Source organism: Flavobacterium sp. 40-81 (assembly GCF_001898245.1).
GTDB lineage: Bacteria > Bacteroidota > Bacteroidia > Flavobacteriales > Flavobacteriaceae > Flavobacterium > Flavobacterium inviolabile.
In genome coordinates, this window is the sequence record NZ_MKTM01000017.1 from 57,672 (window position 1) to 115,342 (window position 57,671).

Below are 57,671 nucleotides of genomic sequence, written 5' to 3' on the forward strand. Positions count from 1 at the left end.
AAAAGGTACTATTCACTGGGTGTCCGTTTCACATGCTATTCCGGCAGAAATAAGAATCTATGACCGTTTGTTTTCACATGAAAACCCGGATGGAAACAAAGAGATTGATTTTAAAGAATTTTTAAACCCTAATTCATTAGAGGTGATTACCGGATATTTGGAACCAAGCCTGAAAACAGCTGTTGACGGGGACCGTTTCCAATTCCAACGCTTAGGATATTTCTGTGTCGATAAAGAAAGTACTGCTGAAAAGTTAGTATTTAACAAAACCGTAGGCCTGCGGGATACATGGGCAAAATTAGAAAGTAAAGAATAAAATCATGTTGGATCAGTTTTTAGGTGAACAAGGTGTTGCTAACGTTTATTTGTACTCAGCACCTTTACACATTATTATCATATTGTTTGAAATGTTTTATAGTCGTTCTCACAAAAAGAAATTCTATGAAACAAAAGATACCTTAACGAATATTTACATGGCTTGTTTGAACTACGGTTTGGACATTATCATGAAAGCCTTTGCGATAGGGGTGATGTTTTTTTTCTATCAGCACCGCATTTTTGATTTGGAATTTAACAGTATCTGGTACTGGATTGGCGTATTCCTGCTGCAGGACTTTGCCTATTATGTACACCATTACGTAGACCACCATTCAAGAATGTTCTGGGCTGTTCACGTAACACACCACAATTCAGGGTATTTTAACATTACAACAGGATTCCGATCCCCGGTTTTACAGCCGTTATACCGTTATTTATTCTTTTCACCCATAGCCTTTTTAGGTTTTGATCCGTGGCACATTATGGCCGCTTATGCAATTATCCAGATCTATGGAACCTGGGTGCATACGAAAACCGTGAAAAGCATGGGAATATTGGAATGGATATTGGTAACACCTTCTCATCACCGTGTACACCATGCTTCCAATGCAAGATACCTGGACAGAAATATGGGAATGGGCTTAATTATCTGGGACAGGATTTTCGGAACATTTGAAAAAGAAGATCCCAACTATGAAGAAGTTCGTTTTGGTTTAACTTCCGAAATAAAAGACAAAGGTCCGTTGAATATTGTTTTCCACGAATGGAAAGATATCTGGAAAGATGCTTCCCAACCGGGAATCAAATTTACCGACCGCTTAAAATATATTTTTTATCCACCGGGTTGGTCCCATACCGGAGATTTTAAAACTTCTGCAAAATTAAGAGCCGAAGAAAAGGCAAATAGAAAATAACTATGAAAGACTCCGAAAATGGAGTCTTTTTTTATTATATAAATTATCTATTATTAATATAAATTTAATATTTAAAAACTATTAAAACTAACTTTAAATAAAAGCTTAAAATCAATTATTATTTTTCCTTAATATATTTTCTTATCTTTAAAAATATGATTCAAAATAAAGCCTCTAATTGAATTTTTGAAATAAACAAGAATTTATTAACGCCTTTTTAACGTATTAGCCGTTTTTATTTTCGTAAGTTTATAATTATTAATTTTTAAAAAGTGAGATTATGTCAAACAACGCAGGAAACACATTATTGGCACTTTTGGCTGGAGCAGCTATCGGTGCTGGAGCAGGAATACTATTCGCCCCGGATAAAGGTTCTAAAACAAGAAGAAAAATTAAAGATGGTTTCGACAGAGAAACAGATCATCTGAAAGACAAATTTAATGAAGCTACCCATAACCTTAAAAATAAATTCTCGAAAGCTAAATTTGATTTAGAATCTGAATTTGATCATTTAGTAGCCAATGTGGATAATAAAACAGAAGATGTAATTGCCACACTGGAAAGAAAACTGGAAGATTTAAAAAAACAGCACGCTAAAGCAACAAAATAGTAGGCTATGGCTTTCGAAAAATTAAAAGAAAATACCGAGCAGATTCAGGATAATGCCAAAGCATTATTGGAAAGCAACGTGGCTTACTATAAACTATGGTTTTTTAAAGTAGCCATGAAATCAACAACAATGATACTTAAAATATTCCTTTTGAGTATATTTTTGATGTTGATGGTACTTTTCTTGTCCATTGCCGGAGCTTTTGCTTTAGGAAACCTGTTGGGCAGTTATGCCCTTGGTTTTTTAATCGTTGGAATTTTATATTTAATCTTATGTATCGTTGTATATTATATCAAAGATAAAATTGTGGAAGGCCCGATTCTTGAAAAATTCTCTGAATTCTTTTTCAATGACTAATTATGGAAAAAAAGAAATATTCATCATACGATGAAATCAATCGTGAACTGGAAATATTAAAAATCCAAAAAGAGTTGGACTATCAACGGCTGGTATATGCTGTTGAAAAAACCAGGGACAATCTTACTCCCAGAATTCTTACATCCGGATTTATGGGTTCTGTAGGTTCTTTTTTTACCAGGTCGGGAACGATACAAAATCTTATTCTTAGCTTTATATTCAACAGGTTATTCAAATAAAAAAGAGGCTTTACAGCCTCTTTTCTTTTGATAATTTTTATTCTTCTTCCTGAATCGGAGTATCGTGATTTGGCCTTGCGCCGTCATCCTTTTTCTTTTTCTGAACATTTTTCATAGCTTCACCAACCTGGTTTGAAGCTGTAAATGAAGCTACCATGTTGTTAAGCATGTCACTACCGGCCTGAGGCGAATTCGGTAATAAAATCAGGTTCGAATTGGTATCGGAACCAATTGCCTGCAACGTATCATAATGCTGTGTTACCACAATTAAGGCAGAGGCTTCCTGTGAATTAATACCTACTTTATTCAACACATCCACACTTTCTACTAATCCGCGTGCAATTTCTCTACGCTGATCGGCAATACCCTGACCTTGTAAACGCTTGCTTTCCGCTTCTGCTTTGGCTTTGGCTACAATACGGATACGGCTTGCTTCCGCTTCATATTCGGCAGCAGTTTTTTCACGATCGGCAGCATTAATCCTGTTCATCGCATTTTTAACCTGAATATCCGGATCAATATCCGTGATTAGTGTATTGATAATATCATAACCGTAAGTAGTCATCGCTTCATTTAATTCGCGTTTTACAGCTACAGCAATATCATCTTTTCTTTCAAAAACATCATCTAATTTTAATTTAGGAACTTCGGCACGAACCACGTCAAATACATAAGAAGTGATCTGATCATGCGGATATTCTAATTTATAGAAAGCATCATACACTTTTTCCTGAATTACTTTAAACTGAACGGAAACTTTCATTTTAACGAACACGTTATCTTTTGTTTTCGTTTCAATAATGACATCCAATTGCTGGATTCTTAAATTCACTTTTCCTGCAATCCTGTCAATAACCGGAATTTTTAATTGTAATCCGGAATGGCGAATACTATTGAATTTCCCGAAACGCTCCACAATTGCAGACGATTGTTGCTTAACCGTAAAGAAGGAGGCTAAAAAAAGAAATACAACTATAATAATAATGGCATAACTAAACATAAGAATGTAGTTTAAAAGGTTAATTCGGTTAAGATACAAAATAATAGAAAAAAACCTCCAATAAATTGGAGGTTTCATCATATTTATAACGTACTTATTGCTTTTTGTATTCGCTGTACGGTTTCTTCTTTACCTATCATTTCCACGATATCAAACAAGTGTGGTCCTTTTAAAGCCCCTACAAGGCTCAAACGGAACGGTTGCATCACTTTGCCCATTCCTATCTCGTTTTTCGTCATCCAGTCCTTTACAATCGTTTCTATAGTAACGGAAGTAAAATCACCAATGTTTTCAATAACAGAGATTAATTCCTGCATAATAGCTCCAGTATCTTCTTTCCAGTTTTTAGCTGCTTTTTCATCATAAGCGGTTGGTGCTGCAAAAAAGAAATCGGACAAATCATATAAGTCGGTTACAAACGTAGCGCGTTCTTTTACCAAAGCCACTGCTTTTTCAACATACGCTTTTTCAACAGTAATGCCTTTTTCTTTTAAAATCACATCAAACTTTTCTGCCAGTGATGCATTGTTTTCTTTTACCAGATAATGATGGTTGAACCATTTATTCTTTTCCGGATCAAATTTTGCACCGGCTTTATGAACACGGTTCAAATCGAATTTCGCTATCAGTTCCTCTAAAGAAAATAACTCCTGATCGGTTCCGTCATTCCAGCCCAATAAAGCTAAAAAGTTAATAACCGCTCCCGGGAAAAAACCTTTTTCTCGGTAACCGGACGATTTCTCTCCCGAAACAGGATCTGTCCAATCCAACGGAAATACAGGGAATCCTAACTTATCACCATCACGTTTGGAAAGCTTACCATTACCAACCGGTTTTAATATCAGCGGTAAATGTGCAAACTTAGGTGCTTCCCAGCCAAAAGCTTTGTATAACAATTCATGCAGTGGAAGAGAAGGCAGCCATTCTTCACCACGAATCACATGTGAAGTTTCCATCAAATGGTCATCTACTATATTCGCTAAATGGTACGTTGGCATACCATCACTTTTAAACAATACTTTATCGTCTAATAAATTCGTTTCAAACTTAATGTCACCACGAATGATATCATTCAAATGCAAGGTTTCATCAACAGGTGTTTTAAAACGAATCACATATTCTTCACCGTTAGCAATACGCTCAGCAACTTTTTCTGCAGCATTGGTAAGCGAATTATCCAATTGCTCCCGAACAGTATGATTGTATATAAATGTTTTACCGGTTTCTTCTGCGGTCTTTCTCAAATGATCCAGGCTTTCGGCTGTATCAAAAGCATAATATGCCCATCCGGAATTTAATAACTGATCTGCATATTCCTTATATAAGGCCTTACGTTCGCTTTGACGATAAGGTCCGAACTTTTCATTTTTACCGATAGTTTCATCCGGAGCAATACCCAACCATTCCAGTGCTTCCATAATATAAGCTTCCGCTCCCGGAACAAAACGATTCTGATCGGTATCCTCTATTCTTAAGTAAAAGGTACCGCCATGTTTTTTAGCAAATAAATAATTAAATAACGCGGTTCTTACACCACCTATATGTAAAGGTCCCGTAGGACTGGGTGCAAATCGCACACGAACTGGCTTTGACATTTTTTAAAAATTTTACGCAAAGATACAATTATGCCAATTTGAATACCCAACTATTTAAAAAATTGAACAATTAATAATGTTTATAGTATCGTTCATTTTCTGTTCATCCTATTTTAAAAGTATTTTCCGCAGACATTCCCATTAAAAATACCTTTGTATTACAATATTGCTAACAAGTAGATAATCCTGTTGAATTAAGTGTAGTATTCTAAAAGCAGAAATTGAATTATTACAAGCATAATATGCTGAAAACCAGTTAAGTTTTAATCATTTTAACATTAAAATTGAACAATGTTAATACAACTTTACATTGTATTGATTTTCAGTTAATTATAAGTTAACATATATTGTTTATAACTTTAGATAGAAAATTATAAAAGATTTTTGGTTGTATCGAAAAAAAGACTAATCCAAAACCCGGATGAAACTACCAAATCTATTTTTAAAAATTTGCTTTGGAGTTATTAAAAGTTAGTGAGTAGTTATTAACAGAAATTAACAAGTAAACTTATTAATAATTTTAAAGTAAACTGGTTTTTCAACGATTGTTAATAACGTTTTAAAAACACTTCATTTTAAAAGAATTAACCTCAAATAACATTGTTGATAAAGCGGTATAAAATTGTATAACTCCAAAATCATCCTAAAAAAAATAAAGTTATTGCCACAATTAACAAGCTATAATAACAACAATAATTTTTTAAAATTTTAAATTTCTTTTTTTTATTATTTTAATGTTTGTTGAAAACTATCCTTTGATAATCTCTTCCAAGAATTTGAAAAAGGAACAATTGTACTGTTGTTTGATGCAATGAAATAGTTCCTTTTCGTTTCAATTAAAATTGTAATTTTATCGGTTATAAACAATTTACGGAATTTGGAAACGAAAAATTTGATATTTCAAAAGCTTGAAGACTTTATTAAAAAGTTTTATACGAATGAGTTACTGAAAGGAATTATTCTTTTCATTGGTTTAGGACTGCTTTACTTTTTGTTCACGTTGCTCGTGGAACATTTTTTATGGCTTTCCCCAGTGGGAAGAACAATATTGTTCTGGCTGTTCATTACTGTTGAAATCTTCTTTTTACTGCGTTTCATTTTGTTTCCGTTGTTTAAACTTTTCAAACTGCAAAAAGGAATTGACTATTCCCAGGCTTCTGCCATTATTGGAAATCATTTTACGGAAGTAAACGATAAGCTTACTAATTTCCTGCAGCTGTCCGGTCAATCGGAACAATCGGAATTATTGGCTGCATCCATTGAGCAAAAAGCAAATACCCTGCAGCCCATTCCGTTTAGCAATGCCATTAATTTTAAAAAGAATATCAAATACCTGCCGTATGCAATAGTCCCGTTATTGTTTTTACTTTTCTTTCTGGTTTCCGGAAATACAAAACTGATCACCGAAAGTCTGGACAGGGTAGTGCACTACAAAAAAGAATACCTGCCACCGGCTCCTTTTGAATTTCAGATTGTAAACAATTCGCTGACATCAGAGCAGGGACAGGATTTTATCTTACAGGTAAAAACTGTTGGTACTAAAATTCCGGAGAATGCCATGATTGCCCTTGGTAATGAAAGCTATTATCTGGAAAGTGTTAAACCCGGAGTTTTTCAATACCGTTTTGAGAAAACCAATAAGAATATAGACTTCCGGCTGATAGCCAATGAAGTAACTTCAAAAACCTATGAATTAAATGTAGTTGCTGTTCCGACCATTGCTAATTTTGAAATGATCCTTACTTTTCCTGCCTACCTTGGCAAAAAAGCCGAAAAAGTACAGGGTACCGGTAATGCAGTGGTACCGGAAGGAACAACGGTTACCTGGAAAGTTAATGCACTGGCTACAAATTTGGTAGCCTGGAAAAGTGCAAACGAAGCAAATGAATTCAATGTTACAGACAATACCTTTAGTTTATCGAAAAGAATTAATCAAAATACAGAATACCAGATACTTACTTCAAACAAAAAGGTGAAAAACCATGAAAAGTTGCAATACCAGATTACAACTATCAAAGATCAGTTTCCTACTATATCCGTACAATCGGCACCGGATACCTTAAAACTGAAAAAGAATGTTGTTTTAGGTCAGGTATCAGATGATTACGGATTAACGAAGCTGCTTGTTGTGTATTACCCTAAAAATAATCCGGCTCAGGTTTATCGTGGAACAATCCCGGTTAAAAAAGAAACGTTCGATCAGTTTGTTTATACCTTTCCGAACGGATTGAATATTCAGCCTGGTGTTGACTATGATTATTACTTTGAAATTTTTGATAACGATGCGCTGCACAATTTCAAAAGCTCAAAATCTTCGGTTTTTTCCCATAGAGAATTAACGGCTGATGAAAAAGAAGATAAGATTTTGCAGGAACAAAACAGCAATATTAACAGCCTTGAAAAATCCATTAAAAATCAGGATAAACAATTATCGGAGTTAGACAAGCTGCAAAAATTAGGAAAGGAAAAAACAAATCTTGATTTTAAAGACCAGAAAAAAGTACAGGATTTTATTAACCGTCAGAAACAGCAGGATGAAATGATGAAAGAATTTTCTAAGAAATTGGAAGATAACCTGCAGCAATTTAATCCGGAGAAAAAAGATGAATTTAAGGACGAGCTTATGAAACGTCTGGAGAAAAATGAAAAAGAGCTCGAAAAAAATGAAAAACTTTTAAAAGAATTAGAAGACTTAACAAACAAATTAAAAGAAGAAGAACTGTTTGAAAAAATAGATAAGTTCAAGCAGAACTCTAAAAATCAATCTAAAAATCTGGAACAGCTGGTTGAGCTGACCAAAAGATTTTATGTAGAAAAGAAAGCCGAACAGCTGGCCGGTAAACTGGATAAACTCAGTGAGGAACAAAACAAACTATCCGATAGTAAAGACAACAACCAGAAAGATCAGAATAAGATCAATTCTGAGTTTGATAAATTACAGGAAGAATTAAGAGAACTGGAAAAACAAAATGAAGATTTAAAAGCTCCGATGGATATTCCTTCCGACAAGCAGGAAGAGAAGGACATAAAAGAAGATATGAAAAATGCTTCAGATGAATTGCAAAAGCAAAACCAGTCCAAGGCAAAACCGAAACAAAAATCAGCTGCACAGAAAATGCAGAAGATGGCGCAGAAAATGCAGTCTTCTATGGAATCCGGAGAAATGGAACAAATGGAAGAAGATGCTAAAATGCTGCGACAAATTTTAGATAACCTTCTGGCATTTTCTTTTTCTCAGGAAGATCTGATGAAGAATTTCAAATCATCCGGCGACAGAAGTTTAGGCTTTAATAAGCTGTTAAAAAAACAGCAGGATTTAAAATTACAGTTCAAACATGTTGATGACAGTTTGTTTGCATTGTCATTACGGAACCCGAAGATCACCGATCTTATCACGAATGAAGTGGGTAACGTACATTACAATGTTGACAAATCCCTCACAAGCTTTACCGATAACAACATTGGAAAAGGAGTGTCGCATCAGCAATACACGATCACAGCTTCTAATAAACTGGCCGATTTTTTAAGTGACATCATGAACCAGATGCAGATGGAAATGCAAATGCAGATGTCTGGCGGTGGTAAAGGAAAACCAAAACCAGGAAAAGGAGAAGGAATGCAGTTACCGGACATTATTAAAAAACAGGAAGGCTTAAGCGAAAAAATGAAAGAGGGGATGAAGAAAGGTGAAAAGCCTGGTGACGGTAAACCGGATAAAAGCGGTAAAGATGGTAAAAGTGGCAAAGACGGACAAAAAGGAAATGATGGAGAAAACGGACAGGATGGAGAAGGAGATGCCGGTCAGGTTTTAGAAATTTATAAAGAGCAGCAGCGTTTGCGGGAAGCTTTACAAAAAGCATTGGAGAAAGAAGGAATGGGTGGCAACGGTCAGAATGCCTTGCGGCAAATGAAAGACATTGAAAAGCAATTGCTGAACAAAGGCTTTAAAAATGAAACCTTACAAAAGATGCTGAATTTAAAACATGAGCTTTTAAAATTAGACAATGCGATACAGCAGCAGGGAGAAGAAAACAAAAGACAGTCGCAAACCAATAAAAAGGAATTCAACAGTACTAATAACCAATTACCTGCGGCACTGAAAGAATATTTGAATAGTGTAGAGATTTTAAATAGACAAAGCTTACCTTTGCGCCCAAATTTTAATCAAAAGGTGCAAACCTATTTTAGAAAAGATGATTAGTTTTAATTACGAAACCGACTTTGAATTAGAAAACGAATCCCAATATGAAAATTGGATTTCTAATGTCATTGCATCCGAAGGAAAACATGAAGGAGAGATCAATTATATCTTTTGCGACGATGATTACCTGCATAAAATCAATGTAGAATACCTGGATCATGATACCCTTACGGACATCATTAGCTTTGATTATAGTGTAGGAAACGAATTACACGGTGATATATTCGTTTCTATTGAAAGAGTTAAGGACAATGCCCTAGATTTCAACGTTTCTTTTGAAGAAGAAATCAAAAGAGTAATCATTCATGGTATACTTCACTACTGCGGTTATAAAGATAAGTCTGAAAAAGACGAGCTTTTAATGCGTGCAAAAGAAGATGAGAAAGTTGCAATGTTCCACGTGGAACGTTAAACATCTTAATTCTTTGATAAAATATAAAAGAGATTTTATCCTTCTGCGTAATTTTGCATTCGGAATATATAGAAAATTTAAAAGAAACAGTAAAGTGTTTCACGTGGAACAATGAGTTTATTTCAAGATACATATGATGTCATTGTAGTAGGTGCCGGCCATGCCGGCTCTGAAGCTGCTGCTGCTGCTGCCAACATGGGTTCCAAAACCCTGCTGGTTACAATGAGTTTGCAAAACATTGCACAAATGTCCTGCAATCCTGCCATGGGTGGAATTGCAAAAGGACAGATCGTTCGTGAGATCGATGCATTGGGTGGTTATTCGGGAATTGTTTCCGATAAAACAGCCATCCAGTTCAAGATGCTGAACAAATCAAAAGGACCGGCAATGTGGTCGCCAAGAGTACAGTCAGACCGTATGCGTTTTGCTGAGGAATGGCGCCTGATGCTGGAACAAACCCCAAACCTTGATTTTTACCAGGAAATGATTTCCGGTTTGATCGTTGAAAATGATAAGATAGTAGGTGTGCGCACTTCGTTGGGAATCGAAATCAAATCGAAAACGGTTGTGCTTACGAATGGAACATTTCTAAATGGATTGATCCACATCGGGGAAAAACAGTTTGGTGGTGGTAGAGCAGGCGAGAGTGCTGCCTACGGTATCACGGAAGATCTGGTTAAAATGGGATTCACTTCCGGGAGAATGAAAACTGGAACACCACCACGCGTTGACGGACGTTCGCTGGATTACTCCATAATGGAAATACAACCCGGTGATGAAAATCCTTCCAAGTTTTCCTATCTGGATATAACCAAACCATTGACACACCAAAGAGCGTGTCATATGACGTATACTTCAGAACTGGTTCACGATTTATTGCGTGAAGGTTTTGACCGTTCGCCGATGTTTAACGGTAGAATTAAAAGTTTAGGACCGCGTTATTGCCCGTCCATTGAAGATAAAATTAACCGTTTTGCCGACAAAGAGCGCCACCAGTTATTCGTAGAGCCGGAAGGCTGGAATACGGTAGAAGTTTATGTGAATGGCTTTTCAACTTCCCTTCCGGAAGATGTTCAGTTTAAAGCCTTGCGTTCTGTAGCCGGATTTGAAAATGTAAAATTCTTCCGCCCGGGTTATGCGATCGAATACGATTATTTCCCGCCGACACAGTTAAAGCACACTTTGGAAACAAAATTGGTGGAAGGTTTATATTTTGCAGGACAGATCAACGGAACCACAGGATATGAAGAAGCAGCATCACAAGGTTTGATCGCCGGAATGAATGCACACTTAAAAGCACACGATCAGGATCCGTTTGTTTTAAAACGTAACGAAGCTTATATCGGAGTGTTGATTGATGACCTGATTACAAAAGGAACGGAAGAACCATACCGTATGTTTACTTCCCGTGCAGAATACAGAACGTTATTACGCCAGGATAATGCCGATTTCCGTTTGACGCCAATGTCACACGCTGTTGGTCTGGCTTCCGACAAACGTTTGCAACGTATGGAGCAAAAAAGAAACAATTCGGAAGCGTTTGTCAATTTCTTTAAAGAAACCAGTGTAAAAGTTGCCGAGGCAAATCCTATTTTGGAAGCCAAAGGTTCTGCACCGATTTCGCAGCCAGATAAAATGTTTAAAGTATTTTCCAGACCACAATTGGATTTGGAAGATATTTTGAAGTTTGAAAAGGTTAAAGAATACGTTGAAGAAAATAATCTGGATCTGGAAGTAATCGAACAGGCGGAGATCCAGGTAAAATATTCCGGTTATATCGAAAAAGAAAAAAATAATGCCGACAAACTAAACCGATTGGAAGATGTTCGTATTCCTGAAAATTTCGATTACGATAAAATAAAATCCCTTTCGTTTGAAGCAAGAGAAAAATTAAAGAAAATAAAACCGGCCTCTGTTTCACAGGCATCCCGAATCAGCGGTGTATCACCAAGTGATGTTTCCGTGTTATTGGTTCACATGGGAAGATAAAATAGAAGCAGTATAAAGATTGAAAAGTAACGGAAGTATAAAGTACTCAGGTTATTTTTCAATCTTTGCTTTTTATGTTCCACGTGAAACTAACTTTGCGAAGGCTTGTAAACAAAGAGATTTAGCTCCAAAAACAAAATTTTTAAATTCGTTTAGCATCCATGAATTTTTCAGACAACACCATTTATATAAAAGTAAAAGACCATTCCGTTTCCAAAGAAAATTTTGAATTACTGTTGGACGAAGAGCTACAGCTTTTAAAAACCAGTCCGCAGCCCTCTTTAGAAAAATTACCGTCTTATTATGAAAGCGACGATTATATTTCGCACACAGATGGAAAACGTTCTTTGTTTGAAAAAATATACCACTTCATTAAAAGAAAAGCCATTCGCGATAAAGTGCGCTTAATAACAAGCCTGCAAAATCAAAAAGGTTCTTTATTGGATATTGGTGCCGGAACCGGCGATTTTTTATTGGAAGCAAAAAAACAGCATTGGAATACTATCGGAATTGAACCCAGCGAAAAAGCAAAAGGAATTGCAATTCAGAAAGGAATTGCATTTGCAGAAAATTTAGCCTCACTTCCGGATCATTCTTTTGATGTCATTACAATGTGGCATGTATTAGAACACGTTCCGGATTTAGAAAATCAGATCGCTGTTTTAAAAAGATTATTGAAACCAAACGGAACAATAATTATTGCTGTGCCAAATTTTAAATCTTACGATGCCAAATATTACGGAGCATACTGGGCAGCTTATGATGTGCCGCGACACCTTTGGCATTTTTCAAAAACTGCTATTGAAAAATTATTCCGGAAGCAAAATATAAAACTGGTAAAAGTTTTGCCAATGGTATTTGACAGTTTTTATGTTTCACTTTTATCCGAAAAATATAAAAACGGGAAAATGAATTTTATTAACGGTTTTTGGATAGGCTTACAGTCAAATTTAAAAGCAAAACGAAATTCGGAGTATTCTTCACACATTTATATCCTGAAAAACGAGTAAAAATTAAAATAAAAGGAAATAATAAACGTTTAGAAGCTGAAATATCCGATTTATCGGGGAAATTTAGAAAGTGGCTTAAATCGCTTTATTTTAATCCAATTTTTATAGCTATTTATTATTGATTATAAATTCAGCATAAAGAAATCCTATTCCTTTAAAAAAACAATAAAATGAACGGAATTTGAACTTTCCGGTGTACAACTTTGGAACTTTGATTCGAATTCTTATTTTTACAGAAAATTATAAATCATAATTCATAAAATGAAAAAATCCTTATTAATAATCGGACTTGCATTTGCAATGTTTTCTTGTAACAATGCTACACAATCATCTTCTGAACACAAAACGGCTTATGTGGATACAGCCAAATTATTAGAAGAAAACGATGAAGCAAAAGACATCGAATCGAAATACAAAACCAAATCGCAGGAAATGGGAAGAGAGTTAGAAGGAGAAGCAAAACAATTCCAAAGCGATGCGGCAACTTTTCAAAGAGATGCACAGGTAAAAGGAATGGCATGGGCGCAACAAAAAAGTGCTGAATTGCAAAAAAGAGAGCAGCAACTGGGAATGAAACAACAGGCAATGTTGCAAACATTACAACAGGAAAGTGGTAAAGAAATGGATTCTTTAGTAAAAAGAATTAAAGAATATATCAAAGATTACGGTAAGAAAAACAGCTACGAATATATTTACGGAACGGGTGATGCAGCTTCCATATTGTATGCTAAAGAAGGATATGATATCACAGAAAAAGTAAGCAAAGAATTAAACGAGAAATATAAAGCCGGCGGTAAAAAAGAAGAGCCAAAAGCTGAAGAGAAAAAATAATCAAAAGCCTTCCTTGTGAAGGCTTTTTTATTGTAAATCAAATACTTATTTATAGTATCTTAGAATATTATTATAATTCTACGCCAAATGGAAAAAATTTCAAACGCCGCAGCTTATGTTTTGCGCTTTATTAACCAAACCCAGAAGTCCGTATTTTTAACGGGCAAAGCGGGTACGGGCAAAACAACCTTGCTACGCGAAATCATCAATACAACTCATAAGAACACCGTTGTAGTGGCTCCCACAGGGATTGCCGCATTAAATGCCGGTGGTGTCACGATACATTCCCTGTTTCAGCTGCCTTTTGCGGCCTTCCTTCCGGATGCGACAATCGATCCGCAGGTTTCCGAAACCACACGCTTTGAAAACCAGGTAACCCTGCGCCGCCATTTCCTGATGAGCAATGCCAAACGTGCCGTTATTCAAAACATGGAACTGCTGGTCATTGATGAAGTGAGTATGCTGCGGGCAGATGTTCTGGATGCGATGGATTTTATGCTTCGGAAAGTAAGACGCAACGAGCAGGCTTTTGGCGGAGTACAAGTTTTATTTATAGGAGATTTACTACAATTACCACCAGTTGTAAAAAATGAAGAATGGTCGGTGTTGCAGCGTTATTACCGTGGGAAATTCTTTTTTCATTCGCATGTGATCCAGCTGAACCCGCCGTTATACATTGAACTGGACAAAATTTTCCGGCAAACCGATTCGGATTTTATTGCCGTTTTAAACAATCTCCGCAATAACAAAGTCACGAGTGAGGATCTGGCGATACTGAATCAGTTTGTAAAACCCGATTTTGATTTTAAAAAACACAAAGGTTATATTACCCTTACCACACACAATGTGAGGGCAGATACCATAAATACCGAAGCCTTAAAGGATCTGGAAGGAAAAGAATATACGTTCCATCCGGAAATCGTTGGGGAATTTCCGGAAAAGATCTACCCGGTGGACCAGCTTTTAAACCTGAAAGTAGGGGCGCAGATTATGTTTGTTAAAAACGACCTTTCTTTTGAAAAGCTCTTTTTCAATGGAAAAATGGGAATAATCAAATCGCTTTCGGCTAACGAAATCTTTGTCCATTTTCCGGAAGAGAACAAAACAATAGAAGTGGAGCGCTACGAATGGAAGAACATCCGCTACTATGTGGATGAGATGACCAAGGAAATCAATGAAGAAATTCTGGGAACGTTCACCCATTATCCGATTAAGCTGGCGTGGGCCATAACGGTACACAAAAGCCAGGGATTAACCTTCGACAAAGCTGCGCTCGATGTATCGCGCGTTTTTCTGCCCGGACAAGCCTATGTTGCTCTTTCGCGTTTGCGTTCGTTAAAAGGGCTTATTTTGCTTTCTCCGATACATATGAACGGTATTTCGAACGATGCCGATGTGATGGACTATGCACAAAACAAAGCCACGGAAGAAAAACTGGAAGATTCGCTGGAAGCCGAAACCCGCTATTTTATTCATAACTACCTGAAAAACAGTTTCGATTGGAGCGACTTGGCGGCACAATGGAGCAAACACCAGCAAACCTACCTTTCCGAAACCGAAAAATCGACCAAATCGAAATCCAGAACCTGGGCGCAGCAGCAATCAAAAGCGGTGCATGATTTACTGGAGCCGTCCCGGAAATTTATTGCACAGCTCAACAAACTGTTTTATGAGGAACCCATTAATCTTGAATTCATTGACGAAAGAATAAACAAAGCCTTTGACTACTTTTTTCCGAAAATGGATGCTTTGGCGTTTGATATTTTCTGGAAAATAGAAGAAATAAAACGCCAGAAAAAAGCCAAAACATTTTATGAGGAACTATCGGAGCTGGAAGAACTCCAAACCAATGCTGTCCTGCGATTGCTAAAGACAAGGCTGCTGATGAAAGCCATACTGGACAAGGAAGAAATTTCAAAAGAAAAACTGACCTCACCGTTATTACAGCGTTACAAACAGGATAAAATTGAAGTAATCAAAGAAGCCCTTCGTAAAAACCCGGTAACACTGATAGAAGACGAGGAAGATGTGCAACGGTATACTTCCAGAAAGAAAAAAGCAAAAGAACCCAAAAAATCGACCATCGAAGAAACGCTGGAACTCTGGACGCAAAACCTTTCGATACCGGAAATTGCCGGTATCCGGAAGCTTACAGTGGCAACCATTTATACCCATTTTTCAAAGCTGATCCAAATGGAAGCATTGTCCCTTTCCGACCTGCTTCCGGAAGAAAAAATCAAACAGCTGAAAAAAGCGTTCAAAGGATATAAAGGCGAAAGTCTGAACGAAATAAAAGAAAAATACGGCGATGAATTCTCCTGGGATGAACTGCGGTTGTATAAATCCAGCCTATAAAAAAAGAGCCGCTGACATTTATCTGCGGCTCTTTTTTTATTAGGAGTATATTTTTATAGCCAGTAAACCGCTAAAATAGCCGGAATAAAATAAATTACAATGGTACGGGCTCCGTCATAATCCTTGGCAATTCGCTGACCGAAAAGCAAAAACAATAACGTCACACAGGAAAAAGTAGCGCCATAATGACCAAAAGTAGTGCTGCCGTTCATCACCAGCTGTGCAATTCCGATCACACACAAAGCGCCGGCGATAACTTCTAAAACTAAAATCAGCAATAGCGATTGCGGTACCTGATTTTTGATAAAGGTTTTCGAAAAATGCCCTTTCAGCCATTCTACATTTCCTTTCCAGTCCATGATTTTATCATATCCGGATTGTAAAAAAGTAATAGCCAGAAAAGCTAAAATTAAGATTCCAAAGATTTCGGTATTTGTCATGTTGTTTATTTTTTATGTATTAAACGGGTTAGTTTTATAGAAAGGTCGGTAAGGATAATCTTGGCATTTCCGTTGCGCTCAATGTGGTAAATAGCATCCGAAAGTTCCTTGAAAATATCGTGGATGTTATTGCCGTTAACAAAAGGGGCAAAATTTTCCAGTTTGAACTTCTCAACGGTCGGTTCAATATACACCAGTTTTGGAGACTGATAGTTCAGCAATAAAGCCTGGCGGAACATTTCGATACAAAAATGCAGGAACTGTTTTTGTGCCTCACGGCCAATACCGGCAATTTCCTCACTCCAGGAAATCAAATCCTGAATGGCTGCAGCATTTCCCTTGGCACGAAAAGCCGCACGAACCCATTGTACAAACCAGACTTCAAAAGGAAAATCATCTTCATTTTTGTGCAATAGCTGTAAGGCCTTGTTGTAATTACCCTGTGCCTGATGCGCCAGTTTGAAAGCCGATTTTTCTTCGATTTTTTCACGTGAAACAAGGGTTTCCGCAATAACACTTTCCGGTAAACCGCTAAAATGCAATACCTGGCAACGGGATAAAATGGTTTGAAGAATATCGTCTTCATTTTCTGTGATTAGCAGGAAAACCGTTTTTTGCGGCGGTTCTTCCAGCAGTTTCAGCAATTTATTTGAAGTGGCGATATTCATTTTATCGGCCATCCAGATAATCATCACTTTATAACCACCTTCGTAAGATTTTAATGACAAAGACTTTACGATTTCCTGTGCTTCGTCAACACCAATCTGTCCCTGCTTGTTTTGAATGCCAATGGATTTATACCAGTCAAACAAACCGCCGTAAGGAGTGGTGGTCACAAATTCGCGCCAGTGCTTCATAAAATTGGCACTCACTGGGTGGCTTTTCACTTCATCATTTGATGAAACCGGAAAAACAAAATGCAGATCCGGATGTGAAAAATGAGCAAACTTTAAATTGCATGCCTCATTTCCCGAATGGTTTTCACCGTCAACATTGGAACACAGTATATATTGCGCATAGGCAATTGCCATGGGTAAAGTACCTGAACCTTCGGGTCCTACAAAAAGCTGCGCATGCGGAATCCTGCCCGAATCGGCACTTTTTGTCAAATGGCTTTTAATATGAACTTGTCCTAATATTTCTGAAAATAACATAGAGCAAATATAGAATAAAACCCCAACAGTAAAAACAGGGAAAGCAATCACCGCAAAAAAACAATATTTTACCGCAATAATTTTACAGGCTAAACCAATAAGCTTATTTTTGATAGGAAACTTTTAAAAAATGAAAAGAAAGATCTCATTTTATGGTTATCATCTCTGCATCTGCATTTCATTTTTAGTGCTGCCCTATCTTTTTTCATCCCAAAACAGCATCATTAAAATACCGGATATTTTTAATAACGGACATGACAGAACCTATTTTGTGATCTATCTCGGTTTGCTGATTTTCTTTTATGTAAACTATTATTTTTTTATCCCGAAACTGTATTTTGCCGATAAGAAAACGCTGTACTTCACGCTTCTTTTTTTCTTCCTGATTGTATTGCTGCTGCTGTCGCATTTTTTTGACAAACCGGAAATGGATATTTTCAATCTGGAAAGAATGCCCAAGCCGGAGCCGCCATTCAAAGGAGGACCGGGACCGGAATTTCATCCGATGCACAAGGATAAACCAAATCAGAATTTTAATACAATTTTGGTATATCTGACCGGAACCTTAATGAGCCTTTTTCTGGCAATCAACAGACGGCTTCAAACGGTTGAACGGGATAAAATGAAAGCCGAAATTTCCTTATTGAAAGCACAGATAAACCCGCATTTTCTTTTCAATACGCTAAACAGTATTTATGCACTGGCAATTCGTAAAGATGACCGCACGGCAGATTCAATTGTCCAGCTTTCGGAATTAATGCGCTACATTATCCGGGATGCGCATGACGATAAAATTGCCTTGGAAAAAGAGGTCAACTATATCAACAATTATATTTTATTGCAGCGTTCCCGTTTGGGAAACACGGTAACTATTGAATATGAATTAAACGGCAGCACGGCAGCGAAGCAGATAGCACCACTGATCTTGATTTCATTTATTGAAAATGCCTTTAAACATGGCGTGAATCCGGATCAGCCATCGGAAATAAAAATAAATATTTCAATTACCGATGAAAACATTATGCTGCTCGTCAGCAATAAAAAAGTTGATTCTGTCCAAAGCGAAAAAGGGATGGGATTACAGAATACGACAGAACGGCTGGAATTGCATTATGCCGGAAAATACAATCTGGAGCTAACGGATACAGCAGCTAATTATACCATTGCACTAAATCTTGAACTATGATCAGAGCCATTGCCCTTGATGATGAACCGCCAGCCTTGGAAATTTTGCAAAGTTTCTGTAGTCAGACAAACGATATTGATTTACAGAAAACATTTACAAAATCGGAGGAAGCATTAAAACATCTTAAAAAATATCCCACGGATTTATTATTCCTGGATATCAACATGCCGTCTATTTCAGGAATTGATTTCTTTAAAAAAATACCCCATAAAATAATGGTTGTTTTTACAACCGCATATTCCGAATTTGCCGTTGAAGGATTTACCCTCAATGCCACCGATTATCTTTTAAAACCATTTTCGTTTTCCAGATTTCAACAGGCTGTGGAAAAAGCAAAAAATCAATTTGCTTCCGAAAATAAAAGTCAAAATACAGAACAGCAGTTTTTGTTTATAAGAGCCGATTACAGCCTGATAAAAATTCCCGTTTCGGATATTTTATTTATTGAAGGATTAGACGATTACCTGAAAATCTATATCCGGAACCAGAAAACAGTTGTGGCGCGGATGACGATGAAAAGCATATTGGAAAAATTATCTCCTGATGAATTTTTCAGAGTACATCGGTCGTATATCGTTCCGATAGGCAAGATTGATAAAGTGAAAGGTAAAATCATCCATATCGGCAATGAAGAAATACCTGTTAGTGCAACGTATGAAACTATTTTTTTTCAGGCATTAGAACCTAAATCATGAGCAAGTTTTTACAGCAGCCTTCGCAAATTTACAAAGCGCCTTTTCGTGGGCATATCGAAAATAATATTCATCGCTGTCTGGCGACATTTAACTATCTTGAATATCAGGAAGACAGCCGCAAACCGTATAGAAATATTCAGCTGATTAACGATGAAACACTTGCGGCTCAGCAAAAGGTAGTGTATACCGCTCAGCAAAACCAGGATGTCCTGATTATCCCGCTGGTGGGTGCGCTCGATTGTAAAACAACAGCGGAACCGGTATTGGTAAATACCGAACAATGCTTTTTGTTTTCAGCAAATGCCGGGATGCCGTTTGAAATACAGAACCCATACGAAAAGGAGCTGATTAATTTTATTCAGATCCGGTTTGACAATACCGGACTATATCGGGAGCCGTTATTGAAAACATTTGATTTTACGGTAAAGAACCACTTATTTCCATTGGCAGTCACGGATAATTATGCTGTTTTTACCGGAATATTCGCGGGCAGGGAAGAAGGGACCTATACCCCAAAGAATACCCAAAACGGAATATTTGCCTATGTTATTCACGGCGCTTTCGAATTTCAGAACCGGCTGATAGAAAGCAGGGATGGATTAGCGATTAGTGAAGCCGAAACCATTGAATTTGAAGCACTATCTGAAAATGCGATTTTATTGCTTTTTGAAACGAAATAAAAACGGCTTAAAAATCAATATTCTATAGTTTACCTCAAAATAAAAAGCGTTTACCTCATTTTTTTGGCAATAAAAGTTAGCAAATCTAAATTTGAGTAACTAAATAGCTAAAAAAGGATGGAAAGAAAAGTATTTTTAAAAAACAGCCTGGGTTTTCTCGGAATGGTTGTGGCAGCTCCTTCACTTTTACGGGCAGCAGGATCCTGTCAGAGCGATATGGAAATTGAAAACACCGCCGCCTGTAGTGTTACAAATAGTGAAACAGCAGGACCTTTTCCTACTATTTCCCCGGCTTCATGGGTAAGAACCAATATTGTGGGCGACAGAACCGGAATCCCGTTTACGATCAATATTACCATTAAAAACACCAATGGCAATTGTAATGCACTCACCGGAGCAATTGTAGATATCTGGCATTGTGATAAAGATGGTAATTATTCTGAATACGGCGGAACCGGAATGCAGCCTGCCAATTATACCAGCAACCATTTTTTAAGAGGAAGACAAACTACGGATACCAATGGATTAGTCAGTTTTACCTCCATTTTCCCGGGTTGGTATACCGGAAGGGCAACGCATGTTCACGTACATGTCTATAACGCTTCGGGAACCTCATTGTTAATTACTCAAATTGCATTTCCGGAAGGTACAAACAGTGCTGTTGTTCAGGTTAATGCTGCGACCAGCTACGGATATACAAAAGGAATGACCGGTTATACTTACAATGCCGGCGACAATGTTTTTTCGGATGGTGTGAGTAATGAAATGTCGGTGATTACCGGAAGCATTGCAGAAGGCTTTGTACAGACACATACCATTTTTGTTGCCGGTCCAACCTTAGGCGTTGCGGATGCTGCTCAGAAAGAATTCCAATTGCAGCAAAACTTCCCGAACCCTTTTCAGACCACAACCAAGATACCATTGCTTTTAAATTCGTATTCTACCGTTAAAGTGGATATCATAGATTTAAGCGGCAGGCATATAGGAACCCCGATTAACGGAGAGTTTCCGGCAGGAACAAATTACCTGGAACTGAACAGGAATAATTTAAGCAGCGGATATTATATTTTTAGAGTTATTGTTGAAAATGATAATGGTGTATTCAGCGAAAGTAAAAAAATGCTGGTACATTAAACTACGTCTGTTTAAGCTGAAGAAGATACTTTTTGTATCTTCTTCTTTATTTTCAGGATATTAAAACAAATTCGGGATGAAATTTTCAAAAATAAGATTAGCCTATCGTATGGTTATTGACAATACATCCGGTATTGTCTGGCAGCAATATGTTTTTGAGGATACCTTTAGAGAATATTTGATGCAGCAGCAGGCATACAATTCCAAAGAAAATCCACAGTTTACCTTCAGGAATTTACTGTATCATAACGATAAGGCTGAAAAGCTGCATTTTTTAACCGGAATAGCAGCAGAACCCTATATCAGCCAGTTAAAAGGAAATATTTATAATGTTCCGGATGCCTTGGGCAACAACTATTTGCCATTTATCAATTACAAACTGGATATTATCAATACCGATATCCGGGATAGTACAAAACACAAAATCGGGATTACGTTCTATTCTCCGGTTGTAAGACTGATTGATCTGATCGACAGGCATTATCTGGTTTCGGTCAATACAGAAACTGTTTCAGCATGGGAAACCCTCTCTTTTCCGTTTCAGGAAAATCTGGCTATTTGTTACTTCGAGAAAGCAGATTACTAAGAAATACAAGGTTTGCAGCATGTTTCAGCCATATCAAAACCATCCTTTTTTTACCGTATCAAAAATCATTTTAGTAGTAAAAACGGCTTTTCTACCGATAGAAATAAATAATACGCAGTTTTGACCGGTTTATTTTTCATTAAAATTCAAAAAAGCACATAAAAAATAAAAATATTATATTTGTAGATTATAAATAAAACAATCAACAAAAAAATATCAAATGAAAACCCTGAACGACTTTAATTTTAAAGATAAAAAAGCTATTATACGTGTCGATTTTAATGTACCGCTTAATGAAAATTTTGAAGTAACCGATGCTACCCGTATTGAAGCGGCAAAACCAACTATCGATAAAATTTTAAGTGAGGGTGGAAGTGTTATTTTAATGTCCCATTTAGGACGTCCGAAAGGCGTTGAAGAGAAATATTCCCTGAAACATATCGTATCGAAAACAGCAGAAATTCTGGGAGTTCCGGTAACATTCGCCTCCGATTGTATTGGAGCAGTTGCTGAAAATGCGTCCCAAAATTTAAAACCGGGTGAAGTTTTACTTTTAGAAAACCTTCGTTTTTATGCTGAAGAAGAAAAAGGCGATATTGATTTTGCAGAAAAATTAGCTGCATTAGGGGATATCTATATAAATGATGCTTTTGGAACGGCACACAGAGCACATGCTTCCACAACCATTATTGCCCGTTTTTTCCCGGAAAACAAATGTTTCGGACTATTACTGGCAAAAGAAATTGAAAGCTTAAACAAAGTTTTAAATAATTCGGAAAAACCGGTAACCGCCGTTTTAGGAGGTTCTAAAGTTTCTTCGAAAATCACCGTTATTGAAAACATCCTTGACAAAATCGACCACATGATCATTGGCGGCGGAATGACTTTTACCTTTATCAAAGCCCTGGGCGGAAATATTGGAAATTCCATTTGTGAAGACGATAAAATGGCATTGGCATTGGAAATATTGGAAAAAGCCAAAGCAAAAAATGTTCAGATTCATTTACCGGTTGATGTTGTGGCTGCCGATGCTTTTTCGAACGAGGCAAACACTCAGATTGTTCCGGTAAACGAAATTCCGGACGGATGGCAGGGATTGGACGTAGGTCCGAAATCGCTGGAAGCGTTAAAAGATATTATTAAAAATTCGAAAACCATTTTATGGAATGGTCCTTTGGGCGTGTTTGAGCTGGAAAAATTTGCAGAAGGAACCATCACTTTAGGGAATTTTATTGCAGAAGCAACTAAAAACGGTGCTTTTTCCCTTGTTGGAGGCGGTGATTCTGTTGCAGCGGTAAAACAGTTCGGATTAGAACCAAAAATGAGTTATGTTTCCACTGGTGGCGGGGCAATGCTGGAAATGTTAGAAGGAAAAACACTACCCGGAATTGCAGCTATTTTAGATTAATTTTCTTTTTTTAACAATATTTATAGAAAATATAAGTTATTAGCTATTATGTTTGCAATGCCTACATAAAGAATTGAGTTGTAATATGTTATAAGATAGAATGTATGAATAATAAAAAAATGTTATCTTTATTTCTCGGTCTTTTCAGCCTGGCTGCCTTAGCTCAGGAAACTGCCGAAAATGAAGTCCAAATCAAACCCGAGATTAAACTATCCTATCTGGATTCACTGAAATCTACTTTCATCAAATATGAAACCAGTGCCTGCATTGATGAAATGTGGATGAAAGAATTAAGCAATCAGGAACTGTTTACCGATATGGAATCGGACATTGCTAAAGTGAATATTGATCAGGAAGTTTCTTATGATTTACCAACAGACCTACTGAAAGAACGATTGAAAAAACTGGATGAAAAATCCCCGTTTAATATCGAATACAATCCGGCTCTGGAAAATGTAATCAAATCATTCTTAAAGAACAGACCGAAAGCTTTCGAACGAATGATGGCTATTTCGGAGTATTACTTCCCGATGTTTGAAGAGCATCTGGCAAAATACAATATTCCGCTGGAAGTGAAATATCTGGCTATAGTGGAATCGGCTCTGAATCCAAAAGCAAAATCTAAAGTGGGCGCAACAGGATTATGGCAATTCATGTATGCTACCGGAAAACAATACAACCTTGAAGTGAATTCGTATGTGGATGAACGCAGCGATCCTTTGAAAGCTACCGAAGCGGCATGCCAGTACTTCTCAGCGATGTACGGTATTTTTGGTGACTGGGATCTGGTTTTAGCATCCTACAATACCGGACCGGGGAATGTTTCCAAAGCAATCCGCCGTTCGGGAGGATTAACAAACTACTGGAACATCCGTAAATACATGCATAAGGAAACACAGGGATATTTGCCGGCTTTCCTGGCAACCATGTATATTTATGAATATAAAAAAGAACATGGAATTGTGCCTAAAAAAGCACCATTGACCTATTTTGAAACCGATACGTTAATGGTTAAACAAAAAATGTCATTCAAACAGCTTTCCGACTTACTGGATATTCCGGTGGAGCAATTGCGTTTGCTAAACCCGATCTACAAACTGGATGTGGTTCCTTATTTTTCAGATAAACCGCATTATATCCGTTTGCCAAAACAAAAAGCAGGAATGTTTGCTTCCAATGAAGATAAGATTTATGCCTATTTGAAATTTGAAGAGGACAAACGCGAAAAACCATTTACTACAATTCGCAAAGAGGCACTTGCACAGCGAACAGCAAATGGAACAGGCAGGGATTCTGTAGCGATAGCCGATGTGGAAGATTTTCCGATGAAATCCGTTAAAAAAACGAAAACAAAATTCCATACCGTTAAGCGTGGCGACAATCTATCTGAAATATCGTCTAAATACAACGTGACGGTGGCAGAACTGAAAAAATGGAACAAGCTGAAAAAGAATAGCGTTAATGCCGGTCAGAAATTAAAAATACAGTATGAAACTACTGTGGCTGTTGCCGACAGAACAACTGCTAAAAAGAAAATAGCGGAACCAAAAGTTGCAGAACCTAAAATCGTTGAGCCTAAAGTTATTGAGAGCGAAGGATTGTATGTGGTTCAAAGAGGAGATAACCTGACAGCAATTGCCGAAAGACATAAAGTTACCATTGACCAGTTAAAAGACTGGAATAATATGGAATCGAATGAAATTCAGGCCGGACAGAAATTAACGGTGCAACAGCCGGTTGAAGAATCGGTTGCCGTTGTGGAAAAAGAAGTTGCCAAAAAAGAAATCATCAGAAGAGATTCCAGCAAAGAACGCAACTATAACAAAGAAAGAATGTATATCGTTCAAAAAGGAGATTCGTTGTTTAGTATTGCAAAAAAACACCCGGGAATTACCGTTGCTGAAATTAAAAAATGGAATAATATAGAAACTGAAAATATTAAACCGGGTATGAAGCTTAAAATAAACGGCTAATACCTGCCCAAGACATAAGTGAAAAAAGGAATCTTTTTGACCATTATCTTATTATTGCTTTCTCTTGTTTCCTGTCAGCAAAAACAGGAACAAGGGGAAGCTTTTTTGCCTTCTTCAAAAGGCAACATCAACGACATTGCGATTGTTATTGACGATGTTTTATGGTCCGGAGAAGTGGGCGACAGCCTTCGTAAAAAACTCGCTTACCCTATTGACGGGCTGCCGCAGGAGGAACCCATCCTGACGATCAACCAGTATTCTCCCAAGATCTTTGAGGGTGTGGTAACCCAAAGCCGGAACATAATTGTGGTTTCCAAAGGCATTACCAAAGAATTCAAACATGTGGAAAACAAATATGCCAGGCCGCAGAATGTTTTTTACATCACCGGATATTCCATACACGAGATTCTGGATCTGATCGAATTGCATTCGGAAACAATTATCTCGATTATAAAATTTTCCGAAATCCAGGTTGTCCAGCAAAAAATGGGCAAAGCGCTGCTGAAAGATGATAAGCTGCGGGGCGTGTTTTTAATCAACATTAAAATACCGGATACGTACAAGTATGTTGCGGAAAAAGAAAATTTTTACTGGATCAAAAAAGATATTCCGTCCGGCAGTTCGAGCCTATTGGTCTATCAGGTGCCGATGGGACAGATAGAAAGAGGAAACGACATCGTTGGAAACATTGTCAAAGTAAGGGACTCCGTTGGAAACCTGTACATTCACGGAACGATGGAAAACTCCTCGATGATCACGGAAGAAGGCTATTCCCCTTATTTTTTTACAACAAAAGTAGACGGGAAGCTTACCTATGAAACGAAAGGTACCTGGGAACTCCAGAATAATTTTATGAACGGACCGTTTCTGAATTATGTCATCCGCGATGAAAAAAACAAACGATACCTGATTTTAGAAGGATTTACCTATAATCCGTCCAATGCCAAAAGAGACCTTATTTTTGAGCTGGAAGCGATTATCAAATCCGTTCACATATTAGAATAATTACTTTTATCAATAAACAATGAGTTTAGAATTCAAAATAAAGCGTTTTAACGAGCTTTCGCTTGTTGAGTTATATTCGGTATTGCAACTGCGCTCAGAGATCTTTGTAGTGGAGCAGGATTGCGTTTATCAGGACATTGACGGTAAAGACGACAAAGCCTTACACGTATTGGGAACTTTTAACGGCGAATTGGTGGCTTATTGCCGGTTGTTTCAGCCGGGCGATTATTTTGCAGATGCTTCTATCGGAAGAGTAGTGGTTAAAGCAACCTATCGCGATAAAAAATGGGGACACAACCTGATCCGGGAAGCCATTAACGGAATTGCTGCCCGTTATAATGTTGCAGCCATAACCATTTCGGCACAGCTCTACCTGAAAAAGTTTTATGAATCCCACGGATTTGTAAAAGTATCGGAAGAATACCTGGAAGATAATATTCCGCATATCGAAATGCGGAAAGCATAAATAGTTACACTTTTGTGATAACCAGTTCCACGCGGCGGTCCTGATCGGGGCCGTTGCCCAATGGCTGTGTATTGCCGTAACCTTTGAAGGTCATTCGTTTTTTATCGATCTTTTTCTGGATTAAAAACTTATATACGGCCTGTGCACGGTTATGGGATAACATCCTTTTTTTAGTATCCTTGTCTATCGCTTCTTTTTGAAAAGTAGGCGTACAGCAGATATGCCCCTGTATTTCAAACTCTAAGTTTTTGTATTTGTGCAGTAGTTTGGCAATCCTTTCCAGTTCGTTTTTTGATTTTAAGGTCAGGCGGCTGCTGCCTTTATCGAAAAGGATTTTTTCAAGATAGATCCTGTCGCCAATTACCAGGTCGCTTTTAATCGTGGAATGAATACCCGGAATCGGTTTTAACGGAACCGGTTTGAAGTTCATCACAACATCCACGCGGCGGTTTTTCTGGCGTACTTCCGGAAGATTGTCAATAATATCATCATCGATAAGCACACGCCCTTTTCCTTCAATGGTTACAATGATCTTGTTTTTGATACCCTTTTCAATCAGCTTGTTTTTGATCGTATTGGCACGATTGTTCGAAAGCTTATAGTTATAGGCATCTTTGCCGCGATCGTCGCAATAACCGTAAATCTGGATGCTTTCCACGCGGGTAGTATCGATGGCCTTGACGAAAGCCACCACATCGTTAGCCTGTTTTTCTTCTAAATTAAATTTGTCGAATTCAAAATATACAGAATGAACAACTTCTTCCTGGGCGCTGATGAACTGCGTAATAAACAATAAAAGAAAAACAAACTTCGATAGTTTCATAATGGCTAAGATTGGGTTACTTCCTTTCTTTAATTCTGGTTAAGCTTAAATCTTCCGGCGGGTGAATCACAATCGGGTATTGTTCGATTTTCACCGAGCTGCTGTCCAAACCGAAAGCCTGCTCTTCTGAAAGACTTATTTTTTTCAGGAAGAAATAAATATCCAGGATAATTCTTTGGTACCAAGGGAAATCGTTGTCATACGATACAAATTTCTCAATTAATACAAATTTAAAATCACCCAGTACATTGTTTCTGTTTAAGGATTCATAACGGCTGGTAATATCAACCTCTCCGTTTTTCACCATATCCTGAACTACTTTTTTGAATAATAAATTAATACGCGGTGCCACACGGAAACCTAAGTAAAAGTCCACACGGATAATGTCGTCTTTTACAATTTCGCGAACACGGTATTCCATTTCATACGGTTCATCCACAACATTCACGTGAATCAGCCAGTAGATGTCGGCTCTTTTCGGACGCTTCTGTAAAATGGAATAGATAATTTTCGATTCGATTTCGTCACCATGGCTGGCATTGGTCATGTACACCAGGTGCGTTGCATATTTCGGAATGGAAAGGTCATTGCTCAATTCTGAAATGACATTTTTGAATTTCCCGATTTTGACGAATTCGGTATAATCTTTTCGGATTTTTTTAGCGGTAAACCACGTAATCATGATGAAGGCCAGTAATCCGGCAATAAATACGGATACATAACCGCCATGCGGGAATTTCTCAATATTGGCCAGGAAGAAAGAAATCTCAATGGTCAGATAAACAGAAACAACCAGAACGATAAATATTGGATTATAACGTTTTAGGACCATAAAGAATCCCAGCAGGATCGTGGTCATGATCATACACATTACGATCGCCAAACCGTAGGCCGCTTCCATATTTCCGGATTCTTTGAAGTGTACTACAATGAACACACAGCCAATGAATAACAGCCAGTTAATGGAAGGAATATATAATTGTCCTTTTAATTCGGTTGGATATTTGATGCGCACTTTTGGCCATAAGTTCAGACGCATTGCCTCACTGATTAAAGTGAATGATCCGCTGATTAACGCCTGGGAAGCAATAACGGCCGCCATTGTAGCAATCGCAATTCCGAATGGTAAAAACCAGTCCGGCATTACCAGATAGAAAGGATTTCCGGGATTGTTCGCGTTTCCGCTCAATTCGATTAACGTACTTCCGGTATGCGAAATCAGGTAGGCACCTTGTCCGAAATAGTTGATAACCAACATACTTTTTACAAAGATCCAGCTGATACGGATGTTTTTAATTCCGCAATGTCCCAAATCACTGTATAAGGCTTCGGCTCCTGTGGTACAAAGGAAAACATAGCCTAAAACATAAAATCCTTCGTGGTGTATTTTTAATAAATGAAAGGCATAATAAGGGTTAAGTGCTTTTAAAACAGCTACATTGCCCATTAGGTGAATGATACCCAGCGTTCCCAGCATTCCAAACCAAAGCAGCATTAACGGGCCGAAGAATTTTCCAACCAGCTTGGTTCCGAATCGCTGAATAAAGAATAACGCAAATAAAATCCCGATTACAATCGGAATGGTATTCAGTTCCGGATTGTAGGTCCTTAATCCTTCAATGGCAGAAGAAACCGAGATGGGCGGGGTAATAATACCATCGGCCAGCAGGGCACTTCCTCCGAGGATAGCCGGCACAATGAGCCAGCGTTTTTTTAGTTTTTTAACAAGGGTGTATAAGGAAAAGATTCCTCCTTCCCCTTTATTATCAGCACGTAATGTCAGGATTACGTATTTGAAAGTTGTCTGAATTGTCAGGGTCCAGAAAATACAAGAAATAGCACCAAGTACAACATCAGGATTTATTGCTTGTTTGCCAACGATGGCTTTCATTACATATAACGGAGAAGTTCCGATATCTCCGTAAATGATTCCTAATGTTACAATTAAACCACCTAAAGTGACTTTGTTAAGGTGGTTACTGCTATGGGTAGAACTCACGATGTGAAATATTTAAAATCACAAAATTATCATAAAAAACGAAAGTCATGCATAATTCTTTGAAAATTAATTTTTAAGAATTTTGTTGTACTCGGCCGTATTATTCAATATTGCCTGTGCTTTAGTAATTTCGGCATTACTTTTCGTGTAATATTGGTACAATCCTTCCTTGTATTGATAACGTTTTATGATTTCATCGGTGATGAGTTTTTTGATTTCCGTTTTGTTTTTTTCCAGTTCTTTTTCATCACTTCGCTGCAAAGCGGCTAAAAGCTGCTGGTATTCTGCAGTGATCGTTTCGTCTATTTTCTCTTTTTTGGCTGTTGCCAGTGTGTTTTTAAGCGCCAGTTCCGTTTCGGTATCGAATTCGAATTTCTCTTTTTTAAGAAAGGCTTTAAAATCAGCAAAATCGGTATCCGAAAAATTAGGAATGCTGGTACCCAGATTCGGATTTTTATAGTAATACTGCGTTACATAATTAAAAATACCGTCGTTTTTCAGTAAAGCATCAGCAATGGTACTTTGTTTGGTTTCGGCTAATTCCACATCGGGCTGAATACCGCCGCCGTCATAAACCGTTCTTCCTTTTTTGGTTTTAAACGCATTGTACTGGCTGGCATCGGTGCGGATTGCTTTTCCGTTTTTGTCTTTTTTGGAATAGTCCAAAGCCTGGATGCATCTTCCGGATGGGGTGTAATATCTTGAAATAGTCACTTTTACCTGAGTGCCATAGGTCAGATCCAACGGACGTTGCACCAAACCTTTACCAAAACTGCGGGCACCCACCACAACGGCGCGGTCTAAATCCTGTAAGGCACCGGCAACAATTTCGGAAGCCGATGCACTACGGCCGTCTACTAAAACAACCAGTGGAATTTCCAGATCAACAGGTGGTTTCTGGGTTTTATAGCTGTTATTGTGTTTTTCAATTTTCGATTTTGTCGTTACAATAATCTCATTCTGAGGAACAAAAAGATTGCAGATGTTTACCGCTTCGTGCAGTAGTCCGCCCGGATTACCGCGCAGGTCCAGAACTATTTTTTTAGCACCCTGGCTTTTTAATTTTTCCAGCGCCTCTTTTGTTTCGGCCGAAGCTTTCGAATTGAATTGCGACAGCACGATATAACCGGTAGTATTATCGCTTAAAAGCGCATAAAACGGAACGGCTTTCAGTTCCACTTCATCCAAAACCAGCTGGGTGTTCATCAGTTTTCCCTGACGTTTGTACTGGATGTCGATTTTGGTGTTTTTGGTACCTTTCAATAATTGTGCGGCATCGTCTTTAAAATCAACCAGATTTACATCGCCGATCTGAACAATTTCGTCACCGGCTTTTAAACCTGCCTTGTCTGCCGGAAAATTTTTATACGGTTCGCGGATAATCAAACGGCCGTCCTTACGGCTGATGTAGGCGCCGATTCCGGTATATTCACCGGTCGAATTGATTTTGAATTTGGCAACGTCCTGTTCGTTAAAATAAACGGTATACGGATCCAGATCCAGTAGCATGTTCTTGATGGCTTTGTCCATCAGTTCTCCCGGATTGGTTTCATCAACATAGTTTTGGTTGACCGTTTTAAACAGGGTTGTGAAAATTTCTATCTGCTTGGCAATTTCGAAGAAATCATCCCGGAAACTGGCACCAACAAATAAAAAACCTCCTGCCACTACAGGAATAATATATTTTTTCTTTAACAGACTTAGCATTTTTTAAACTGATTTTTTCTTAAACCTTCTGCGAATGAAAACAAAAAGCAACACGAAAATAATGATAAATGGCCATACTTGCAGTAATCCCAGAAAGAAAGTTGAAATTCCAAAAAAGCCTTCCTTAAAAGAATTCCACATTTTACTGCCGTATGATACCGTTGCACCGCTTTCGGAAGCATTGTTCGTGTACATTTCAATCGTTACCGTGCTCATTGCTACCCGGCTTTGCAGGTATTTTAACTGCCCTTCTTTTGCCTCGATTTCCTCACGAACGGTTGCCAGCCCTTTTTCAATTTCAATTATTTCGGAAACCTTGGTGGCTTTGTTCAGCAATTCGAGATAGCGTTTTTCTAATGTTTTCTTGGTATTGATGCGGGATTCCACATCGATATATTCTTCGGTAACATCGTCTGATGAAATCTCTTTCCGGTCAAAATGGGAAACACCCTGACCGATGTCGGTTATAAAAGCATCAAAAGCAGTATTCGGAATGCGGACGATGAGGTTGCGGTACACCGAACCGTAATCTTTTCCAGACACATCGTTTTGAATGGTGGCTTTGTATTTTACAATGGCTTTCTGAACACCGGAAAAAGACTGGTTGAGGTCGGAAGTCTCAAACCGAAGGTTGGCATTTTTGATAATTTTGGCCTCAATTTTAGTTTCTTCACCGGCACCGCCCGACTCGTTCTGCAGGGATGGTGCCATAGCGGCAGCAACAGGCGCTGCATCATATTCGGTCGCAGCAATTTGTTCTGAACGCTGTTTTTGACAGCCAATGGTAATTAGTAATAACGACAGGGCAACGATAATTCTTTTCATAAGCAATTGCTATTATTTGATATACAACGTAAAAGAGTATTTAAAAGTACACTTTTTGACGGAATATTAAGCCAATAACACGATTGCTAAAGCAATAAAGATTATTGATCTGCCGGGTTGATCGTTGCAATGAACTTTTCGAAAAGCAGTATGGTTTTTTCGTTGATTTCCTGGTAAGTCAGGCGTTCTTTGGTTTGATACAGGAACATAAAAGCATAGGGTTTGTCTGTGTTTTCCAGCAACAGCTGTTTGTTGAGACGGTACGTTTCCCGCAAAACCCTTTTAAAATAATTACGGTCCACCGCTTTTTTGAAATAGCGTTTGGAAACGGAAACACCCATTTTGATTTTTGCTTCCTGTTCTGATTCCAGTGGGGTATAGACTAAGCGCAGCGGATATTTCGATACGGATTTCCCTTCAGAGAATAAAATATCGATGGTGTTTCTGCTTTTTAGTTTTTCCGATTTCGGATAGGTGTTTTTCATGTACGTAATTAAGCGGCAAAGTTACGAAGGGAATCACAGAAATAAAAAGCCTTTCTTCAAAAGAAAGGCCGGAACTTATTTATTCTTAATTAGTTTTTTGGCAATTTCATGCAGTGCGTCCCGGTTTTGGTCCACAAAAAACAAACCAGCCTGGATGAGTTCGTAGATGTTTTTCTTGGAAGTATCGTCCATTTCGGATGAAGCATTTTTGAGTTGCGGCATTAAACGGTAATAGTTTTTCCGATTTCTGGGACCCAGGGTTTCATACATTTTTGTCAGGTGATAATCCACCGTTTCCACGTTGGCAGACAACAGCATATCGATTAAAGGAGCGATCCATTTTATTTTTCCGGCATTTTCAAACTTTTCAAACGTATAAGGTTTGTGTACTTCGCCGGTTCCTACCGAAACAATGATCATGTCGTTTATAGCGGGATAATCCGGTTTTTTGTCATCGGACAAAACTTTTGAAAAAGCGATCTTGCGCGCTTCCGCATAAGCACAAAGTGCCGGATTGTTTGCATATACGCCGCCATCGATCAGTACAAACTCCTGGCCGTACAGGGATTTTATTTTTGCCGGCTCGAAATAGGTAGGTGCGGCACTGGTGGCCCGGCAAACATCTTTTACATAAAAATTTTCCAGACTGGAATGCGCTTCATGGCTGGCAAAGAATTTGGCTTTGCGCTGACCGATGTCGTATGAAGTGATCAGGCAGGGTTTGATAAAATCTTTTATTTCCAGGTTACCGAAGACTTCTTCCAGCTGTTTTTCGAGATTTTTCTGCGAGATTTTTTCATTAAACAAACCAAAAGGATTGATCGCGTGTTCCCAGAGGGAAACATTGAAAATGCTTTCTCCTTTTTTAGCATACAGATCCAGAGCGGCTTCCACCGAAAATTTTGCCTTTTTGTTTTTATCCGGAAAGAGCAGGATAGAAGTCAGCAATCCACCGGTGCTGCTTCCGGCAATAAGGTCAAAGTAATCACCCAGCCTGGCTGTGGGGCTGTCGAGCTTCTGTAATTCTTCTTCGATATATTTTAAGATGACACAGGTGATGATTCCTCGGATTCCTCCTCCGTCCAGACTTAATATTCTTATCTTTTTAGACATGGCTTTTACGCTGTTAAGTTTCCTCCAAATAGTGGGGATTTATGTGTAGCTAAAGTATTATTAAAGGACAACATATCCGCTTTTATCCTGTTTCAATTTTGATAATTTTTTCCAATCATTATAACCGCGTTTATCAAAATGCGGCAGGTCTTTGAATTTTTTCCAGTTACCGCCCCATTCCCAACCGTGTTTGGCAAAAATGCGGACACATTCGTACCAGTCGGAAATGGTATCGTTGTCCCAGTCTTTTACCGTATCCCAGGAAGCGGTTTTGCCGTCAATGATTAAACAAATATCTACCGCAAAGCCATAATTGTGAATGGACTGGCCGCCTTTGGCATTGGTAACTTTTTTTCCGGGAACGGTTCGCCCGATGGCGTATAGATCGTTTTGTTCTTTTACCGTGCGCAATCCCTGTGTGATCCTGATTTTTGCCCTGCCGGTGAGTTGCTTGTCACATTCCTGTATGATTTTCGTCATTTCCTCCCTGACAAAAGGGTGTAGTTTTTCAATGCGCTGTTGGGTAGCTTTGTCCATAGTTTTTTGGTTTTAGTCTTTTTGGTGGTATAAAAGTAAAAGAAAAAAGCGAACACAAACCGGAAGTGGCCGGTTTTGTCCGTCGGCACAGACGCTATCAGGATAAACAAGTTGTAACGTCTAAATAAAGGCGTTTGCGCTTGTAAAAGCCGGTGTCCGGACAATTCCGGGTATTAACAATAAAAGCGGCTCTAAGGCCGCTTTTATTGTTATTAAGGCTTCCGTAGCGGAAGCTTTGGTATTGGTTATGGTTTTGCCGGATAAACATTGTTTTCTTTTTTTACATCGGCCATTAAATCACTCGGATCAATAACAATCGCTTTGATTGCCGATTTCTCTTTTTTGATCGGTAATTCGTAGGTTGTAAATGCCCAATCCCATCCGTTAAGAATTGTTCTGTTAATGTCCGGGAACGGGTTTTCTTTATTCCAGCGCATTAAGGTGTTCGGGATATAGAAACTTTCTTTGGTTCCGTCCTGGTAAACCACAAGAATATCCAATGGCATTGGCATTCTTCCGATTCTTTCCAAAGTTACTTTGGTGTTTTTACCATCTTCCGTTACGGCTTTGATACCGTAATCAATGGTATTGGTTGTTTTGGTCCAGTCGTTTAAATACCAGTCCAGTGATGCACCGGAAACTCTTTCGGCAGTACGCTTGAAATCGTTAGGCGTAGGGTGTGTAAATTTAAAATCGGAATAGTAACGTTTTAAAGTTTCCATCATTTTGTCCATTCCAATCACATATCCCAACTGTGTCAGGAATACTTCTCCTTTGCTGTAAGCCGAGATACTGTAGACCATGTTTTCATCGAAACGGTCGGCATGTGTAGACTGTGGTTGTTCCCTGCCGGTATTTACCATATAGAAATAGTTATTATAAGCAGACTGGAACGGGTTTTCGTCTTCCTGTAATTTTTTCTCCATTACATTAATCATGGCCAGGTCGGAAATAAAGGAAGTAAATCCTTCGTCCATCCAGAAATGTTTGCTTTCATTGGTCGCCAAAACGTGCTGGAACCAGGAATGCGCCATTTCGTGAGCGGTTACGCCAATTAAACTCGGAAGACTTCTGTCGCCGGTAATCAAGGTACACATGGCATATTCCATTCCGCCATCGCCACCCTGGATCACCGAGTATTGTTTGTACGGATACTGGCCTACGGATTTGTTGAAGAATTCCATTAAAGCAGCTGTTTTTGGCTGGAACTCTTTCCATTTGTCTTTGTATTTCGGGTTGTTTTTGTAGAAAAAGTGTAATGCTACATTGTTTGGTCCCGGATAGATGTCGTGGATAAAATCCTTGTCGGCGCCCCAGGCAAAGTCATGAACCATTGGCGCTTTAAAATGCCAGGTTAATGTTTTGGCTTTTTTAGGGTAAGTAACGGTCACGCCTTTGTCCTCATAACCGTGTCCGATTTCATTTTTATTCTGCAGGTAACCGGTCGAGCCGATTACATAATCTTTATCCAGTGTGATCTTTACGTCGAAATCACCCCAAACTCCGTGAAATTCACGTCCGATATACGGATCGGCATGCCATCCTTCGAAATCGAATTCGGCAATTTTCGGATACCATTGGGTCATGGAAAGTGCGACACCTTCGTCTGAATTTCTTCCGGAACGACGAATCTGCAACGGCACCTGTCCGTCGAAATCCAAAGTAAATGTTGTGGATTTACCCGGTAATAATGCTTTGGCAAGATCAACTTCCAGTACAGTTCCTACCACACGGTTGTTTGCCGCAACACCATCCTGTTTGAAGTTCGTTATTTTCAGGTAACCGATTTCATTTGGTTTTAACGTGCTTATTCTACTTTCTTTTACCGTTTTATCTCCGGTTTTGAAGCTTTTTACCATTCTTTTATCCGGATCGGAAATGGTTTTCAATCGCGCATCCATTTCGCTTCCCGGCTGGAAAGCATTGAAATATAAATGGTAAAATACCTTGCGTAAGGTATCGGGAGAATTGTTTGTGTAAACCAGGGTTTGCGTTCCTTTATACTGGAAATTTTTCACATCCATGTTTACCTCCATTTTATAGTCAACGTGCTGTTGCCAGTATCCCGGATTTGGATTGTGCTGAGCAAACAAACTGCCGATGCTCAGTAAAGAAAGTAGGAATAACTTTTTCATTTTTGTAGTAATTGAATTTAGGCCGGAAGCGGCCTTATGTAATAGTAAAATGGAAGGGGCTTTCCCTTCCATTTTATTCTTTTCTTATTTTTTTGAAGCTACTTTTTCAGCCATGATCAAAGCATTGTAAGCATTAACCATTTTTCCTGATTTGGAAATTTCGCTGAACATACGCTTGTTGTCAGGATCACCACCTAAAATAACTTCCTGTTTCACTGCAATTCCGGAGTCCATGATAATTTGTTTTACCTGGGCAGCCGTTAAGCCTGGATAGTAAGAACGGATTAAAGCAGCTACTCCGGCAACATTTGGCGAAGCCATTGAGGTTCCCTGTAAGTACTCATAACTTTGGTTTGGTGTAGTGGCATAGATCTTTTCACCCGGAGCAAAAACATCTACATCCGATTTTCCGTAGTTGGAGAAATCGGCTACCAGTTGCGGTCCGTAAACATAGTTTAAGGCACCAACCGTTAAAAAGTTGTCTGCGATTTCCGGCCCCATCTTGATGTTGTCATTCGGGAAACGGTCCACACCGCCGTCTGCATTCAGATCCAATCCTTCATTTCCGGCAGCAACAACGATCAATACGTCTTTTGAAGCGGCATATTTGATAGCATCATAAACCCATTCCGGATGTTGTGCAAAATATTTACCGAAACTTCCGTTGATTACTTTCGCACCGTTATCTACAGCATAACGGATACCTAAAGCGATATCTTTATCATATTCGTCTCCGTCCGGCACAGCACGAACAGCCAGGATTTCAACATTGTTACTCGCTACACCGTCGCCGCCCATTCCGTTAGCTCTGGTTTGTGCAATGATACCCGCAACGTGAGTTCCGTGTTTGGCACCGCTTTTTACAGGACCGATTACATTGTTGTCTCCGTATTTTTTATCGTTAATATCGTTTGGATTGTCACCAACTAATTTTCTGCCGTCGAATTGTAAATTCATGTGGTAGTTTACCTGGCTGTAAACCTGATCTTTAAACTCGTCAATTTTGGTCAGATCGTTACCGGTTTGCGGCAATACTTGCGACATTACCATTTTCGCCTGGCTTAAAGCCGGTTCTGAAGTCTGGATTTTCTGAATATCTTCAAGCGTATAGGTATCTTTCTTTAAATGCTTTTTGATAGTGTTGCTGGCATTTAAGATAAAATCAAGCTGTTGTTTCGCCTGCATTACCTCACTGGATTCTTTTTCGTATTCTGCTTTTGCTTTTTTATAGGTTTCAGAACCATCGTCTCCTTTTTTAAGGATACGGATATATTCCATGTTTTCATGTTCTGCTTTTCCTAAAAAGTTCCAGCCGTGGATGTCATCAATATAACCGTTTTTGTCGTCATCGATTCCGTTTCCGGCAACCTCTTTCGGATTTGTCCAGATAACCGGTTTTAGATCTTCATGGTCAATATCGACACCGGAGTCTACAACACCAACGATAACTTTTTTGCTTTTTTTGCCTTTTAATAATTCTGCATAAGCTCTGTCAACACTCATTCCGGGAACGGTATCTTTGATTAAGTCAAGATGGCTCCAGCGTTTCAAATCTTTTTCAGCCAGTTTTCCAACTTTTACAGGCATGTTGTCTGATGCCGTTAAAGGAGTATATACTGCTGTTTTCTGAGTTCCGCAACTCGCTAGGGCTAAGGCAAGTGCAGCAGATAAATAAAGGGGTTTTATTAATTTCATATACTTTTTGTTTTTCTAATTTTATAGGTCGAATGTATTTGTTTTTGTTACAATTTTTTTTGAGATTAACACTACTTTAGTATTTCATCACATTGAAAAACGTCTTTAAGACGCACTCCTTTATCGGTGTGCTCAACGGTTATAATCTGATTGTGCGCATCGTGTTCCAAAAATAAAAAGTAATTTTTGTCGGCAGCATTGTTCATGAATTTTGTTTTTTCATCAAGCGTCAGCAGTGGTCTTGTGTCGTATCCCATTACATACGGAATCGGGATATGCCCGGCTGTTGCTAATAAATCGGCACAAAAAACAAGTGTTTTATCCTGGTATTGAATATGCGGGATCATTTGTTTTTCGGTATGGCCGTCTGCAAATAAAATTCCGAATCCCAGTTCTGACTGTTCAAGGAAATCGCCTTCCGGACGATCGATGAATTTTAATTGTCCGCTTTCCCGGATTGGCAGGATGTTTTCGCTTAAAAATGAGGCTTTCTCTCTGGCATTTGGTTGGGTTGCCCATTCCCAGTGGTTTTCGTTTGTCCAGTAGGTAGCATTTTTAAAAGCCACTTCATAGCCGGTGCGGTCTTTGTTCCAGACTACGCTGCCGCCGCAATGGTCAAAATGCAGGTGTGTCATGAACACATCGGTAATGTCATCACGGTGAAAACCGTATTGTGCCAGGGATTTGTCGATAGAGTGTGTTCCCCAAAGCGAATAGTAACCAAAGAATTTATCGGATTGTTTATTTCCCATTCCGGTGTCGATCAAAATCAGCCTGTTGCCGTCTTCAATAAGCAGGCACCGGGCTGCGATATCGATTAAATTATTCTCGTCGGCCGGATTTGTTTTGTTCCAGATGGTCTTGGGAACCACGCCAAACATAGCGCCGCCATCCAGTTTAAAGTTGCCGCTTTCTATGGGATATAGTTTCATTACAAAAAATTTAATTGGAATGTAAAGATACTTTTTAAAGATAAAATAGAAAAAAATAAATGCGCAATGCAAAAAGACAATGCATGCTGCCCGGAATTACAGTAACGGTATTTGCCGGAATGATGATGCAAAGACGGTTTTTCCGAAATGAAAATCATGCAAGATAATCGTTGGAAATCATTACAGAGCTGACAATTATCATAGAATAACGTTTTTCTATCAAGCTATTAGTTATAAAAATGTTAGGTAGTATGGCAAACCGCAATATTTGTAATATCTTTGCATCAATTTAGAAATAATCTGTTTAAACGTTATGATAAAAGTATCTGAGACAGCAAAAAAAAGAATCGTTAACTTAATGGAAGATGACGGTTTTAACGCTACTACTGATTATGTTCGTGTGGGTGTAAAAAGCGGTGGATGTTCAGGCTTATCGTATGACTTAAAGTTTGATAAGAGCCTGGGAGATGACGATAAAGTATTTGAAGACAACAATATAAAAATTGCCGTAGATAAAAAAAGCTTTTTGTATTTAGTAGGCACTACTTTAGAATATTCCGGAGGGCTGAATGGAAAAGGATTTGTATTTAACAATCCAAATGCCAACAGAACTTGCGGTTGTGGTGAAAGTTTTTCACTTTAAAAAGGTAAGTCATTACGCTCCATACCATGATTTCAGAGTGATTTAATTCTGAAATCACGGTACGAGCAATCGACAATAAGACAAAAGAAATGAGTAAGTATACTGAAGAAGAATTAAAAAAAGAACTGGAAACCAAAGAGTATGAATATGGTTTCTATACCGATATTGAGTCGGAAACGTTTCCTGTTGGATTGAATGAAGACATTGTCCGGGCCATTTCAAAAAAGAAAAATGAGCCGGAATGGATGACAGAATGGCGATTGGAAGCTTTTCGTGCCTGGGAACAGATGATTGAACCGGAATGGGCAAATGTTCATTATGAAAAACCTGATTTTCAGGCAATCTCTTATTATTCTGCCCCAAAGAAAAAAGACAAATACGAAAGTTTGGATGAGGTAGATCCGGAATTACTGGAAACCTTTAAAAAACTGGGAATCTCTATAGATGAGCAAAAAAAATTAGCAGGAGTAGCAGTCGATATTGTAATGGACTCTGTTTCTGTAGCCACTACCTTTAAAAAGACACTGGCCGAAAAAGGCATTATTTTCTGCTCTATTTCGGAAGCCATTCAGGAACATCCGGAACTGGTTCGTCAGTATATCGGAAGTGTTGTTCCTCAAAAGGATAACTTTTATGCCGCATTGAACTCGGCAGTATTCTCGGATGGTTCTTTCTGTTATATTCCGAAAGGCGTTCGCTGCCCGATGGAATTATCTACTTATTTCCGTATCAACCAGGCAGGAACAGGTCAGTTTGAAAGAACACTTGTTGTTGCAGACGAAGGCAGTTATGTGAGCTACCTGGAAGGATGTACAGCACCTTCCCGTGATGAAAACCAGCTGCATGCCGCTGTTGTTGAGCTTATTGCTTTAGACAATGCCGAAATTAAATATTCTACCGTTCAAAACTGGTTCCCCGGAAACAAAGAAGGAAAAGGTGGTGTTTACAACTTTGTAACCAAAAGAGGTTTGTGTGAGAAAAATGCAAAAATCTCCTGGACACAGGTTGAAACCGGATCGGCAGTTACCTGGAAATATCCTTCCTGTATTTTAAGAGGAGATAATTCGGTAGGTGAGTTTTACTCTATTGCCGTAACCAATAACTTCCAGCAGGCAGATACCGGAACCAAAATGATTCACTTAGGAAACAATACGAAGAGTACCATTATTTCCAAAGGAATTTCTGCCGGAAGATCCCAAAACAGCTACCGTGGATTGGTTCAGGTGAGTTCCCGCGCGGAAAATGCCCGTAACTTCTCCCAGTGTGATTCGTTGCTGATGGGTAACAATTGCGGGGCACATACATTCCCGTATATCGAATCCAAAAACAGTTCGGCAAAAATCGAGCACGAAGCAACCACCAGTAAAATTGGTGAAGACCAGGTGTTTTACTGCAACCAGAGAGGTATTCCAACGGAAAAAGCCATTGCATTGATTGTAAACGGATTCAGTAAAGAAGTTTTAAACAAACTTCCGATGGAATTTGCTGTGGAAGCTCAGAAATTATTAGAAATATCATTGGAAGGATCGGTTGGTTAAGCAGCGGAAAACCCTTCAAAAACATATATCAGAAATAAAGGAACGTCAACAACGTTGCTACATTTAAAAATTAAACATTGGAAACAAAATGTTAGTTATAAAAAATTTACACGCTAGCGTAGAAGATAAAGAAATATTAAAAGGAATCAATCTTGAAGTAAAAGCAGGAGAAGTTCATGCGATAATGGGACCAAACGGAGCCGGGAAAAGTACCTTATCATCGGTTATTGCCGGTCGTGAGGATTATGAAGTGACCGAAGGGGAAATCCTTTTGGAAGGGGAAGACCTGACCGAACTGGCACCGGAGGAAAGAGCACACAAAGGCGTGTTCCTGTCGTTCCAGTATCCTATTGAAATTCCGGGAGTTTCGGTTACGAACTTTATGAAAACGGCGATCAACGAAACCAGAAAAGCAAAAGGTCTGGAAGAAATGCCGGCTAATGAAATGCTGAAAATGATCCGTGAAAAATCGGAGCTGTTGGAAATCGACAGAAAGTTTTTATCCCGTTCGTTAAACGAAGGATTTTCCGGAGGTGAGAAAAAACGTAATGAGATCTTCCAGATGGCAATGTTAGAACCAAAACTGGCTATTCTTGACGAAACCGATTCCGGATTGGATATCGATGCTTTGAGAATTGTGGCCAATGGGGTTAACAAACTAAAAAGTGAAGAGAATGCCGTAGTTGTGATCACGCACTACCAAAGATTGTTAGACTATATTGTTCCTGATTTTGTACACGTTTTACACGATGGTAAAATCGTTAAAACCGGAGGGAAAGAGCTGGCTCTGGAACTGGAAGAAAAAGGATACGACTGGATTAAAAACGAAAACTAGATTTCAAAAAAGATTGAAAGCATATTCAATTTTTGAAACGTAGCAAACATGGATTTAAAAGAAAAACTGATCTCCTCTTTTATGGCTTTTGAAGAGCGTGTAGATGTGCAGGCAACCCTGCACGATACCCGTACAGAAGCATTAAAGAATTTTGAAAATAAAGGCTTCCCGACTAAAAAAGAGGAAGCATGGAAATATACCTCACTGAATGCGGTTTTAAAAAATGATTTCAGTGTATTTCCTAAAAATGAAAGTGCTGTAGATTTTAAAGAAGTAAAAAAATACTTCCTGAACGATGTGGATACCTACAAAATTGTTTTTGTAGACGGTGTCTTCAGTTCGTTTTTATCTTCTACAACACATGACGGACAGGATGTTTGTCTGATGTCTTCGGCATTGACAAAACCAAAATATAAAATGATTATCGATACCTACTTCAACCAGGTTGCGGACAAGGAAGAAAGCATGACTTCCCTGAATACCGCTTTTGCCTATGAAGGAGCGTATATCAACATCCCGAAAAGCAAGATTGCCGATAAACCGATTGAAGTAATTTACTTCTCCACAGGAAATGAAGCCGCTTTGATGGTACAGCCCCGAAATTTGATTATCGTTGGAGAAAACGCCCATGTGCAGATCATAGAGCGTCATCAGAGTCTGAATGAGAACCCGGTTCTGATCAACTCGGTAACCGAGATCTTTGCCCACAAACGCGCCATCGTGGATTTCTATAAAATCCAGAATGACGTGCAAACGGCAAACCTGATTGACAATACCTATATTTCCCAGAAACAGGAAAGCATCGTGTCGGTACATACCTTCTCTTTTGGAGGGAATATCACCCGAAACAACCTGAATTTCTACCACCAGGGCGAAAGAATAGACAGTACTTTAAAAGGAATCACCCTTATTGGCGACAAACAACACGTGGACCACTATACTCTGGTGCACCACGCACAGCCAAACTGCGAAAGCCACCAGAATTACAAAGGAATCTATGGCGATAATTCGACAGGGGTATTCAACGGTAAAATATATGTGGAAAGAGAAGCACAGAAAACAGATGCTTTCCAGCAGAACAACAATATCTTACTGAGTGATAAAGCCACGATTAATGCCAAGCCGCAATTGGAAATTTTTGCAGATGATGTAAAATGTTCACACGGTTGTACGATCGGACAATTGGACGAAAGCGCCATGTTCTATATGCAGCAGCGCGGAATTCCTAAAAAAGAAGCGAAAGCGTTGTTAATGTATGCCTTTACAAGCGAAGTAACATCCAGTATTAAAATCCCGGAACTAAAAAATAAGATTGCCCGTATTATTGCGACCAAATTAGGCGTAAACATGGGATTTGACTTATAATTAGTGATTACAATAATTAAAAAGCCTGGCAGTTTTGTCAGGCTTTTTTTGTTTTAAATCGTTTTTATTCGCGTTTTAGTATGCTTCATTTGAGCTTATTACGATTTTTATTGTTAATTTTATTAACAGAAATTGAAAATCTAATAAAAATCTAATGACATAAATTAGTTTTTATTTTAGTGAACATAGAATTTTGTTGCAGAATTATGATTTGTTGTTGAATACAATTTTTCAATACTGTTTTATATGAAATTGAAACTATTTCTCACTTTTGTTTTACTGGTTACAGCAAAAGATGTTTTAATGTCACAAACCGTTTATGACATTAAAACCGCCCTCCAAACGGCAAAAGCCAACAACCGGGAGCTAAAAACCGAACAGCTTAATGTTCAGGTGGCTCAGGCCGACGTTGTAACGGCAAAATTAAGACCCAATTTGTCGTTGAATAACCAGACGTTACAATTGGCAGAATCGGCACATTATGCTCCGGATACCAAATGGAGCAATTCCCAGAACAGACAGGTATGGTGGCAGTTAACCAAACAGTTCCAGCTGCCTTCGCAAAGAAAAAACAAAATTGATGTTGCGAATAAAGGTGTTGCGGTTACAGAAGCGAACTACAAGGATTTTGAGCGAAACTTACTAACGGAAGTTGCCATGAACTGGCTGGATGTATGGCTGTCGCAGAAAAAATGGCAAACCGCATTAATGGCAAAAAACAACTGGGATACGTTGGTTACCGTAAACAAAAGCCGTCTTAAAAACCAGGTGATCACCACTACAGATTACAGCAGGACAGAACTGGTAGCCAGTCAATACAACGTGCTGGCACAAACGGCAAAACAGGATTACCAGAACAAGCTCAACAACCTCAAATTCATTTTGGGCGTTACGGATGACATCACGATTGCCGGTGACGATGCCGTGGAGCTGGGCGCTCTGGCAAACCAGGAAGAACTGCTCAACAATGCTATCGAAAACAGAAGCGATATCAATGTGCTTAAAAGCAATATTGAAGTCATGAAAAGCAATGTTTCCCTTCAAAAAAGCTTAGCCTATCCGCAGCCGGAACTGGGCGCTGTTTACAACCCGCAGAACAACGTTCCGTATGTCGGGATATACGCAACTATCGATCTGCCTTTTTTCGACAGAAACCAGGGAGAAATTAAAAAATCGCAGGTAACCAGAGATAAAGCAGAGCAGGAGCTGATCACGTCCAAAGAAAAGATCAAAACGGAGATCAGCAATGCTTATACCAGCTACAAACAATTTGAACAGAATGCGGCCAATCTGAAAAAAATGCGGGAACAATCCTATCACATTTTAGACAATGTGAAATATGCCTACATGAGAGGCGGAACCACCCTGATTGACTTTCTGGAAGCACAGCGAACCTGGTATGACACGCAGGAAAACTATTATGAAGCGATATACCAGCATAAAGAAAGTTACATCAAATTACTATATACAACAGGTTTAATACATCAAATAGCACAATAAATGAAAAGCGTTTTCTCACTCGTAATCATGATGCTCTTATTTTCTTGCAATTCCAAAGAAACCAAGAAAGAAGAAGCGCCACAACCTCCAAAAGTCGAAGACAATGGTACCCGTATAACGTTTAAGGATAAAGCCATCTTTAAACTGTTTAAAACCGAAACAATAGCCGATGGTTCCATTACCGGCGACCTGGTTTCGGTAGGATTGGTAGGAGCTACCGTTTTAGGATCCGACTCCGGAAGTTCGAATAACATTGTTTTATTTGAAAACCCGGAACTGGCATCGAACTATACACAGTTAATCCAGCACCAGATCAATATTAAACAGATCAGCAATGTCAATATCAAACAAAGACAGATCGAGCTGGCCAGAGCAAAAGACCTGAACCTTCACGGCGCGATGACCGGACAGGAATTGCTGAATACCCAAACAGCGCTATCGATGGAAATGACGAATCTTTCCAATGAAAAAGCGGCGATAATCGAGCATGAAGCAATGCTGAAATCGGCGGGATTTGATCCGGACTTATTGCGCAGAGCGAAAAAAGGAACGGCTTATCTGGTGAGTGATATTCCGGAAAACCAGATCAGCAAACTGAAAGTGGGCGACATCTGCAGAATACAGTTTACCGCATACCCGAATGATAAATTTACCGGGAAAATAGAAGCGATTGCCGACCGTGTGGATTTTACAACCCGTATGGTAAAACTCAGAATCGGACTGGACAATACCAACAATAAATTAAAAGTTGGAATGTATGCCAACGTTGCTTTCGGACTGGAAAGTGACAACACGATGAGCGTTCCTAAAATGGCGATCGTTACCGTTCAGGGAATGAACTATGTTTTCATTCAAAAAGACGATGCACAGTTTGAGAGAAGAAAAGTAGAAGTAGGGCAGCAAATTGGCGACAGAGTAGTGGTGTTTAGCGGAATAAACAAAGGAGAGAAAGTCGTTACCCAGGGAATAATGCAGTTAAAAGGATTGTCTTTTGGATATTAATTTTAAAAAGTATGATACAGGCTCAGATTTTTATTGATAAAGATGAATTGAAAGGAATCAAACCTTTATACGAATTCATTTTGCTGTTCTTATTGGAAAGAAATATTGCCGGCGCAACAGCTTTTGTGGGCATTATGGGATTTGGTAAACACCAGAAACTGAAGCGTCCCAACAGCGGGTTTTCATTTGATGAAACGCCGCTGGTAATTACTTTTATCGATGAAGAAGAAAAAGTGAAAAATGCGTTAACAGAATTAAGAAATCAATACAGCGGCGGTTTTATTATAACACAGGCTGTGGAACAATGGTAAAAAATGATTAAGAACTTACTTTTATTCTCACTGCGAAACCGATGGATCGTAGTGGGTATAAGCATCGCATTAATGCTTATAGGTTACCTGTGTTTCACACAACTAAAAATAGAAGCCTATCCGGATATTGCCGATACGAACGTAATTGTTGTGGCGCAGTATAAGGGAAGAGCGGCAGAAGAAGTAGAGCAACAGGTTACAGTAGCGATTGAAAGAGCGCTTCAGAATACACCGAATGTACTGGACAGAAGAAGCCGGACCATTTTTGGTTTGGGAATCGTTCAGCTTACGTTTAAAGACGGAACGGATGATTATTTTGCCAGACAGCAGGTTATGGAACGACTGGCAACCGCAGAATTACCGGAAGGGGTAGATGTGGAACTGGCACCGTTATCGACTGCCGTAGGTGAAATTTTAAGATATGTGGTGGAAGCACCGCCAAGCTATACGCCAACGGAAATACGCGACTTGCAGGATTGGGTGATCAAACCGTATTTACTGCAAACAGACGGTGTGGCGGATATTACCACCTTTGGCGGACCGCTGAAACAATTTCACATTCAATTGTCGCCGGATAAACTTCGAAAATACAACCTGAGCATTGCCGATGTGGAAAGCAAAATTGTGGCCAACAACATCAACTCGGGCGGTAACACGATAGAACGTGGCGGACAGGCTTTTGCCGTTAGGGGATTAGGAGCCATCAAAACGGAAAAAGACATTGAAAATATCGTAATTAAAACGGCGAACGGCTTACCGGTATTTATCCGTGATGTGGGCGATGTGGAAATTGCACCACCATCTCCAAGCGGGGTTTTAGGATATACCATCAATGCCGAAAAAGTAGATGTAAGCAATGGCGTGGAAGGAATCGTATTGTTAAGAAGATACGAAAACCCGAGTGAAGCCTTACAGAAACTAAAACAGCGTATTACCGATTTGCAGGATCACGGCCTTCCGGAAGGGGTAACGATCAGAACGCTATACGACAGAAGCTTCCTGATTAACCACTCTTTGGAAACCGTTGGAAAAACCTTGTTTGAAGGGGTTAGTATCGTAATCCTGGTTTTAATTTTCTTTTTAGGAAGTTTCAGAAGTGCGTTGGTAGTAGCCTTAACAATTCCGTTTTCACTGTTGTTTGCGTTTATCATCATGCGGTTAACCGGAATTCCGGCCAACTTATTATCCCTTGGTGCGATCGATTTTGGTATCATCGTGGACGGAGCCGTTGTAATGGCGGAACACCTGATCAGGAGGTACCGCAAGGCCAGTGTGGAAGAACGGAAAGAAGGAATTGTAGCAATAACCATGTTGTCTGCCCAGGAAGTAGGACGTGAGATTTTCTTTTCCGTGGCCATTATCATCCTGGCTTATATGCCGATATTGTTAATGACCCGTGTGGAAGGAAAACTGTTTTCACCAATGGCGCTTACATTATCTTTCGCGGTAATCGGTTCCATGCTGGCAGCCTTAACGTTAATCCCGGTATTGATCTCCTTTGTGTACAACAAAGTGGTATCCAATGTTGATGCGGAAATTAAAGAACACAAAAACGTTGTCCTGGACTTTTTAGATAAAAAATACAATAACTTTTTGTCGGTTACCCTGAGAAAATACAAAAGAACCGTTTATATCGGAATGTTTTTCGTGCTGGTTTTAATTGCTTTCGGAGCGAAACTGGGATCGGAATTTTTACCGGCATTGGATGAAGGTTCCATTTTCTTCAGAGGAAACTTTGCATCGGGCATTTCAATCCAGGAAAATGCAACATATTCCCCTAAGATCAGGAAAATCATAGCCAAGTATCCGCAGATATCATACGTTATTACGCAGGCAGGAAGAAATGATGACGGAACGGATCCTTTCCCGGCGAACCGAAACGAGATACTGATAGGACTGAAAGATTACAAACTGTGGAGCGATACCATTACGAAGAAAGACCTGGTAAAACGCATCAGCGCCGATCTGGAACACCAGCTGCCAAGCGTGCGGTTCTCATCCGGTCAGCCAATTATTGACCAGGTAATGGAAATTGTAACGGGTAGTGCTGCCGATCTTGCAGTGAGTATCGTCGGGGACGATTTAAAACTGATGCGGGCCAAAGCCGACAGTATCGTTTCGATTGTGAACAACATGAAAGGAAGTGCTTCCGTTAATATCGAACAGGAAGGACCACAGGATCAGCTGTCGATTACCATTGACCGGGAAAAAACGGCACGATTCGGGATCAATGTATCCGATATTCAGGATATTATTGAAGCCGCGATTGGTGGAAAAGCGGTTACCACGCTATACGACGGAGTGAAACGTTATGATGTTATCGTGCGTTACCTGCCGCAGTATCGTGCCAATATTGATGAAATCAAAAACTTACTGGTAACCTCTACCAGCGGTTCGCTTATTCCTATCGAACAACTGGCAGATGTGAGCTTTATTCAGGGACAGACCAACATTTACCACTATAACGGCAAACGTATGATTACCGTGAGAACCAATATTGTAGGCCGTGATCAGGTAGGATTTGTAAATGAATTACAGGCAAAAATTAAAAAATCCATTCCAACACCAAAAGGCTATGAAATCATATACGGAGGTCAGTATGAAAACCTGGAAAGAGCCGGTAAACAATTGTTAATGACTATTCCGTTAACCATCGGACTGGTATTTATACTGTTGTTCTTCCTGTATAAAAATTTCAAAGATACCTTGTTAACAATGACCTGCATACTGTTTGCACTGGGCGGCGGAATCGTAGCCTTACTGCTTCGGGGTTATTATTTCAACGTATCGGCCGGAGTTGGTTTCGTTTCGATCTTCGGAATCTCAGTAATGGCAGGAGTATTGCTGGTTTCGGCGATGAACCGGGCAAGCCTGATCCCGGATGAAGAAGATTTCAAAGACAAGGTACAGCGAACAGCCAAAGAACAGCTGCGGGCCATCATGTCGATTATCATACTGGCCGTTCTGGGATTAATACCGGCAGCAATTTCTTCGGGAATTGGTTCCGATGTTCAACGACCGCTGGCAACGGTAATTATTGGCGGATTATTGAGTACACTACTGTTTACACCAATCGTCATTCCGCCGTTGTATTACTGGCTGCATCCGGAGAAAAAAAGAAAACCCTAAATAACGAAAGCCCCGATTACCGTCGGGGTTTTTTATTGGCATTCCGGCAAAAGACAAATAGCCTTAAATCTGTCTTAATTTATTCTTGTTTTAAATAAACATCCCGTAAATTTGCATAAAAATAAAATGAAACGGATTTGCAGGAACTAATAACCTGCTTTGAAGTTCCGTCTGACCTTAAAAAAACAAGACAAAATCAGATGAAAAAGATAGACATTCAGGCTGTAAGAGCCGATTTTCCAATACTTTCACAAACAGTTAACGGCAAACCATTAGTATATTTTGATAACGGAGCAACCGCTCAGAAACCGAAAGTGGTTATTGATGCGATTACAAAGTATTATGAAGAAATTAATGCCAATATTCACAGAGGTGTTCACACGTTGAGCCAGTTGGCTACAGATGCCTATGAAGTATCCCGTAACACGATACAAAGCCACCTGAATGCGAAGCACAACTATGAAATCATTTTCACTTCCGGTACCACACATGGCATCAATCTGGTTGCAAACGGTTTTGCCGCTATTTTGAAACCGGGCGATGAGGTAATGGTTTCGGCCATAGAACACCACAGCAACATAGTGCCGTGGCAGATGCTATGCGAACGCACCGGTGCCCGGCTGGTTGTCATCCCGATGAATGAAAACGGAGAATTGATCATGTCTGAATTTGACCGTTTGCTGAATGAAAAAACAAAGGTGATAACCGTTAACCATATTTCCAACGCATTGGGAACCCTTAACCCGATTGCGGAGATTATTGAAAAAGGGCATAAAGTTGGTGCTACCGTTTTAATTGACGGAGCGCAGGCAACGCCGCACTTACGTCCGGATGTTCAGGAACTGGACTGTGATTTTTATGTGTTTTCAGGACACAAGGTTTGCGGGCCAACCGGTATCGGGATTTTATATGGTAAAGAAAGCTGGCTGAACCGGTTACCGCCGTATCAGGGTGGTGGGGAAATGATTAAAGAAGTGACTTTCGAAAAAACCACATACGCCGAACTGCCGCATAAATTTGAAGCGGGAACGCCCAATATCGCCGGAGGAATAGTGCTGGGTAAAGCCATTGACTATCTTAATTCCATCGGGTTTGACGCTATTGAAGCGCACGAACAGGAATTGCTGGCTTACGGAACACAACGACTATTGGAAATCGAAGGACTGAAAATATATGGAACCGGAGCTAAAAAGGCATCGGTAATTTCGTTTAATATTGAAGGCATTCACCCGTACGATATTGGTACGATTGTTGACAAATTAGGTATAGCGGTGAGAACCGGACATCATTGTGCACAGCCCATTATGAACTTTTTCGATATTCCGGGAACGGTAAGAGCCTCTTTTGCTTTTTATAATACCAAGGAAGAAATTGATATATTTGTAGAAGCGGTTAAAAAAGCACAGCAAATGTTATCCTAAAAAACAAAAAAGATGAAACTATTAACGCTTTTAGTAGCAGTTGTTGTTAGCTGTACAAGCTGCAACTCTGCCCAGCAAAAAACAACTGACGATTCCGGTAATACAACAACAGCAACCATGAAACAGGAAAAGGAATCACCCGTTTTTGAATATGAAGCCTCTTCAAGAGGACTTTATACTAAAATTGTTCTGGACAATAAAGCCTTAAAAGTTGTAAAGGGAAGAGGTGACTCGGCTGTGCCGAAAACTATTGCGGTTTCCGATAAAGACTGGAATGAAATCCTGGGGTATTTTAAAAACCTGGATTTAGCCGGAATCCCGAATCTGAAAGCACCTACCGAAAAAAGATTTTATGACGGAGCGGCTATGGCAAACTTTAAAGTAATTACAAAAGACGGAACCTATGCTTCCGATACTTTTGACCATGGATTTCCGCCGGCAGCCATTGCAAAAATTGTAAACAAACTAAACGAACTGACTGAAAAAAAATAAAACAATGACCATAAAAGATATTCAGGAAGAAATAGTCGATGAGTTTTCCATGTTTGACGACTGGATGCAGCGATACGAATACATTATCGAATTGGGGAAAAGCTTGCCGCTGATTGATGAAGAATATAAAAAAGAAGAAAATATAATCAAAGGATGCCAGTCGAAAGTATGGCTTCACGGAGAAGAACAAAACGGTAATATTGTTTTTACGGCCGATAGCGATGCCATATTGACCAAAGGAATTATTGCCATATTGATCCGCACGTTTTCCAATCAGTCGCCGCAGGCAATACTGGAAGCGAATACGGATTTCATTGACGAAATCGGATTAAAGGAACACTTGTCGCCAACCCGTGCCAACGGATTGGTGTCAATGATTAAACAAATAAAAATGTATGCTTTGGCGTTTCAGGCCAAAAACTAAAGAATATGGAAGAGTTTAACGATACAATCAATTTGGGAGAGGATGTTGTAAAAGTACTGAAAGGTATTTATGATCCGGAAATCCCTGTGGATATTTACGAATTGGGTCTGATTTATGACGTGATGATCAACGAAGATAACGACGTAAAAATCCTGATGACTTTAACATCTCCTAACTGTCCGGTAGCAGAAACGCTGCCTATGGAAGTGGAAGAGAAGATCAAATCCATTAATGCTGTTAAATCCTGTGAGGTGGAAATCACGTTCGATCCGCCCTGGAGTAAGGATTTAATGAGCGAAGAGGCCAAACTGGAATTGGGAATGCTGTAATCAACGGGCAATAAAAAAATGGAAGAAATTGTAAATAGGGTTGCCAATAGCGCTCTGGAGGTTTTTGACCTGGAGGATTATTATCCGGAAGGACAGCGGTTTGCGATTGATATTGCCCAATGGCTGTTTGAAGGATTTGTCCTGCGCGAAAAAGACTTTCGGGAGCAATTAAAAAATTTCGACTGGTCTGTTTATAAAGGCGGCTATGTGGCTTTGTCCTGCTCAACGGATGCGATAGTCCCGGCATGGGCCTATATGCTCATTACATCTTATTTAAAGCCGTTTTCCGAGAAAGTCTACCTCGGTTCCCTTTCGCAGATGGAAACCTCTTTATTTCAGGATATTTTAAACCGGCTGGATTATTCGGCCTATGAAGGTAAGCCTGTTATTATTAAAGGCTGCTCTAAAAAACCGGTTCCGCAGGAAGTATATGTACTGGCGACAGAAAAATTAATGCCTGTTGCCAAAAGCATTATGTTTGGCGAAGCCTGTTCTGCCGTACCGATTTACAAGAGGAAATAGACTTTTGTCGGTTTTTACGTCGTAATTTTGTGATTTTTTTGTGTTTTTTTGTTACTTTGTGTGAACAGAAAAACCTTATCTATGAGAAAAATTGCTTTTTCACTGCTTTGTTTCATCGGTACGATTGCCGTACAAGCACAGGAAACCGTTCAGGATACGACCAAACACTGGACGAAAAAAGGAAATGTTTCGTTTCTTTTTAATCAATCTGCTTTTAATAACTGGGTTGCCGGAGGTGAGAATAATATCGCAGGTAATCTGGGTATAAATTACGATTTTAACTACAAAAAAGGACCGTGGTCCTGGGATAACAAGATTATCGCAGCCTACGGACTTGTAAAAACAAAGAACTCCGCTTTTGAGAAAAAAACGGATGACCGTTTCGAGTTTAACTCCCTGCTTGGAAAAAAAGCCTCAGGATATTGGTACTATTCTGCTTTTTTAAACTTTAAAACCCAGATGACAAAAGGGTATGTTTACGGCACGGATACTGATGGTGCAGAAACGCGTTCGGAATATACGAACTTCCTGTCTCCGGGATATCTGACTTTTGGTCCGGGTATGCTGTGGAAGAAAAGCGATAACCTTAAAGTGAATCTGGCGCCGGCTACTTCTAAAGTGACCATAGTAGACAAAGATTTTACCCTTCCCAACAATGCCTATTTTGGTGTGGATCAGGGGAAAAGTTTACGTTATGAACTTGGTTTTTATGCTTCCGGGTACTATAAATTCAGTTTAATGGAAAACGTTTCGTTTGAAAACATCCTGAGTTTGTATTCGAACTATCTGGAAGATCCGCAAAATATCGATTTGGATTACCAGTTAAACATCGTGATGAAAATCAATAAATACCTGTCAACGAATTTAGCGTTCCAGACCATCTACGATGACAATGCCTTCAAAGGATTCCAGATCCGTCAGGTTTTGGGAGTGGGTATTAATTACGGTTTCTGATAACCATTATAGAAATAAAAAAAGCCCAATCAAATCGGGCTTTTTTTTATGCTTCATTGTCTTCTTTTTCAACAGCATCCTTATAATCGGGATATAAGAAATTGTTATACGGGAAACGGGTAATGTGAATGGTTCTTACCGCTTCATATACTTTTTCCCGGAATTCCTCGAAATTCTCTTTGTTCGTTGCCGAAATAAACAGCGCATTATCTTCTCCCACTTTAGACATCCAGGTGTTTTTCCAGTCTTCAAGGGTATAGTGCTTGCTGGTACGTTCCGTGATCAGATCATCGTTGGCTATCGTTAAATGCTTGTAGGCATCAATCTTATTGAACACCATGATGGTTGGCTTGTCGGCACTCTTGATGTCCTGTAAAATCTGGTTTACCGAGGCGATATGATCTTCAAAATCAGGATGTGAGATATCAACCACATGCAATAATAAATCGGCTTCGCGAACTTCATCCAGGGTACTTTTAAAGGATTCTACCAATTGTGTCGGAAGCTTGCGGATAAAACCTACCGTATCCGATAACAGGAACGGAAGATTTTTAATAACCACTTTCCGAACGGTAGTGTCCAGTGTTGCAAACAATTTGTTTTCAACAAAAACGTCACTTTTTCCAATCGCATTCATTAAGGTCGACTTTCCAACATTGGTATATCCCACTAAAGCCACACGAACCATCGCTCCGCGGTTACTGCGCTGTACCGACATCTGTCTGTCGATCGTGCGGATTTTTTCTTTTAGCAAAGCAATCCTGTCCCTTACAATTCGACGGTCGGTTTCGATCTCCGTTTCTCCGGGACCACGCATACCAATACCACCCCGCTGGCGCTCCAGGTGGGTCCACATACCGGAAAGCCTTGGCAGCAAATATTGGCATTGTGCCAGTTCAACCTGTGTACGGGCATAGGAAGTCTCTGCTCTTTGTGCAAAGATGTCCAGGATAAGATTCGTTCTGTCCAGTACTTTACAATCCAGCACCCTTGTAATATTTTTTTGCTGAGCGGGAGTTAACTCGTCATCAAAAATAACCGTCTTAACATCATTATCTTTTATATAATAATTGATCTCCTCCATTTTACCGGTTCCTACAAATGTTTTAGGATTTGGTTTTTCCATCTTTTGGGAAAAGCGTTTAATGACCTCCCCGCCGGCAGTAAAAGTAAGGAATTCCAGCTCGTCGAGATACTCACTAAGTTTCTCTTCCGACTGCTCCTTAGTAATGATTCCTACTATTACAGTCTTTTCAAAATTGATTACTTCTTTTTCTAGCATTTTATTCTTTTGAATTGCAAAAATAAGCAATTCCTGCCGAATCAGATGTGTTAAAATATTGTAACAAAAAACGGTTTTTTTGTTTATTTTAGAAATATAAGTTATTTATTTGTTAAATAGGCATTATATTTAAAAACTACTAAAACTATATAACACAAATGCTTATGAAAAAAATTACGCTTTTAATTTTTATGTCATTATTGAGTTTTGTGGGCTTTTCCCAGACTTTTCCTGAAGGTTTTGAGGGAGCTTCTGCCTTGCCAACGGGCTGGCTGATCCTTGATAATGGTGTAGGAATGGGTCCATCAAACACCAATTTATGGCTTCGAAGTGGGCCTAACTCGGCGACTTCACCGCCACACACCGGGCAATATGCCTATTCCGTTGAACGGGTAAACATTGGAATCGGAAATACCGAAGAAGACTGGTTAATCACTCCCCCGGTTACCATTCCCGCAAACGGACAATTACGCTTTTTTGCACAACAAGGCCGTGCCGGAGATCAGGGATCTAAATTACAGGTTCGTATCTCAACCGGCAACGATCAGAGTAACATGAGCAGCTATACCATAATGGCTGCCGATTTAACCGAATCACAAATTTCTTCTGCAGCAGGAACCTATGCTGAACAGGTAATTAACCTTGCCGGGCTCAATCTTGCCAACCAAAGTGTCTATATCGCTTTTGTAAGGGTTTATACCCAGCCTACAGTAGCTGTGGGCGGTGACCGTTTTGTTATTGACGATATTAATTTAGTACAGCGATGTCTGGATCCTACAAATGGTGTTGCAAATACCATAACCACCACAACAGCTTCTTTATCATGGACCAATCCAAGCGGTTCTGCCAATTGGGAAATTGAAGTAGTACCTTCTGCCTCTCCATTAACAGGAGTGGGAACAGCAATAACGACAAATCCTTATACAGCACAAAATTTAACGCCGGGTACGGTTTACCAGTACCGCGTTCGTTCCAAATGTACAGGAGGTACAACCGATGTGTACAGTGATTGGGCTGGACCTTTTTACTTTACGACCGTATCTTTAGGACAAACCTGTGCCGCCCCGATTGTTATTGGCGGACTGCCGTATTCCACAACGGATAACACAGCGAACTACGGGAACAACATCACCAGCAGCCAGGGAACAACCGGCTGTGGTACCACAACAAACTACCTGACCGGTAACGATGTCGTATATGCCTATACGGCCACAACTACCGGGATAATCGATATTTCCATGACCCCTACAGCAACCTATTCCGGTATTTTTGTTTATAACAATTGTGCCAATATAGGAACCAGCTGTTTGGCGGGTGTAGGAAACTCAAATTCCAATATCCGGAATATCACAAACTTTCCGGTAACTGCCGGAACGACCTATTATTTTGTGATTTCAACCAATGCTACACCGGTATCTACAGGCTACACTTTGGTGATTCAGCAAATTAACTGTTTGCCGCCAACAGCTTTAGCCGTAGGAGCCTTAAACATGACTTCTGCCGATCTAAGCTGGGGGAATCCTTCCGGAGCAACAGAATGGCAGGTGGCGGTACAGCTTCCGGGAGCCGGAGTACCAGCCGGAGCCGGAACAACGGTTACAGCCATGCCTTATACAGCCACTACCACATTGGCCGGAGCCGCTTTAACTGCCGGAACAGCCTATGAATATTATGTAAGAGCAAAATGTCCGGACGGATCGTTCAGCCAATGGTCCGGGCCAAAACCATTCCAGACACCGCTTTGTAACAATGCCTGTAACTTCAATTTCATCATGAGAGATACCTATGGTGACGGCTGGAACGGCAATACGATCAGCATCAAACAAAACGGAGTAGTTATCGGAACGCTAACAGGACCGGCAGCTGCCGACGGAACAAACCCGGTAACGGCGCAGATAGCGTTATGTTCGGGAATTCCGTTTGAAGTATACTGGAATGCCGGAGGAAGCTACCCGGCAGAAGTAGGCCTTACGGTAGTAACACCTTTTGGCGTTACCCTTTACACCAAACCACCGGGAACCGGTTCTCAGGACAGTTTGTTATATATCGGACCAACGGATTGTACTCCGCCAACATGTCCGCAGCCAACGGCGCTGACGACCAGTAATATTACCATGAATTCCGTTCAGGTATCCTGGACAGAAGCGGGAACGGCTACGGCATGGGAAGTGATTGCCTTACCGGCAGGATCACCTTCGCCGAATACAATACCGCCAACAACAGGTATCGTATCGGTAACGACAACACCATCAACAATATTGACATTAACATCAGATACCGCTTTTGATATTTACGTAAGAGCCGTTTGCAGCCCTACCGATTCCAGTTACTGGACTGGAGCAGCGACTATCAGAACCCTGCCTAACTATTGTGGCGGCGATCATTTCTATGATCCGGGAGGGGCATCAGGAGATTATGGCAATAGCGCTAACGTTACAACTACCATTTGCCCTGCTGCTGCCGGTCAGATTGTAACGGTAGAATTCAACAGCTTTGATACAGAAGCAAATTATGATTTTGTAAGAGTATATGACGGAACGGGAACAGCCGGAACCTTATTAGGAACTTACACCGGAAACTTAACCGGAGCGAATTTACCGGGACCATTTGAGTCTGCACCGGGAAGCTGTTTAACCTTTGTATTTACTTCCGATGGAAGCGGTGTTCGTCCGGGTTGGGATGCTACCGTTACCTGCGGGCCGCCGCCAACTTGTCCGAAGCCGACAGCATTCAATACAACCAATCCGACAAGCAGTTCCGTTCAGTTAACCTGGACAGAAACCGGAACGGCAACCAGCTGGGAAGTGATGGCTGTACCGGCAGGAACACCATCGCCCAATTCGAACCCGGTTCCGTCAACGGCCATCACGGCCATCGTGACGTCACCACCGCCTTATGTGTTAAACGGGCTGGATTCGGATACCAATTATGATTTCTATGTGCGAGCCCTTTGCAGTACTACCGATAAGAGTACCTGGACAGGACCGAGAAACAGCAAAACATTACCGGATTATTGCGGAGGCGATCATTTCTATGATACCGGAGGCGCAACCGGAGATTATGCCAATAGCGCCAACGTTACAACGACTATTTGTCCTGTAAATGCTACCGATAT

At 39.6% G+C, this 57,671-nt stretch carries 50 protein-coding genes (2 of these 50 cut by a window edge); 35 read left to right on the forward strand and 15 right to left on the reverse strand.

All coding sequences use genetic code 11. From position 1 onward, the window contains the following. The 5 genes from BGO42_RS05660 to BGO42_RS05680 form a co-directional block, all read left to right on the forward strand. On the forward strand, positions 1-316 hold the end of the coding sequence (locus BGO42_RS05660) for a glutamine--tRNA ligase/YqeY domain fusion protein (protein ID WP_177730934.1). Its footprint begins 1,370 nt before the window's first position; 316 of the gene's 1,686 nt are visible here — the last part of the coding sequence; the start codon falls outside the window, past its left edge; the stop codon is at positions 314-316. 4 nt (positions 317-320) lie between these two features. Beyond that, on the forward strand, positions 321-1,232 hold the full coding sequence (locus BGO42_RS05665) for a sterol desaturase family protein (protein WP_177730936.1): 912 nt from the start codon (positions 321-323) through the stop codon (positions 1,230-1,232). Positions 1,233-1,512: 280 nt separating this feature from the next. Next, positions 1,513-1,842 (forward strand): YtxH domain-containing protein, encoded by a 330-nt coding sequence (locus BGO42_RS05670; RefSeq protein WP_177730938.1) that lies wholly within the window; start codon positions 1,513-1,515, stop codon positions 1,840-1,842. Between the two features lie 6 nt (positions 1,843-1,848). Then, the gene (locus tag BGO42_RS05675; RefSeq protein WP_177730940.1) at positions 1,849-2,199 is read left to right on the forward strand and encodes a phage holin family protein; all 351 of its coding nucleotides are present in this window, start codon (positions 1,849-1,851) and stop codon (positions 2,197-2,199) included. A gap of 2 nt (positions 2,200-2,201) precedes the next feature. Next, the gene (locus tag BGO42_RS05680; protein ID WP_177730942.1) at positions 2,202-2,438 is read left to right on the forward strand and encodes a DUF6327 family protein; all 237 of its coding nucleotides are present in this window, start codon (positions 2,202-2,204) and stop codon (positions 2,436-2,438) included. Between the two features lie 37 nt (positions 2,439-2,475). Here BGO42_RS05680 and BGO42_RS05685 read toward each other — a convergent pair whose 3' ends face one another. Together BGO42_RS05685 and gltX are read right to left on the reverse strand one after the other, a co-directional pair. Then, positions 2,476-3,438, reverse strand: a complete 963-nt coding sequence (locus BGO42_RS05685; protein WP_177730944.1) for an SPFH domain-containing protein — start codon at positions 3,436-3,438, stop codon at positions 2,476-2,478. A gap of 83 nt (positions 3,439-3,521) precedes the next feature. Further along, positions 3,522-5,033 (reverse strand): glutamate--tRNA ligase, encoded by a 1,512-nt coding sequence (gene gltX, locus BGO42_RS05690; protein ID WP_273246581.1) that lies wholly within the window; start codon positions 5,031-5,033, stop codon positions 3,522-3,524. Between the two features lie 877 nt (positions 5,034-5,910). Here gltX and BGO42_RS05695 point away from each other — a divergent pair. The 6 genes from BGO42_RS05695 to BGO42_RS05720 all read left to right on the forward strand — a co-directional run bounded on the left by BGO42_RS05695 (position 5,911) and on the right by BGO42_RS05720 (position 15,831). Further along, a complete protein-coding gene (locus BGO42_RS05695) occupies positions 5,911-9,234 on the forward strand; it encodes a coiled-coil domain-containing protein (protein ID WP_273246582.1) in 3,324 nt (1,107 codons plus the stop codon). Further along, positions 9,227-9,646 carry an rRNA maturation RNase YbeY gene (ybeY, locus tag BGO42_RS05700; RefSeq protein ID WP_273246583.1) on the forward strand — a complete coding sequence of 140 codons (420 nt, stop codon included), beginning with the start codon at positions 9,227-9,229 and terminating at the stop codon, positions 9,644-9,646. The genes BGO42_RS05695 and ybeY overlap by 8 nt, the downstream gene beginning before the upstream one ends. Positions 9,647-9,757: 111 nt before the next feature. Then, positions 9,758-11,635, forward strand: coding sequence for a tRNA uridine-5-carboxymethylaminomethyl(34) synthesis enzyme MnmG (gene mnmG, locus BGO42_RS05705; protein WP_273246584.1), 1,878 nt, complete (start codon positions 9,758-9,760; stop codon positions 11,633-11,635). 161 nt (positions 11,636-11,796) lie between these two features. After that, complete coding sequence (locus BGO42_RS05710) at positions 11,797-12,645, forward strand: class I SAM-dependent methyltransferase (protein WP_177730962.1); 849 nt, start codon at positions 11,797-11,799, stop codon at positions 12,643-12,645. Between the two features lie 261 nt (positions 12,646-12,906). After that, on the forward strand, positions 12,907-13,476 hold the full coding sequence (locus BGO42_RS05715; RefSeq protein ID WP_273246585.1) for an OmpH/Skp family outer membrane protein: 570 nt from the start codon (positions 12,907-12,909) through the stop codon (positions 13,474-13,476). 87 nt (positions 13,477-13,563) lie between these two features. Beyond that, the gene (locus BGO42_RS05720; RefSeq protein WP_273246586.1) at positions 13,564-15,831 is read left to right on the forward strand and encodes a helix-turn-helix domain-containing protein; all 2,268 of its coding nucleotides are present in this window, start codon (positions 13,564-13,566) and stop codon (positions 15,829-15,831) included. 53 nt (positions 15,832-15,884) lie between these two features. On the opposite strand, the gene BGO42_RS05725 is transcribed toward BGO42_RS05720, so the two are convergent. Further along, a complete protein-coding gene (locus BGO42_RS05725; protein WP_177730968.1) occupies positions 15,885-16,271 on the reverse strand; it encodes a DoxX family membrane protein in 387 nt (128 codons plus the stop codon). Between the two features lie 5 nt (positions 16,272-16,276). Further along, positions 16,277-17,425, reverse strand: a complete 1,149-nt coding sequence (locus BGO42_RS05730; RefSeq protein ID WP_273246587.1) for a DNA polymerase III subunit — start codon at positions 17,423-17,425, stop codon at positions 16,277-16,279. Between the two features lie 130 nt (positions 17,426-17,555). Here BGO42_RS05730 and BGO42_RS05735 point away from each other — a divergent pair, with 130 nt between their 5' ends. From BGO42_RS05735 to BGO42_RS05775, 9 genes are all read left to right on the forward strand, one after another. Next, positions 17,556-18,611, forward strand: a complete 1,056-nt coding sequence (locus BGO42_RS05735) for a sensor histidine kinase (protein ID WP_273246588.1) — start codon at positions 17,556-17,558, stop codon at positions 18,609-18,611. After that, positions 18,608-19,306, forward strand: a complete 699-nt coding sequence (locus tag BGO42_RS05740) for a LytR/AlgR family response regulator transcription factor (RefSeq protein WP_273246589.1) — start codon at positions 18,608-18,610, stop codon at positions 19,304-19,306. The genes BGO42_RS05735 and BGO42_RS05740 overlap by 4 nt, the downstream gene beginning before the upstream one ends. Then, entirely contained in the window at positions 19,303-19,986 is a 684-nt protein-coding gene (locus BGO42_RS05745) for a pirin family protein (protein WP_273246590.1), read from the forward strand. Before BGO42_RS05740 ends, BGO42_RS05745 begins: the two co-directional genes overlap by 4 nt. Before the next feature lie 117 nt (positions 19,987-20,103). Then, positions 20,104-21,120 (forward strand): dioxygenase family protein, encoded by a 1,017-nt coding sequence (locus tag BGO42_RS05750; RefSeq protein WP_273246591.1) that lies wholly within the window; start codon positions 20,104-20,106, stop codon positions 21,118-21,120. Positions 21,121-21,196: 76 nt separating this feature from the next. Beyond that, the gene (locus BGO42_RS05755) at positions 21,197-21,706 is read left to right on the forward strand and encodes a hypothetical protein (protein WP_273246592.1); all 510 of its coding nucleotides are present in this window, start codon (positions 21,197-21,199) and stop codon (positions 21,704-21,706) included. A 220-nt stretch (positions 21,707-21,926) separates the two neighbouring features. Next, the gene (locus BGO42_RS05760) at positions 21,927-23,114 is read left to right on the forward strand and encodes a phosphoglycerate kinase (RefSeq protein ID WP_273246593.1); all 1,188 of its coding nucleotides are present in this window, start codon (positions 21,927-21,929) and stop codon (positions 23,112-23,114) included. A gap of 119 nt (positions 23,115-23,233) precedes the next feature. After that, on the forward strand, positions 23,234-25,087 hold the full coding sequence (locus tag BGO42_RS05765; protein ID WP_273246594.1) for a LysM peptidoglycan-binding domain-containing protein: 1,854 nt from the start codon (positions 23,234-23,236) through the stop codon (positions 25,085-25,087). A 36-nt stretch (positions 25,088-25,123) separates the two neighbouring features. After that, positions 25,124-26,092, forward strand: a complete 969-nt coding sequence (locus BGO42_RS05770) for a DUF4837 family protein (RefSeq protein ID WP_273246595.1) — start codon at positions 25,124-25,126, stop codon at positions 26,090-26,092. A gap of 19 nt (positions 26,093-26,111) precedes the next feature. Then, complete coding sequence (locus BGO42_RS05775; protein WP_177730988.1) at positions 26,112-26,558, forward strand: GNAT family N-acetyltransferase; 447 nt, start codon at positions 26,112-26,114, stop codon at positions 26,556-26,558. Positions 26,559-26,562: 4 nt separating this feature from the next. Here BGO42_RS05775 and BGO42_RS05780 read toward each other — a convergent pair whose 3' ends face one another. The 10 genes from BGO42_RS05780 to BGO42_RS05825 form a co-directional block, all read right to left on the reverse strand. Further along, the gene (locus BGO42_RS05780) at positions 26,563-27,381 is read right to left on the reverse strand and encodes an OmpA family protein (protein ID WP_177730991.1); all 819 of its coding nucleotides are present in this window, start codon (positions 27,379-27,381) and stop codon (positions 26,563-26,565) included. A gap of 16 nt (positions 27,382-27,397) precedes the next feature. Then, the gene (locus BGO42_RS05785) at positions 27,398-29,380 is read right to left on the reverse strand and encodes a KUP/HAK/KT family potassium transporter (protein WP_177730993.1); all 1,983 of its coding nucleotides are present in this window, start codon (positions 29,378-29,380) and stop codon (positions 27,398-27,400) included. 66 nt (positions 29,381-29,446) lie between these two features. Then, the gene (locus tag BGO42_RS05790) at positions 29,447-31,087 is read right to left on the reverse strand and encodes a S41 family peptidase (protein WP_177730995.1); all 1,641 of its coding nucleotides are present in this window, start codon (positions 31,085-31,087) and stop codon (positions 29,447-29,449) included. Positions 31,088-31,090: 3 nt separating this feature from the next. Next, complete coding sequence (locus BGO42_RS05795) at positions 31,091-31,912, reverse strand: DUF4349 domain-containing protein (protein WP_273246596.1); 822 nt, start codon at positions 31,910-31,912, stop codon at positions 31,091-31,093. Between the two features lie 101 nt (positions 31,913-32,013). After that, positions 32,014-32,397, reverse strand: a complete 384-nt coding sequence (rnpA, locus tag BGO42_RS05800) for a ribonuclease P protein component (protein ID WP_273246597.1) — start codon at positions 32,395-32,397, stop codon at positions 32,014-32,016. Between the two features lie 75 nt (positions 32,398-32,472). Then, positions 32,473-33,510 (reverse strand): patatin-like phospholipase family protein, encoded by a 1,038-nt coding sequence (locus tag BGO42_RS05805; RefSeq protein ID WP_177731001.1) that lies wholly within the window; start codon positions 33,508-33,510, stop codon positions 32,473-32,475. A gap of 60 nt (positions 33,511-33,570) precedes the next feature. Then, positions 33,571-34,047, reverse strand: coding sequence for a M15 family metallopeptidase (locus BGO42_RS05810; RefSeq protein ID WP_177731003.1), 477 nt, complete (start codon positions 34,045-34,047; stop codon positions 33,571-33,573). Between the two features lie 245 nt (positions 34,048-34,292). Continuing rightward, a complete protein-coding gene (locus tag BGO42_RS05815) occupies positions 34,293-36,182 on the reverse strand; it encodes a M1 family metallopeptidase (RefSeq protein ID WP_177731005.1) in 1,890 nt (629 codons plus the stop codon). A gap of 84 nt (positions 36,183-36,266) precedes the next feature. Further along, complete coding sequence (locus BGO42_RS05820; RefSeq protein ID WP_177731007.1) at positions 36,267-37,877, reverse strand: S8 family peptidase; 1,611 nt, start codon at positions 37,875-37,877, stop codon at positions 36,267-36,269. A gap of 71 nt (positions 37,878-37,948) precedes the next feature. Further along, entirely contained in the window at positions 37,949-38,809 is an 861-nt protein-coding gene (locus BGO42_RS05825) for an MBL fold metallo-hydrolase (protein ID WP_273246598.1), read from the reverse strand. Positions 38,810-39,122: 313 nt separating this feature from the next. Between BGO42_RS05825 and BGO42_RS05830 the strand changes: the two genes are divergently transcribed. From BGO42_RS05830 to BGO42_RS05895, 14 genes are all read left to right on the forward strand, one after another. Further along, complete coding sequence (locus BGO42_RS05830) at positions 39,123-39,452, forward strand: HesB/IscA family protein (RefSeq protein WP_177731011.1); 330 nt, start codon at positions 39,123-39,125, stop codon at positions 39,450-39,452. 89 nt (positions 39,453-39,541) lie between these two features. Continuing rightward, complete coding sequence (gene sufB, locus BGO42_RS05835; RefSeq protein ID WP_273246599.1) at positions 39,542-40,990, forward strand: Fe-S cluster assembly protein SufB; 1,449 nt, start codon at positions 39,542-39,544, stop codon at positions 40,988-40,990. A gap of 88 nt (positions 40,991-41,078) precedes the next feature. Continuing rightward, a complete protein-coding gene (gene sufC / locus BGO42_RS05840) occupies positions 41,079-41,825 on the forward strand; it encodes a Fe-S cluster assembly ATPase SufC (protein WP_177731015.1) in 747 nt (248 codons plus the stop codon). A 48-nt stretch (positions 41,826-41,873) separates the two neighbouring features. Then, positions 41,874-43,190 carry a Fe-S cluster assembly protein SufD gene (gene sufD, locus BGO42_RS05845; protein ID WP_177731017.1) on the forward strand — a complete coding sequence of 439 codons (1,317 nt, stop codon included), beginning with the start codon at positions 41,874-41,876 and terminating at the stop codon, positions 43,188-43,190. Positions 43,191-43,436: 246 nt separating this feature from the next. Then, positions 43,437-44,690, forward strand: coding sequence for a TolC family protein (locus BGO42_RS05850; protein WP_177731019.1), 1,254 nt, complete (start codon positions 43,437-43,439; stop codon positions 44,688-44,690). After that, positions 44,691-45,692 carry an efflux RND transporter periplasmic adaptor subunit gene (locus tag BGO42_RS05855; RefSeq protein WP_177731021.1) on the forward strand — a complete coding sequence of 334 codons (1,002 nt, stop codon included), beginning with the start codon at positions 44,691-44,693 and terminating at the stop codon, positions 45,690-45,692. An 11-nt stretch (positions 45,693-45,703) separates the two neighbouring features. After that, positions 45,704-46,003: a DUF190 domain-containing protein gene (locus BGO42_RS05860; protein WP_177731023.1), complete on the forward strand. Its 300-nt coding sequence runs from the start codon at positions 45,704-45,706 to the stop codon at positions 46,001-46,003. 3 nt (positions 46,004-46,006) lie between these two features. Beyond that, on the forward strand, positions 46,007-49,132 hold the full coding sequence (locus BGO42_RS05865; RefSeq protein ID WP_177731025.1) for an efflux RND transporter permease subunit: 3,126 nt from the start codon (positions 46,007-46,009) through the stop codon (positions 49,130-49,132). Positions 49,133-49,332: 200 nt separating this feature from the next. Next, complete coding sequence (locus BGO42_RS05870) at positions 49,333-50,553, forward strand: aminotransferase class V-fold PLP-dependent enzyme (RefSeq protein ID WP_273246600.1); 1,221 nt, start codon at positions 49,333-49,335, stop codon at positions 50,551-50,553. A gap of 12 nt (positions 50,554-50,565) precedes the next feature. Next, entirely contained in the window at positions 50,566-51,045 is a 480-nt protein-coding gene (locus tag BGO42_RS05875; protein ID WP_177731027.1) for a hypothetical protein, read from the forward strand. A 4-nt stretch (positions 51,046-51,049) separates the two neighbouring features. Continuing rightward, positions 51,050-51,469 carry a SufE family protein gene (locus BGO42_RS05880; RefSeq protein ID WP_177731029.1) on the forward strand — a complete coding sequence of 140 codons (420 nt, stop codon included), beginning with the start codon at positions 51,050-51,052 and terminating at the stop codon, positions 51,467-51,469. Positions 51,470-51,474: 5 nt separating this feature from the next. Further along, a complete protein-coding gene (locus BGO42_RS05885; protein WP_177731031.1) occupies positions 51,475-51,798 on the forward strand; it encodes an SUF system Fe-S cluster assembly protein in 324 nt (107 codons plus the stop codon). A gap of 18 nt (positions 51,799-51,816) precedes the next feature. After that, positions 51,817-52,320: a DUF2480 family protein gene (locus tag BGO42_RS05890; protein ID WP_273246601.1), complete on the forward strand. Its 504-nt coding sequence runs from the start codon at positions 51,817-51,819 to the stop codon at positions 52,318-52,320. 81 nt (positions 52,321-52,401) lie between these two features. Then, on the forward strand, positions 52,402-53,274 hold the full coding sequence (locus tag BGO42_RS05895) for a DUF3078 domain-containing protein (RefSeq protein ID WP_177731035.1): 873 nt from the start codon (positions 52,402-52,404) through the stop codon (positions 53,272-53,274). A 46-nt stretch (positions 53,275-53,320) separates the two neighbouring features. Here the strand turns inward: BGO42_RS05895 and hflX are convergent, their stop codons facing one another. After that, positions 53,321-54,556 (reverse strand): GTPase HflX, encoded by a 1,236-nt coding sequence (gene hflX / locus BGO42_RS05900; protein ID WP_177731037.1) that lies wholly within the window; start codon positions 54,554-54,556, stop codon positions 53,321-53,323. A 164-nt stretch (positions 54,557-54,720) separates the two neighbouring features. On the opposite strand from hflX, the gene BGO42_RS05905 reads away from it, so the two are divergent. Then, positions 54,721-57,671: part of a fibronectin type III domain-containing protein coding region (locus BGO42_RS05905; RefSeq protein WP_286748885.1), annotated on the forward strand (this coding region is incomplete at its 3' end). 2,719 nt of the annotated region lie beyond the right edge of the window; the window shows 2,951 of its 5,670 annotated nt.

What these genes read in the sequence shown, in the direction of transcription:
- BGO42_RS05720 (WP_273246586.1), top strand. Translation starts at nt 13,564, where the DNA reads ATGGAAAAAATTTCAAACGCCGCAGCTTATGTTTTGCGCTTTATTAAC.
- BGO42_RS05795 (WP_273246596.1), bottom strand. Translation starts at nt 31,912, where the DNA reads ATGAAAAGAATTATCGTTGCCCTGTCGTTATTACTAATTACCATTGGC.
- rnpA (WP_273246597.1), bottom strand. Translation starts at nt 32,397, where the DNA reads ATGAAAAACACCTATCCGAAATCGGAAAAACTAAAAAGCAGAAACACC.
- BGO42_RS05735 (WP_273246588.1), top strand. Translation starts at nt 17,556, where the DNA reads ATGAAAAGAAAGATCTCATTTTATGGTTATCATCTCTGCATCTGCATT.
- ybeY (WP_273246583.1), top strand. Translation starts at nt 9,227, where the DNA reads ATGATTAGTTTTAATTACGAAACCGACTTTGAATTAGAAAACGAATCC.
- BGO42_RS05760 (WP_273246593.1), top strand. Translation starts at nt 21,927, where the DNA reads ATGAAAACCCTGAACGACTTTAATTTTAAAGATAAAAAAGCTATTATA.
- BGO42_RS05815 (WP_177731005.1), bottom strand. Translation starts at nt 36,182, where the DNA reads ATGAAAAAGTTATTCCTACTTTCTTTACTGAGCATCGGCAGTTTGTTT.
- BGO42_RS05880 (WP_177731029.1), top strand. Translation starts at nt 51,050, where the DNA reads ATGACCATAAAAGATATTCAGGAAGAAATAGTCGATGAGTTTTCCATG.
- mnmG (WP_273246584.1), top strand. Translation starts at nt 9,758, where the DNA reads ATGAGTTTATTTCAAGATACATATGATGTCATTGTAGTAGGTGCCGGC.
- BGO42_RS05890 (WP_273246601.1), top strand. Translation starts at nt 51,817, where the DNA reads ATGGAAGAAATTGTAAATAGGGTTGCCAATAGCGCTCTGGAGGTTTTT.
- BGO42_RS05870 (WP_273246600.1), top strand. Translation starts at nt 49,333, where the DNA reads ATGAAAAAGATAGACATTCAGGCTGTAAGAGCCGATTTTCCAATACTT.
- BGO42_RS05725 (WP_177730968.1), bottom strand. Translation starts at nt 16,271, where the DNA reads ATGACAAATACCGAAATCTTTGGAATCTTAATTTTAGCTTTTCTGGCT.
- BGO42_RS05740 (WP_273246589.1), top strand. Translation starts at nt 18,608, where the DNA reads ATGATCAGAGCCATTGCCCTTGATGATGAACCGCCAGCCTTGGAAATT.
- BGO42_RS05680 (WP_177730942.1), top strand. Translation starts at nt 2,202, where the DNA reads ATGGAAAAAAAGAAATATTCATCATACGATGAAATCAATCGTGAACTG.
- BGO42_RS05715 (WP_273246585.1), top strand. Translation starts at nt 12,907, where the DNA reads ATGAAAAAATCCTTATTAATAATCGGACTTGCATTTGCAATGTTTTCT.
- BGO42_RS05865 (WP_177731025.1), top strand. Translation starts at nt 46,007, where the DNA reads ATGATTAAGAACTTACTTTTATTCTCACTGCGAAACCGATGGATCGTA.
- hflX (WP_177731037.1), bottom strand. Translation starts at nt 54,556, where the DNA reads ATGCTAGAAAAAGAAGTAATCAATTTTGAAAAGACTGTAATAGTAGGA.
- BGO42_RS05730 (WP_273246587.1), bottom strand. Translation starts at nt 17,425, where the DNA reads ATGTTATTTTCAGAAATATTAGGACAAGTTCATATTAAAAGCCATTTG.
- BGO42_RS05755 (WP_273246592.1), top strand. Translation starts at nt 21,197, where the DNA reads ATGAAATTTTCAAAAATAAGATTAGCCTATCGTATGGTTATTGACAAT.
- BGO42_RS05830 (WP_177731011.1), top strand. Translation starts at nt 39,123, where the DNA reads ATGATAAAAGTATCTGAGACAGCAAAAAAAAGAATCGTTAACTTAATG.
- BGO42_RS05745 (WP_273246590.1), top strand. Translation starts at nt 19,303, where the DNA reads ATGAGCAAGTTTTTACAGCAGCCTTCGCAAATTTACAAAGCGCCTTTT.
- BGO42_RS05855 (WP_177731021.1), top strand. Translation starts at nt 44,691, where the DNA reads ATGAAAAGCGTTTTCTCACTCGTAATCATGATGCTCTTATTTTCTTGC.
- BGO42_RS05850 (WP_177731019.1), top strand. Translation starts at nt 43,437, where the DNA reads ATGAAATTGAAACTATTTCTCACTTTTGTTTTACTGGTTACAGCAAAA.
- BGO42_RS05790 (WP_177730995.1), bottom strand. Translation starts at nt 31,087, where the DNA reads ATGCTAAGTCTGTTAAAGAAAAAATATATTATTCCTGTAGTGGCAGGA.
- gltX (WP_273246581.1), bottom strand. Translation starts at nt 5,033, where the DNA reads ATGTCAAAGCCAGTTCGTGTGCGATTTGCACCCAGTCCTACGGGACCT.
- BGO42_RS05895 (WP_177731035.1), top strand. Translation starts at nt 52,402, where the DNA reads ATGAGAAAAATTGCTTTTTCACTGCTTTGTTTCATCGGTACGATTGCC.
- BGO42_RS05775 (WP_177730988.1), top strand. Translation starts at nt 26,112, where the DNA reads ATGAGTTTAGAATTCAAAATAAAGCGTTTTAACGAGCTTTCGCTTGTT.
- BGO42_RS05875 (WP_177731027.1), top strand. Translation starts at nt 50,566, where the DNA reads ATGAAACTATTAACGCTTTTAGTAGCAGTTGTTGTTAGCTGTACAAGC.
- BGO42_RS05780 (WP_177730991.1), bottom strand. Translation starts at nt 27,381, where the DNA reads ATGAAACTATCGAAGTTTGTTTTTCTTTTATTGTTTATTACGCAGTTC.
- BGO42_RS05805 (WP_177731001.1), bottom strand. Translation starts at nt 33,510, where the DNA reads ATGTCTAAAAAGATAAGAATATTAAGTCTGGACGGAGGAGGAATCCGA.
- sufB (WP_273246599.1), top strand. Translation starts at nt 39,542, where the DNA reads ATGAGTAAGTATACTGAAGAAGAATTAAAAAAAGAACTGGAAACCAAA.
- BGO42_RS05820 (WP_177731007.1), bottom strand. Translation starts at nt 37,877, where the DNA reads ATGAAATTAATAAAACCCCTTTATTTATCTGCTGCACTTGCCTTAGCC.
- BGO42_RS05860 (WP_177731023.1), top strand. Translation starts at nt 45,704, where the DNA reads ATGATACAGGCTCAGATTTTTATTGATAAAGATGAATTGAAAGGAATC.
- BGO42_RS05675 (WP_177730940.1), top strand. Translation starts at nt 1,849, where the DNA reads ATGGCTTTCGAAAAATTAAAAGAAAATACCGAGCAGATTCAGGATAAT.
- BGO42_RS05685 (WP_177730944.1), bottom strand. Translation starts at nt 3,438, where the DNA reads ATGTTTAGTTATGCCATTATTATTATAGTTGTATTTCTTTTTTTAGCC.
- BGO42_RS05765 (WP_273246594.1), top strand. Translation starts at nt 23,234, where the DNA reads ATGTTATCTTTATTTCTCGGTCTTTTCAGCCTGGCTGCCTTAGCTCAG.
- BGO42_RS05885 (WP_177731031.1), top strand. Translation starts at nt 51,475, where the DNA reads ATGGAAGAGTTTAACGATACAATCAATTTGGGAGAGGATGTTGTAAAA.
- BGO42_RS05670 (WP_177730938.1), top strand. Translation starts at nt 1,513, where the DNA reads ATGTCAAACAACGCAGGAAACACATTATTGGCACTTTTGGCTGGAGCA.
- BGO42_RS05810 (WP_177731003.1), bottom strand. Translation starts at nt 34,047, where the DNA reads ATGGACAAAGCTACCCAACAGCGCATTGAAAAACTACACCCTTTTGTC.
- sufD (WP_177731017.1), top strand. Translation starts at nt 41,874, where the DNA reads ATGGATTTAAAAGAAAAACTGATCTCCTCTTTTATGGCTTTTGAAGAG.
- BGO42_RS05825 (WP_273246598.1), bottom strand. Translation starts at nt 38,809, where the DNA reads ATGAAACTATATCCCATAGAAAGCGGCAACTTTAAACTGGATGGCGGC.
- BGO42_RS05750 (WP_273246591.1), top strand. Translation starts at nt 20,104, where the DNA reads ATGGAAAGAAAAGTATTTTTAAAAAACAGCCTGGGTTTTCTCGGAATG.
- BGO42_RS05665 (WP_177730936.1), top strand. Translation starts at nt 321, where the DNA reads ATGTTGGATCAGTTTTTAGGTGAACAAGGTGTTGCTAACGTTTATTTG.
- sufC (WP_177731015.1), top strand. Translation starts at nt 41,079, where the DNA reads ATGTTAGTTATAAAAAATTTACACGCTAGCGTAGAAGATAAAGAAATA.
- BGO42_RS05710 (WP_177730962.1), top strand. Translation starts at nt 11,797, where the DNA reads ATGAATTTTTCAGACAACACCATTTATATAAAAGTAAAAGACCATTCC.